Origin of the sequence: Flavobacterium sp. WC2421, from assembly GCF_040822115.1 — a bacterium.
Lineage (GTDB): Bacteria > Bacteroidota > Bacteroidia > Flavobacteriales > Flavobacteriaceae > Flavobacterium.
Genome location: NZ_CP162004.1, coordinates 1,960,828 through 2,018,498 on the forward strand (window position 1 = coordinate 1,960,828; position 57,671 = coordinate 2,018,498).

At 34.9% G+C, this 57,671-nt stretch carries 39 protein-coding genes, 4 tRNA genes and 6 rRNA genes (2 of these 49 only partly in view); 21 read left to right on the forward strand and 28 right to left on the reverse strand.

Translation table 11 applies throughout. From position 1 onward, the window contains the following. From AB3G33_RS08465 to rrf (AB3G33_RS08515), 11 genes are all read left to right on the forward strand, one after another. Positions 1 to 32: ribosomal RNA gene (locus tag AB3G33_RS08465) — 16S ribosomal RNA — on the forward strand (it extends 1,482 nt beyond the left edge of the window). Positions 33 to 159: 127 nt separating this feature from the next. Next, a tRNA-Ile gene (locus AB3G33_RS08470) sits at positions 160 to 233 on the forward strand. A gap of 93 nt (positions 234 to 326) precedes the next feature. Beyond that, positions 327 to 400 (forward strand) — tRNA-Ala (locus AB3G33_RS08475). A gap of 184 nt (positions 401 to 584) precedes the next feature. Further along, positions 585 to 3,470: ribosomal RNA gene (locus AB3G33_RS08480) — 23S ribosomal RNA — on the forward strand. A gap of 163 nt (positions 3,471 to 3,633) precedes the next feature. Next, a 5S ribosomal RNA gene (gene rrf, locus AB3G33_RS08485) occupies positions 3,634 to 3,743 on the forward strand. 1,237 nt (positions 3,744 to 4,980) lie between these two features. Further along, positions 4,981 to 5,145 carry a hypothetical protein gene (locus tag AB3G33_RS08490; RefSeq protein WP_367768211.1) on the forward strand — a complete coding sequence of 55 codons (165 nt, stop codon included), beginning with the start codon at positions 4,981 to 4,983 and terminating at the stop codon, positions 5,143 to 5,145. Between the two features lie 3 nt (positions 5,146 to 5,148). Then, positions 5,149 to 6,662: ribosomal RNA gene (locus AB3G33_RS08495) — 16S ribosomal RNA — on the forward strand. A 127-nt stretch (positions 6,663 to 6,789) separates the two neighbouring features. Further along, positions 6,790 to 6,863, forward strand: a tRNA-Ile gene (locus AB3G33_RS08500). A 93-nt stretch (positions 6,864 to 6,956) separates the two neighbouring features. Further along, positions 6,957 to 7,030, forward strand: a tRNA-Ala gene (locus AB3G33_RS08505). 184 nt (positions 7,031 to 7,214) lie between these two features. After that, positions 7,215 to 10,100 (forward strand): 23S ribosomal RNA (locus tag AB3G33_RS08510). Positions 10,101 to 10,263: 163 nt separating this feature from the next. Beyond that, positions 10,264 to 10,373: ribosomal RNA gene (rrf, locus tag AB3G33_RS08515) — 5S ribosomal RNA — on the forward strand. The 16S, 23S and 5S rRNA genes sit together here with 4 tRNA genes alongside, the layout of an rRNA operon. A 154-nt stretch (positions 10,374 to 10,527) precedes the next feature. Here rrf (AB3G33_RS08515) and AB3G33_RS08520 read toward each other — a convergent pair. Continuing rightward, a complete protein-coding gene (locus AB3G33_RS08520; RefSeq protein ID WP_367768213.1) occupies positions 10,528 to 11,304 on the reverse strand; it encodes a methyltransferase domain-containing protein in 777 nt (258 codons plus the stop codon). A 191-nt stretch (positions 11,305 to 11,495) separates the two neighbouring features. Here AB3G33_RS08520 and pafA point away from each other — a divergent pair, with 191 nt between their 5' ends. Beyond that, positions 11,496 to 13,109: an alkaline phosphatase PafA gene (gene pafA, locus AB3G33_RS08525; protein WP_367768216.1), complete on the forward strand. Its 1,614-nt coding sequence runs from the start codon at positions 11,496 to 11,498 to the stop codon at positions 13,107 to 13,109. A gap of 59 nt (positions 13,110 to 13,168) precedes the next feature. Here pafA and lysA read toward each other — a convergent pair whose 3' ends face one another. From lysA to gltB, 3 genes are all read right to left on the reverse strand, one after another. Beyond that, positions 13,169 to 14,386 (reverse strand): diaminopimelate decarboxylase, encoded by a 1,218-nt coding sequence (gene lysA, locus AB3G33_RS08530; RefSeq protein WP_367768219.1) that lies wholly within the window; start codon positions 14,384 to 14,386, stop codon positions 13,169 to 13,171. A gap of 310 nt (positions 14,387 to 14,696) precedes the next feature. Further along, the gene (locus AB3G33_RS08535) at positions 14,697 to 16,151 is read right to left on the reverse strand and encodes a glutamate synthase subunit beta (protein WP_367768222.1); all 1,455 of its coding nucleotides are present in this window, start codon (positions 16,149 to 16,151) and stop codon (positions 14,697 to 14,699) included. A gap of 2 nt (positions 16,152 to 16,153) precedes the next feature. Beyond that, positions 16,154 to 20,674, reverse strand: coding sequence for a glutamate synthase large subunit (gltB, locus tag AB3G33_RS08540; RefSeq protein WP_367768225.1), 4,521 nt, complete (start codon positions 20,672 to 20,674; stop codon positions 16,154 to 16,156). Between the two features lie 421 nt (positions 20,675 to 21,095). Between gltB and sucC the strand changes: the two genes are divergently transcribed. After that, entirely contained in the window at positions 21,096 to 22,289 is a 1,194-nt protein-coding gene (gene sucC, locus AB3G33_RS08545; protein ID WP_367768227.1) for an ADP-forming succinate--CoA ligase subunit beta, read from the forward strand. Between the two features lie 85 nt (positions 22,290 to 22,374). Here the strand turns inward: sucC and AB3G33_RS08550 are convergent, their stop codons facing one another. The 4 genes from AB3G33_RS08550 to AB3G33_RS08565 all read right to left on the reverse strand — a co-directional run bounded on the left by AB3G33_RS08550 (position 22,375) and on the right by AB3G33_RS08565 (position 25,843). Next, the gene (locus AB3G33_RS08550; RefSeq protein WP_367774124.1) at positions 22,375 to 22,851 is read right to left on the reverse strand and encodes a DUF1456 family protein; all 477 of its coding nucleotides are present in this window, start codon (positions 22,849 to 22,851) and stop codon (positions 22,375 to 22,377) included. A 64-nt stretch (positions 22,852 to 22,915) separates the two neighbouring features. Further along, positions 22,916 to 23,941 (reverse strand): aminotransferase class I/II-fold pyridoxal phosphate-dependent enzyme, encoded by a 1,026-nt coding sequence (locus AB3G33_RS08555; protein WP_367768230.1) that lies wholly within the window; start codon positions 23,939 to 23,941, stop codon positions 22,916 to 22,918. A 3-nt stretch (positions 23,942 to 23,944) separates the two neighbouring features. Beyond that, a complete protein-coding gene (locus AB3G33_RS08560) occupies positions 23,945 to 24,958 on the reverse strand; it encodes a dipeptide epimerase (protein ID WP_367768232.1) in 1,014 nt (337 codons plus the stop codon). 60 nt (positions 24,959 to 25,018) lie between these two features. Further along, positions 25,019 to 25,843 carry an alpha/beta hydrolase gene (locus AB3G33_RS08565; protein WP_367768234.1) on the reverse strand — a complete coding sequence of 275 codons (825 nt, stop codon included), beginning with the start codon at positions 25,841 to 25,843 and terminating at the stop codon, positions 25,019 to 25,021. Positions 25,844 to 25,880: 37 nt separating this feature from the next. Here AB3G33_RS08565 and AB3G33_RS08570 point away from each other — a divergent pair, with 37 nt between their 5' ends. After that, positions 25,881 to 26,285 carry an excinuclease ABC subunit B gene (locus AB3G33_RS08570; protein WP_367751796.1) on the forward strand — a complete coding sequence of 135 codons (405 nt, stop codon included), beginning with the start codon at positions 25,881 to 25,883 and terminating at the stop codon, positions 26,283 to 26,285. Here AB3G33_RS08570 and uvrB read toward each other — a convergent pair. The 11 genes from uvrB to trmD all read right to left on the reverse strand — a co-directional run bounded on the left by uvrB (position 26,279) and on the right by trmD (position 43,029). Next, positions 26,279 to 28,270: an excinuclease ABC subunit UvrB gene (gene uvrB, locus AB3G33_RS08575; protein WP_367768236.1), complete on the reverse strand. Its 1,992-nt coding sequence runs from the start codon at positions 28,268 to 28,270 to the stop codon at positions 26,279 to 26,281. The two genes, AB3G33_RS08570 and uvrB, sit on opposite strands and share 7 nt — an antisense overlap. A 129-nt stretch (positions 28,271 to 28,399) precedes the next feature. Continuing rightward, positions 28,400 to 31,741: a TonB-dependent receptor gene (locus AB3G33_RS08580; RefSeq protein WP_367768238.1), complete on the reverse strand. Its 3,342-nt coding sequence runs from the start codon at positions 31,739 to 31,741 to the stop codon at positions 28,400 to 28,402. 159 nt (positions 31,742 to 31,900) lie between these two features. Then, positions 31,901 to 33,016 (reverse strand): FecR family protein, encoded by a 1,116-nt coding sequence (locus tag AB3G33_RS08585; RefSeq protein ID WP_367768240.1) that lies wholly within the window; start codon positions 33,014 to 33,016, stop codon positions 31,901 to 31,903. Positions 33,017 to 33,100: 84 nt separating this feature from the next. Further along, a complete protein-coding gene (locus tag AB3G33_RS08590; protein ID WP_367768242.1) occupies positions 33,101 to 33,712 on the reverse strand; it encodes an RNA polymerase sigma factor in 612 nt (203 codons plus the stop codon). A gap of 452 nt (positions 33,713 to 34,164) precedes the next feature. Then, positions 34,165 to 35,109, reverse strand: a complete 945-nt coding sequence (gene rlmF / locus AB3G33_RS08595; protein WP_367768244.1) for a 23S rRNA (adenine(1618)-N(6))-methyltransferase RlmF — start codon at positions 35,107 to 35,109, stop codon at positions 34,165 to 34,167. A 115-nt stretch (positions 35,110 to 35,224) separates the two neighbouring features. After that, positions 35,225 to 35,887 (reverse strand): thiamine diphosphokinase, encoded by a 663-nt coding sequence (locus tag AB3G33_RS08600; RefSeq protein WP_367768247.1) that lies wholly within the window; start codon positions 35,885 to 35,887, stop codon positions 35,225 to 35,227. A gap of 127 nt (positions 35,888 to 36,014) precedes the next feature. Next, entirely contained in the window at positions 36,015 to 36,836 is an 822-nt protein-coding gene (locus AB3G33_RS08605; protein ID WP_367768250.1) for a DUF4249 domain-containing protein, read from the reverse strand. 4 nt (positions 36,837 to 36,840) lie between these two features. Continuing rightward, positions 36,841 to 39,222 carry a carboxypeptidase-like regulatory domain-containing protein gene (locus tag AB3G33_RS08610; RefSeq protein WP_367768253.1) on the reverse strand — a complete coding sequence of 794 codons (2,382 nt, stop codon included), beginning with the start codon at positions 39,220 to 39,222 and terminating at the stop codon, positions 36,841 to 36,843. Between the two features lie 134 nt (positions 39,223 to 39,356). After that, on the reverse strand, positions 39,357 to 41,579 hold the full coding sequence (locus AB3G33_RS08615) for an NADP-dependent isocitrate dehydrogenase (protein ID WP_367768256.1): 2,223 nt from the start codon (positions 41,577 to 41,579) through the stop codon (positions 39,357 to 39,359). Positions 41,580 to 41,828: 249 nt separating this feature from the next. After that, positions 41,829 to 42,179 carry a 50S ribosomal protein L19 gene (gene rplS, locus AB3G33_RS08620; RefSeq protein ID WP_367751816.1) on the reverse strand — a complete coding sequence of 117 codons (351 nt, stop codon included), beginning with the start codon at positions 42,177 to 42,179 and terminating at the stop codon, positions 41,829 to 41,831. Between the two features lie 169 nt (positions 42,180 to 42,348). Next, a complete protein-coding gene (gene trmD, locus AB3G33_RS08625) occupies positions 42,349 to 43,029 on the reverse strand; it encodes a tRNA (guanosine(37)-N1)-methyltransferase TrmD (protein ID WP_367768259.1) in 681 nt (226 codons plus the stop codon). Positions 43,030 to 43,364: 335 nt separating this feature from the next. Between trmD and AB3G33_RS08630 the strand changes: the two genes are divergently transcribed. The 4 genes from AB3G33_RS08630 (at position 43,365) to AB3G33_RS08645 (ending at position 46,388) form a co-directional block, all read left to right on the forward strand. After that, complete coding sequence (locus AB3G33_RS08630) at positions 43,365 to 43,769, forward strand: cytochrome c (RefSeq protein ID WP_367768262.1); 405 nt, start codon at positions 43,365 to 43,367, stop codon at positions 43,767 to 43,769. 17 nt (positions 43,770 to 43,786) lie between these two features. Next, the gene (locus tag AB3G33_RS08635; RefSeq protein ID WP_367768264.1) at positions 43,787 to 44,923 is read left to right on the forward strand and encodes a hypothetical protein; all 1,137 of its coding nucleotides are present in this window, start codon (positions 43,787 to 43,789) and stop codon (positions 44,921 to 44,923) included. A 24-nt stretch (positions 44,924 to 44,947) separates the two neighbouring features. Next, positions 44,948 to 45,277, forward strand: coding sequence for a hypothetical protein (locus AB3G33_RS08640; protein WP_367768267.1), 330 nt, complete (start codon positions 44,948 to 44,950; stop codon positions 45,275 to 45,277). 178 nt (positions 45,278 to 45,455) lie between these two features. Next, positions 45,456 to 46,388 (forward strand): peptidylprolyl isomerase, encoded by a 933-nt coding sequence (locus tag AB3G33_RS08645; protein ID WP_367768270.1) that lies wholly within the window; start codon positions 45,456 to 45,458, stop codon positions 46,386 to 46,388. Between the two features lie 77 nt (positions 46,389 to 46,465). On the opposite strand, the gene AB3G33_RS08650 is transcribed toward AB3G33_RS08645, so the two are convergent. Beyond that, the gene (locus AB3G33_RS08650; protein WP_367768273.1) at positions 46,466 to 47,032 is read right to left on the reverse strand and encodes a thioredoxin family protein; all 567 of its coding nucleotides are present in this window, start codon (positions 47,030 to 47,032) and stop codon (positions 46,466 to 46,468) included. Positions 47,033 to 47,143: 111 nt separating this feature from the next. On the opposite strand from AB3G33_RS08650, the gene AB3G33_RS08655 reads away from it, so the two are divergent. The 3 genes from AB3G33_RS08655 to AB3G33_RS08665 all read left to right on the forward strand — a co-directional run bounded on the left by AB3G33_RS08655 (position 47,144) and on the right by AB3G33_RS08665 (position 48,805). Beyond that, positions 47,144 to 47,485 carry a tRNA-binding protein gene (locus AB3G33_RS08655; protein ID WP_367768276.1) on the forward strand — a complete coding sequence of 114 codons (342 nt, stop codon included), beginning with the start codon at positions 47,144 to 47,146 and terminating at the stop codon, positions 47,483 to 47,485. A gap of 440 nt (positions 47,486 to 47,925) precedes the next feature. Beyond that, positions 47,926 to 48,258, forward strand: a complete 333-nt coding sequence (locus AB3G33_RS08660) for a four-helix bundle copper-binding protein (protein WP_367768279.1) — start codon at positions 47,926 to 47,928, stop codon at positions 48,256 to 48,258. Positions 48,259 to 48,337: 79 nt separating this feature from the next. Further along, positions 48,338 to 48,805 (forward strand): YbhB/YbcL family Raf kinase inhibitor-like protein, encoded by a 468-nt coding sequence (locus AB3G33_RS08665; protein ID WP_367768281.1) that lies wholly within the window; start codon positions 48,338 to 48,340, stop codon positions 48,803 to 48,805. A gap of 51 nt (positions 48,806 to 48,856) precedes the next feature. On the opposite strand, the gene AB3G33_RS08670 is transcribed toward AB3G33_RS08665, so the two are convergent. The 8 genes from AB3G33_RS08670 to AB3G33_RS08705 all read right to left on the reverse strand — a co-directional run. Beyond that, positions 48,857 to 49,534 carry a GNAT family N-acetyltransferase gene (locus AB3G33_RS08670; RefSeq protein ID WP_367768284.1) on the reverse strand — a complete coding sequence of 226 codons (678 nt, stop codon included), beginning with the start codon at positions 49,532 to 49,534 and terminating at the stop codon, positions 48,857 to 48,859. A 120-nt stretch (positions 49,535 to 49,654) separates the two neighbouring features. Next, positions 49,655 to 50,476, reverse strand: coding sequence for a sulfurtransferase (locus AB3G33_RS08675; protein WP_367768286.1), 822 nt, complete (start codon positions 50,474 to 50,476; stop codon positions 49,655 to 49,657). Next, on the reverse strand, positions 50,477 to 50,842 hold the full coding sequence (locus tag AB3G33_RS08680; RefSeq protein ID WP_367768289.1) for a DoxX family protein: 366 nt from the start codon (positions 50,840 to 50,842) through the stop codon (positions 50,477 to 50,479). Positions 50,843 to 50,898: 56 nt separating this feature from the next. Next, the gene (locus AB3G33_RS08685) at positions 50,899 to 53,409 is read right to left on the reverse strand and encodes a cation-translocating P-type ATPase (protein ID WP_367768293.1); all 2,511 of its coding nucleotides are present in this window, start codon (positions 53,407 to 53,409) and stop codon (positions 50,899 to 50,901) included. A gap of 64 nt (positions 53,410 to 53,473) precedes the next feature. Beyond that, positions 53,474 to 54,643 carry an MFS transporter gene (locus AB3G33_RS08690; RefSeq protein ID WP_367768296.1) on the reverse strand — a complete coding sequence of 390 codons (1,170 nt, stop codon included), beginning with the start codon at positions 54,641 to 54,643 and terminating at the stop codon, positions 53,474 to 53,476. Between the two features lie 96 nt (positions 54,644 to 54,739). After that, a complete protein-coding gene (locus AB3G33_RS08695) occupies positions 54,740 to 55,654 on the reverse strand; it encodes a mechanosensitive ion channel family protein (protein ID WP_367768298.1) in 915 nt (304 codons plus the stop codon). A gap of 116 nt (positions 55,655 to 55,770) precedes the next feature. Next, on the reverse strand, positions 55,771 to 56,154 hold the full coding sequence (locus tag AB3G33_RS08700; RefSeq protein ID WP_367768300.1) for a PUR family DNA/RNA-binding protein: 384 nt from the start codon (positions 56,152 to 56,154) through the stop codon (positions 55,771 to 55,773). A 71-nt stretch (positions 56,155 to 56,225) separates the two neighbouring features. Continuing rightward, positions 56,226 to 57,671: the 3' portion of an ABC transporter ATP-binding protein gene (locus tag AB3G33_RS08705; RefSeq protein WP_367768303.1), read on the reverse strand. 315 nt of this gene lie beyond the right edge of the window; the window shows 1,446 of its 1,761 coding nt (coding positions 316–1,761); the start codon falls outside the window, past its right edge; the stop codon is at positions 56,226 to 56,228.

Sequence of the window (57,671 nt, forward strand, 5' to 3'; positions counted from 1 at the left end):
GTACCGGAAGGTGCGGCTGGAACACCTCCTTTCTAGAGCCTTAGTGTTAGCTTATTTATAAGCACGGTAGGGAAAGAGACTAAAAGAGAAAGTGGAAACAAAGATTAAGAATTTATTACTCTTGCTGTTAGTTCAAATAATACAATTTAAGAATAAGAGTGTCTCGTAGCTCAGCTGGTTAGAGTACTACACTGATAATGTAGGGGTCGACAGTTCGAGTCTGTCCGAGACAACTATTTATACTTAAATAAAAAGAAGAAATCTGGAGTTGAGAAATCATGGATCAAAGATTCATGCTTAATTAATTCACAATTCATAAATAGATTGGGGGATTAGCTCAGCTGGCTAGAGCGCCTGCCTTGCACGCAGGAGGTCAACGGTTCGACTCCGTTATTCTCCACAAATCAAAAGTTGATACGTTGATTTGTTAAATCGGTTAAACGATTAAACGAAAAAACGATTAAACTAGCGATAAAAGTTCATTGACATATTGAGATAAGAAAAATATAAAAAGTAGAAAGCGTTTTTTACTATTTATAGTAGAAAACAAACAAAAACGGTCCTAATTAATTTTAGGATTGGTACAATAAGCAAAATAAGGGCGTATGGGGGATGCCTTGGCTCTCAGAGGCGATGAAAGGCGTGATAAGCTGCGAAAAGCTACGGGGACGGGCACACACCGATTGATCCGTAGATACCTGAATGGGGCAACCCACTAGATTGAAGATCTAGTACACCGATAGGTGGGCAAACCCGCTGAACTGAAACATCTAAGTAGGCGGAGGAGAAGAAAACAAAAGTGATTCCGTAAGTAGTGGCGAGCGAACGCGGATTAGCCCAAACCAATGTTGTTACGGCAATGTTGGGGTTGTAGGACCACGATATTTAATGTAAAACGAACTAGAATCTACTGGAAAGTAGAACCAAAGAGGGTGATAGTCCTGTATAGGTAAGTGATATAATTGATAGTGGTATCCTGAGTAGGGCGGGACACGAGAAATCCTGTCTGAATTTGGCGGGACCATCCGCTAAGGCTAAATACTCCTGAGAGACCGATAGTGAACCAGTACCGTGAGGGAAAGGTGAAAAGAACCGTGAATAACGGAGTGAAATAGATCCTGAAACCATACGCTTACAAGCGGTCGGAGCCCTTTCGTGGGGTGACGGCGTGCCTTTTGCATAATGAGCCTACGAGTTAACGTTGCTGGCAAGGATAAGTGGTTAAGCCACGGATCCGTAGCGAAAGCGAGTCTGAATAGGGCGCTTTAGTCAGTAGTGTTAGACGCGAAACCGTGTGATCTACCCATGGACAGGTTGAAGCTGTGGTAACACATAGTGGAGGACCGAACCCGTTGACGTTGAAAAGTCTTGGGATGATCTGTGGGTAGGGGTGAAAGGCCAATCAAACTCGGAAATAGCTCGTACTCCCCGAAATGCATTTAGGTGCAGCGTTAGTTATAAAGTTATATAGAGGTAGAGCTACTGATTGGATGCGGGGGCTTCACCGCCTACCAATTCCTGACAAACTCCGAATGCTATATAATGTTCACTAACAGTGAGGGCTTGGGTGCTAAGGTCCAAGTCCGAGAGGGAAAGAACCCAGACCATCAGCTAAGGTCCCCAAATATATACTAAGTTGAAAGAACGAGGTTTGTCTGCATAGACAGCTAGGATGTTGGCTTGGAAGCAGCCATTCATTTAAAGAGTGCGTAACAGCTCACTAGTCGAGCGGACGAGCATGGATAATAATCGGGCATAAGTATATTACCGAAGCTATGGATTTACAATTTATTGTAAGTGGTAGGGGAGCATTCTCACAGGGTAGAAGGTGTATCGTAAGGTATGCTGGACCGGTGAGAAAAGAAAATGTAGGCATAAGTAACGATAATGCGGGCGAGAAACCCGCACACCGAAAGACTAAGGTTTCCACAGCTATGCTAATCAGCTGTGGGTTAGTCGGGACCTAAGGCGAACCCGAAAGGGACAGTCGATGGACAACGGGTTAATATTCCCGTACTACTGTTAACTGTGATGGGGTGACGGAGTGATGAAAGTGCCGCGAACTGACGGAATAGTTCGTTGAAGTACCTACCTATAAGACCCGCAGGCAAATCCACGGGTTTTGGGGAAATACGATAGTACTCGGCGTCTTCGGACAAAGAGATAGTGCACCTAAGGGCTTCCAAGAAAAACCTCTAAACTTCAGGTTAATAGTACCCGTACCGCAAACCGACACAGGTAGTCGAGATGAGAATTCTAAGGTGCTCGAGAGATTCATGGCTAAGGAATTAGGCAAAATAGACCCGTAACTTCGGGAGAAGGGTCGCCAGCAGCAATGCTGGCCGCAGTGAAGAGGTCCAGGCGACTGTTTATCAAAAACACAGGGCTCTGCAAAATCGTAAGATGAAGTATAGGGCCTGACACCTGCCCGGTGCTGGAAGGTTAAGTGGAGATGTTATGGGTAACCAGAAGCATTGAAATGAAGCCCCAGTAAACGGCGGCCGTAACTATAACGGTCCTAAGGTAGCGAAATTCCTTGTCGGGTAAGTTCCGACCTGCACGAATGGTGTAACGATCTGGACACTGTCTCAGCCATGAGCTCGGTGAAATTGTAGTAACGGTGAAGATGCCGTTTACCCGCAGTGGGACGAAAAGACCCTGTGCACCTTTACTATAGCTTAGTATTGACCTTGGATAAATGATGTGTAGGATAGGTTGGAGACTGTGAAGTGGCGTCGCTAGGCGTTGTGGAGTCATTGTTGAAATACAACCCTTTGTTTATCTGAGGCCTAACCCCGTTTTGCGGGGGACATTGCTTGGTGGGTAGTTTGACTGGGGTGGTCGCCTCCAAAAGAGTAACGGAGGCTTCTAAAGGTTCCCTCAGTACGCTTGGTAACCGTGCGTAGAGTGCAATGGCATAAGGGAGCTTGACTGAGAGACATACAGGTCGATCAGGTACGAAAGTAGAGCATAGTGATCCGGTGGTTCCGCATGGAAGGGCCATCGCTCAAAGGATAAAAGGTACGCCGGGGATAACAGGCTGATCTCCCCCAAGAGCTCATATCGACGGGGGGGTTTGGCACCTCGATGTCGGCTCGTCACATCCTGGGGCTGGAGAAGGTCCCAAGGGTTGGGCTGTTCGCCCATTAAAGTGGCACGCGAGCTGGGTTCAGAACGTCGTGAGACAGTTCGGTCTCTATCTACTGTGGGCGCAAGAAATTTGAGTGGATCTGATTCTAGTACGAGAGGACCGAATTGGACAAACCTCTAGTGTATCTGTTGTCACGCCAGTGGCATGGCAGAGTAGCTACGTTTGGAAGGGATAAGCGCTGAAAGCATATAAGCGCGAAACCCACCACAAGATGAGATTTCTTTTAAGGATCGTGGGAGATGACCACGTTGATAGGCTATAGATGTAAAGGCAGTAATGTCATAGTCGAGTAGTACTAATAATCCGTAAGCTTATGTACACCTTTCCAGCCTCGCAAGAGGCTGGGGAAACTTTCTAATTCCTAGATTCGTTCAGGAACTAATATTTTTTTCTTTATCTCAGTATGTTAAGATATTGTTCAATAGATTTTTATCGTAAGATAAACAATCATTGAAAAATTGCCCAAAGCAATTATAACTTCTTAAGGTGGTTATTGCGGCGGGGCTCACCTCTTCCCATCCCGAACAGAGTAGTTAAGCCCGCCTGCGCAGATGGTACTGCAGTTATGTGGGAGAGTATGTCGTCGCCTTTCTTTAAAAACCCTATTCATTTATGTGAATAGGGTTTTTTTGTGCGCAAAAAAAATCGATTTTTCTTCAAGGAATGGGTATTAGAGAAGAAATAGTAATCCTAATGATTTATGTGTTTTCAGAACAATATATCTAATCCAACCGTAGTTCGGCAGATTTTGCTATGTAAATCACCTTTTTTTCTGAATATAAAAATGTACCAAAGCAGTAATTATTAGATTTTGGTATGGGTAATAGTTTTATTATTTATAGTGACGAAAGCATTTGTTATGTAATGAAGTGGTTTTTGATTGAGATTAAATAAGGGAATATCAACTTAATATATTTTAGTCTGACAATTGACTTTAGTTTAATTTATTCTCTAGTAAATAAGTCAATAGGAACATAAACGAAATTCTCACTGAATTATAACACTAAAGGTTTGGAATGTATTTTTACTGCAAACAATTTACGGGTATTTTTGAATGATTCGATGACAGTATCCGATTTTCGTGGTTAGACTAAAAAAATCAGACCTCTCAAGGGTTCATCCAATTGTTATTGAAATTTAAATGGAACAGGAGTTGTCTAAAGTGGATTTCTTAATTTCATTTTGCATTCTTTTAAAAGAATATTTTTGGATAAGAGCTACGAGAGTATTGCTTTGTTATGTCAATGAAGCGCGGTTTGGGTAAAGATTGGAACTGATTGCTGACGATTTTAAGGACTTGCTTTGCTTTAGGGAGTTGCTACTGTCTGTTTTTGGTTTTTGATTTAGGGTTGATCAGACTTTAAAAGGGGCTTGGGCGTATCTCATATGGTCATTCTTTTTTTTAGAGAAGCTTTTTTGGGATAAAATACGATTGAAAGAGCGGAGTTAGTCTGTCTTGTTAGGACGATAGAAGTGCTATTGGGAAAGGCTATATTTTGCGGAGGTAGTTCAAACTGCTTTATTAAAGCTTCTCTGTCGATAAGGGAGTATTGGATGGATAAAAAAACTTTATTTAAAATACGGGTTTTCAACAACTTAAAAACAAAGTTTCGAAAAGGTTAAAAAAAAGGCATTAAAAGTATTGAATAACGGTATAAAGGTGTTATTTTTGCACCCGCAACAACGCAGACGTTCTTTAAAATACTGGCAAGCAAACGGAATTAATTAGGAAATTTATTTTCTAAAAAAGTTTCAAAAAAGCTTGTGAGGTTTAAAAGTAATATCTACTTTTGCACCCGCTTCGAGCGACACGTTAAGTGTTGCTACGAGTGGAAAACAAGATAAGACACGTTCCTAGACATATTGAATTGACAGCCGTTTTTGAGAGAGATTTCAAAGACAAAAGAATAAGAGTAATAGAATCGAGAGATTTGAAAAAACCACTAGACCTTCAGTCAAAAATAAATAGAGAATCATTTATGGTTCTCGCATAATATACGATGAAGAGTTTGATCCTGGCTCAGGATGAACGCTAGCGGCAGGCTTAACACATGCAAGTCGAGGGGTATAGTTCTTCGGAATTAGAGACCGGCGCACGGGTGCGTAACGCGTATGCAATCTACCTTTCACAAAGGGATAGCCCAGAGAAATTTGGATTAATACCTCATAGTATAATTGAATGGCATCATTTAATTATTAAAGATTTATCGGTGAAAGATGAGCATGCGTCCCATTAGCTAGTTGGTATGGTAACGGCATACCAAGGCTACGATGGGTAGGGGTCCTGAGAGGGAGATCCCCCACACTGGTACTGAGACACGGACCAGACTCCTACGGGAGGCAGCAGTGAGGAATATTGGACAATGGGCGCAAGCCTGATCCAGCCATGCCGCGTGCAGGATGACGGTCCTATGGATTGTAAACTGCTTTTATACGAGAAGAAACACTCCTTCGTGAAGGAGCTTGACGGTATCGTAAGAATAAGGATCGGCTAACTCCGTGCCAGCAGCCGCGGTAATACGGAGGATCCAAGCGTTATCCGGAATCATTGGGTTTAAAGGGTCCGTAGGCGGTTTAGTAAGTCAGTGGTGAAAGCCCATCGCTCAACGGTGGAACGGCCATTGATACTGCTAGACTTGAATTATTAGGAAGTAACTAGAATATGTAGTGTAGCGGTGAAATGCTTAGAGATTACATGGAATACCAATTGCGAAGGCAGGTTACTACTAATATATTGACGCTGATGGACGAAAGCGTGGGTAGCGAACAGGATTAGATACCCTGGTAGTCCACGCCGTAAACGATGGATACTAGCTGTTGGGAGCAATCTCAGTGGCTAAGCGAAAGTGATAAGTATCCCACCTGGGGAGTACGAACGCAAGTTTGAAACTCAAAGGAATTGACGGGGGCCCGCACAAGCGGTGGAGCATGTGGTTTAATTCGATGATACGCGAGGAACCTTACCAAGGCTTAAATGTAGATTGACCGGTTTGGAAACAGACTTTTCGCAAGACAATTTACAAGGTGCTGCATGGTTGTCGTCAGCTCGTGCCGTGAGGTGTCAGGTTAAGTCCTATAACGAGCGCAACCCCTGTTGTTAGTTGCCAGCGAGTCATGTCGGGAACTCTAACGAGACTGCCAGTGCAAACTGTGAGGAAGGTGGGGATGACGTCAAATCATCACGGCCCTTACGCCTTGGGCTACACACGTGCTACAATGGCCGGTACAGAGAGCAGCCACTGGGCGACCAGGAGCGAATCTACAAAACCGGTCACAGTTCGGATCGGAGTCTGCAACTCGACTCCGTGAAGCTGGAATCGCTAGTAATCGGATATCAGCCATGATCCGGTGAATACGTTCCCGGGCCTTGTACACACCGCCCGTCAAGCCATGGAAGCTGGGGGTGCCTGAAGTCGGTGACCGCAAGGAGCTGCCTAGGGTAAAACTGGTAACTAGGGCTAAGTCGTAACAAGGTAGCCGTACCGGAAGGTGCGGCTGGAACACCTCCTTTCTAGAGCCTTAGTGTTAGCTTATTTATAAGCACGGTAGGGAAAGAGACTAAAAGAGAAAGTGGAAACAAAGATTAAGAATTTATTACTCTTGCTGTTAGTTCAAATAATACAATTTAAGAATAAGAGTGTCTCGTAGCTCAGCTGGTTAGAGTACTACACTGATAATGTAGGGGTCGACAGTTCGAGTCTGTCCGAGACAACTATTTATACTTAAATAAAAAGAAGAAATCTGGAGTTGAGAAATCATGGATCAAAGATTCATGCTTAATTAATTCACAATTCATAAATAGATTGGGGGATTAGCTCAGCTGGCTAGAGCGCCTGCCTTGCACGCAGGAGGTCAACGGTTCGACTCCGTTATTCTCCACAAATCAAAAGTTGATACGTTGATTTGTTAAATCGGTTAAACGATTAAACGAAAAAACGATTAAACTAGCGATAAAAGTTCATTGACATATTGAGATAAGAAAAATATAAAAAGTAGAAAGCGTTTTTTACTATTTATAGTAGAAAACAAACAAAAACGGTCCTAATTAATTTTAGGATTGGTACAATAAGCAAAATAAGGGCGTATGGGGGATGCCTTGGCTCTCAGAGGCGATGAAAGGCGTGATAAGCTGCGAAAAGCTACGGGGACGGGCACACACCGATTGATCCGTAGATACCTGAATGGGGCAACCCACTAGATTGAAGATCTAGTACACCGATAGGTGGGCAAACCCGCTGAACTGAAACATCTAAGTAGGCGGAGGAGAAGAAAACAAAAGTGATTCCGTAAGTAGTGGCGAGCGAACGCGGATTAGCCCAAACCAATGTTGTTACGGCAATGTTGGGGTTGTAGGACCACGATATTTAATGTAAAACGAACTAGAATCTACTGGAAAGTAGAACCAAAGAGGGTGATAGTCCTGTATAGGTAAGTGATATAATTGATAGTGGTATCCTGAGTAGGGCGGGACACGAGAAATCCTGTCTGAATTTGGCGGGACCATCCGCTAAGGCTAAATACTCCTGAGAGACCGATAGTGAACCAGTACCGTGAGGGAAAGGTGAAAAGAACCGTGAATAACGGAGTGAAATAGATCCTGAAACCATACGCTTACAAGCGGTCGGAGCCCTTTCGTGGGGTGACGGCGTGCCTTTTGCATAATGAGCCTACGAGTTAACGTTGCTGGCAAGGATAAGTGGTTAAGCCACGGATCCGTAGCGAAAGCGAGTCTGAATAGGGCGCTTTAGTCAGTAGTGTTAGACGCGAAACCGTGTGATCTACCCATGGACAGGTTGAAGCTGTGGTAACACATAGTGGAGGACCGAACCCGTTGACGTTGAAAAGTCTTGGGATGATCTGTGGGTAGGGGTGAAAGGCCAATCAAACTCGGAAATAGCTCGTACTCCCCGAAATGCATTTAGGTGCAGCGTTAGTTATAAAGTTATATAGAGGTAGAGCTACTGATTGGATGCGGGGGCTTCACCGCCTACCAATTCCTGACAAACTCCGAATGCTATATAATGTTCACTAACAGTGAGGGCTTGGGTGCTAAGGTCCAAGTCCGAGAGGGAAAGAACCCAGACCATCAGCTAAGGTCCCCAAATATATACTAAGTTGAAAGAACGAGGTTTGTCTGCATAGACAGCTAGGATGTTGGCTTGGAAGCAGCCATTCATTTAAAGAGTGCGTAACAGCTCACTAGTCGAGCGGACGAGCATGGATAATAATCGGGCATAAGTATATTACCGAAGCTATGGATTTACAATTTATTGTAAGTGGTAGGGGAGCATTCTCACAGGGTAGAAGGTGTATCGTAAGGTATGCTGGACCGGTGAGAAAAGAAAATGTAGGCATAAGTAACGATAATGCGGGCGAGAAACCCGCACACCGAAAGACTAAGGTTTCCACAGCTATGCTAATCAGCTGTGGGTTAGTCGGGACCTAAGGCGAACCCGAAAGGGACAGTCGATGGACAACGGGTTAATATTCCCGTACTACTGTTAACTGTGATGGGGTGACGGAGTGATGAAAGTGCCGCGAACTGACGGAATAGTTCGTTGAAGTACCTACCTATAAGACCCGCAGGCAAATCCACGGGTTTTGGGGAAATACGATAGTACTCGGCGTCTTCGGACAAAGAGATAGTGCACCTAAGGGCTTCCAAGAAAAACCTCTAAACTTCAGGTTAATAGTACCCGTACCGCAAACCGACACAGGTAGTCGAGATGAGAATTCTAAGGTGCTCGAGAGATTCATGGCTAAGGAATTAGGCAAAATAGACCCGTAACTTCGGGAGAAGGGTCGCCAGCAGCAATGCTGGCCGCAGTGAAGAGGTCCAGGCGACTGTTTATCAAAAACACAGGGCTCTGCAAAATCGTAAGATGAAGTATAGGGCCTGACACCTGCCCGGTGCTGGAAGGTTAAGTGGAGATGTTATGGGTAACCAGAAGCATTGAAATGAAGCCCCAGTAAACGGCGGCCGTAACTATAACGGTCCTAAGGTAGCGAAATTCCTTGTCGGGTAAGTTCCGACCTGCACGAATGGTGTAACGATCTGGACACTGTCTCAGCCATGAGCTCGGTGAAATTGTAGTAACGGTGAAGATGCCGTTTACCCGCAGTGGGACGAAAAGACCCTGTGCACCTTTACTATAGCTTAGTATTGACCTTGGATAAATGATGTGTAGGATAGGTTGGAGACTGTGAAGTGGCGTCGCTAGGCGTTGTGGAGTCATTGTTGAAATACAACCCTTTGTTTATCTGAGGCCTAACCCCGTTTTGCGGGGGACATTGCTTGGTGGGTAGTTTGACTGGGGTGGTCGCCTCCAAAAGAGTAACGGAGGCTTCTAAAGGTTCCCTCAGTACGCTTGGTAACCGTGCGTAGAGTGCAATGGCATAAGGGAGCTTGACTGAGAGACATACAGGTCGATCAGGTACGAAAGTAGAGCATAGTGATCCGGTGGTTCCGCATGGAAGGGCCATCGCTCAAAGGATAAAAGGTACGCCGGGGATAACAGGCTGATCTCCCCCAAGAGCTCATATCGACGGGGGGGTTTGGCACCTCGATGTCGGCTCGTCACATCCTGGGGCTGGAGAAGGTCCCAAGGGTTGGGCTGTTCGCCCATTAAAGTGGCACGCGAGCTGGGTTCAGAACGTCGTGAGACAGTTCGGTCTCTATCTACTGTGGGCGCAAGAAATTTGAGTGGATCTGATTCTAGTACGAGAGGACCGAATTGGACAAACCTCTAGTGTATCTGTTGTCACGCCAGTGGCATGGCAGAGTAGCTACGTTTGGAAGGGATAAGCGCTGAAAGCATATAAGCGCGAAACCCACCACAAGATGAGATTTCTTTTAAGGATCGTGGGAGATGACCACGTTGATAGGCTATAGATGTAAAGGCAGTAATGTCATAGTCGAGTAGTACTAATAATCCGTAAGCTTATGTACACCTTTCCAGCCTCGCAAGAGGCTGGGGAAACTTTCTAATTCCTAGATTCGTTCAGGAACTAATATTTTTTTCTTTATCTCAGTATGTTAAGATATTGTTCAATAGATTTTTATCATAAGATAAACAATCATTGAAAAATTGCCCAAAGCAATTATAACTTCTTAAGGTGGTTATTGCGGCGGGGCTCACCTCTTCCCATCCCGAACAGAGTAGTTAAGCCCGCCTGCGCAGATGGTACTGCAGTTATGTGGGAGAGTATGTCGTCGCCTTTCTTTAAAAACCCTATTCATTTATGTGAATAGGGTTTTTTTGTGCGCAAAAAAATCGTTTTTTCTTCAAGGAATGGATATTAGAGAAGAAATGGCAATCCTAATGATTTAATCGAAGGGGTTTTTATTCCGTTTTTAAAGTAACTGCATATTTTATTTATTTTTTAATTCTTACTTGCATCGCATAATCATAAGTATCAAGGGAATTGAATGATATTTTTTCGGTTTCAACAAAAGATAAATAGTTCCGTATTTTTTCTTCCGTAAAACGCTGAGACCAGAAACCTTCTTTTGTAGCGGTAAAACTATCTTTAGCATCTGTGATTATTGTCATTCCCATTTTTTTATAGGAATGTTCTTGTTTAAGTCTAGTTTTATCATTGTCAATGTAGCATGCACCTATTACTATTTCCCCTCCAGAGCGCAACAACTTGTATAAATTTGAAAATATAATTTCGAATTTTTCATTTTTTGATAGATCAAACCGCTTCTCTGATGGGTTATAGCTTTCAAAATTAAAATTATCAGGGTAAAAGTTGCCAGCCGTAAACCAGGTGATAATAATTATATCATATTTTTTCTTCCATTTATCTAAGTTGATGGCGTCTTCAAGATAGACCGCTACTTTATCATCAATTTTTAATTCTTTTGCTGTCTGTCTTGACAGTATTACACATGCTTCGGCATTATCAGTGCCGTCAAAGGAATCCACCATATCCCACATTTCAGGGATACCACTAAGATGCTTTGCTATTCTGGCATTTCCTATTCCGATATCAAGAATAGACAAAGGTGTTTTCTTTCTTTGATACAATTCTGTAATGACCTTTTTAAGTTCTACAAATTCTGCCCATTGTGCTTGAATTAATTCTTCTGACAAGTAATTTTTATCCCAAGATTTCTGAAAAATTTCTTTGTTATCATATATTTCCATTATTTGTGTTTTTAGAAGATAATTCACAATTTAAATTTAAACCATTTTGGATAGTGTGTAGAAATAATTGGATTGTTTTATAATTAAATATAATCATAAAAGTTATTATTATATTAATTCTTTCTCTTATTTGTTTCATATTTTCGGTTTCTGAAATCTATAATGTATTTTTGTTGTTATAAAATTTTATTATGAAGAAAATATTTTTGTTTTTGGCTGTTATTATCATGTCAAATTTACAAGCACAGGAGAGACCTAAATTGGTAGTAGGTATTGTTGTTGATCAAATGAAAATGGAATATTTATATCGTTTTTCGAATGATTTTTCAAATGATGGTTTCAAAAGATTAATGGGAAATGGATATACTTTTCAAAATATGCATTATAATTATATGCCCACTTATACTGCTCCTGGGCATGCCTCAATTTATACAGGTACAACTCCGGCAATTCATGGTATTGTAAGTAATGAGTGGTTTAGTAGAAAATTGGGTAAAGAGATGTATTGCACAGATGATGCAAGTGTGAACACTGTAGGGGATGGAACTAAAGAAGAAGGTGAGATGTCTCCTAAAAATCTTTTAACGACTACAATTACTGATGAGTTGAGAATGGGTACTAATTTTAAAGGTAAGGTAATCGGTTTGAGTCTTAAAGATCGTGGTGCTATATTACCTGCTGGTCATTTTGCAAATTGGGCTTTTTGGTACAGTAAAACAGGTTCTTTTATTTCTAGTTCTTTTTATGGTGAAAAATTACCTGATTGGGTTCAAAAATTCAATGATGAAAAGCATTATATGTCATATATCAATAAAGGATGGGATTTATTGAAACCAAAAGCTACTTATGATGAAAGTTTAGAGGATAATAATCCTTATGAAGGGAAGTTATATAATAGTGTGGCTCCCGTTTTTCCTTATAATTTAAAGGATATGTATGCTAAAAATGATGCTGGTGTATTGCGATCTACTCCTTTTGGAAATAATTTATTGGCAGAATTTGCAATGAAAGCTATTGAAAAAGAGGAATTAGGTAAAGATAATATTACAGATTTCCTTACAGTTAGTTTTTCTTCAACAGATTATGTAGGTCATTTATTAGGGCCAAGATCAATGGAACTACAAGATACTTATTTGCGATTAGATCAAACAATTGCTGAGTTTTTGAATTATTTAGATAAAACAGTTGGAAAAGATAATTACTTATTGTTTTTGACTGCTGATCATGCAGGTGCTGAAAATGTAAACTATCTTAAAGATCATAAATACAATGTAAGCAGTATAAGTCCTAAAGATATTAGAAATAATTTAAAGGATTTTTCTGTGAAAACTTTTGGAACGGACTTAGTTTTAAATTATTCAAATTTCAATTTATTTTTTAATGAAGAAATTATTAAAACTAAAAACCTTGATTTAAGTGTAGTAAAAGAGGCTTTTAAAGAATTTTTAATGACTCAGGATTATGTCAAAAGAGTGTATACTGAAGATGAAATTTTAAATTCAACAGGTAATGATTATTTCTTGAACTTTATCGCTAAGGGATATGATGTAACTCAAAATGGCGATTTAGTTATTTTAGATAAACCTGGTTATATCGAGTACCTTGGAACAGGAACTTCTCATGGAACTACTTATACTTATGATACTCACGTTCCCGCTATTTTTTACGGTTGGCATATTAAAAAGGGAGAATCATTTGATAAAAAAGTCATTACTCAAATTGCGCCCACAATCGCGCAGAAGATTAAGGTTTCTTTTCCGAATGGAACTGAAGCAAATGTTCTTGAGGAAGTTTTAAAGGACTAGGTTATGATAGAAACGAAAAAAGGTGTATTTGAAAATACACCTTTTTTTTGATTTTATTTTTAAACAGTAGCTTCTACTGGTAATGGAATTTGATTTTTTAATAAGTCTTCAAATGTTTCATGAGCACGTATTAAGTGACCTTGGCCATTCATCCATAATACTTCAGCTGGTTTGTATCGTGAATTATAATTGGATGCCATTGAATAACAATAAGCACCTGCATTTCTAAAACTTAATATGTCACCTTCTTTTATTTCAGGGATTCTTCTATTGCTTGCAAAAGTATCTGTTTCGCAAATATATCCTACAACGGAATAGAAACGTTCTTTTCCTTTTGGATTTGATATATTGTCAATATGATGTTGAGATCCGTATAACATTGGACGTATTAAATGGTTGAATCCACTATCAACTCCAGCAAATACGGTTGATGTTGTTTGTTTGATTACATTTACTTTTACTAAAAAAGACCCAGCTTCACTCACTAGAAATTTACCTGGTTCGAATATTAATGTCAATTCTTTTCCATACTCTGTACAGAAAGCATTGAATCTTTTAGTTAATTTCTTTCCTAATTCTTCAATATCTGTTTCGATATCGTCTTTTTTGTAAGGCACTTTGAATCCGCTTCCAAAATCTAAGAACTCTAAGTTTTTGAAGTTTTTTGCTGCATCAAATAAAATTTCGGCAGCGTATAAGAATACTTCAATATCTAAAATATCTGAACCAGTATGCATGTGAATACCAACAATGTTCATTTTAGTATTTTCAACAATACGCACTAAATGTGGTAATTGATGAACAGATATTCCAAATTTGCTATCAATATGACCTACTGAAATATTAGCATTTCCACCTGCCATTACGTGAGGATTGATTCGGATACAAACAGGAACATTTGGGTGTTTAGCACCGAATTGCTCCAATATAGATAAGTTATCAATATTGATTTGAACTCCTAAAGCATGTACTTCTTCAATTTCCTCAAGAGATACACCGTTTGGAGTATAAAATATTTTTTCTGGATCATATCCTGCATGAAGTCCTAATTGTACTTCTTGAATTGATACGGTATCAAGTCCCGATCCCATTTCTTTTAATAGTTGTAAAATAGCAACATTAGATAATGCTTTCATTGCATAATTGATGCGTAACTTCTCAACTTTAGAAAATGCTTTTGTTAATCTGTTGTATTGTGATTTTATTTTATCGGCATCATAAACGTATAATGGACTGCCAAATTGTTCTGCTAGCTGAAGTAAGTCTTTTGATTGCATTGTTATATTATTTTTAGCAAATTTATTATTCTTTATTTGTTCTCACAAGCGATTTTACAAATTCTAACAAATTGTAACAAAAAGTTACAAAATAAACAATATTGCTATTTATTTGTGTTATTTTAATTTTTCGGGTGAGGGATGGTAGCGTATAGCCCACAGTCGCTGTAGTTTTTACGAAAGCGACGAGGACTTGAAGCGTACAGCCCGACCATACAGTAACGATAGTGGATGTATGGACACCTCCTAAAACTAAAAAATGACTGCCCAAAAATAGATTTGGCAGTCATTTTATATTGTTTATTTGAAATTACAAACTTGGTAAATCTCCAGTACCTTTAGTAGGTAAGTTGGTAGACCCCATCAAGTAGAAGTCCACTTCACGTGCCGCTTCGCGACCTTCTGATATTGCCCAAACAATTAACGATTGTCCGCGACGCATATCTCCAGCAGTGAAAATATTAGGTACATTAGTTTGATAGTTAGTTGCTTTGTAATTACTTCTCATATCTGTTTCTAGCCCTAATTGCTCGCTTAAAGTTTTTTCAGGACCAGTAAATCCTAAAGCAAGTAATGCTAAATCACAAGGCCAAGTTTTTTCGGATCCTTCTTTTTCAATTAATTCTGGTCTTTGTCCTGGAGTTATTTTCCAAGCCACTTCAACAGTTTTTAATCCAACTAATTCACCTTTATCATTTGCGATAAATTCTTTAGTGTTTATTAACCAGTTTCTATCACATCCTTCTTCATGTGAAGATGAAGTTTTAAGTTGCAAAGGCCAAAATGGCCAAGGTGTAGTCTCGCTTCTTCCTACTGGAGGTTTTGGCATGATTTCAAAATTAGTAACCGATTTTGCACCGTGTCTGTTTGAAGTTCCAACACAGTCAGAACCAGTATCTCCACCACCAATCACGATAACATCTTTACCAGTAGCTTTGATTTGGTCAGCGATTTCCTCACCGTAAAGTACTTTAGTTTGTTGCGTTAAAAAATCCATTGCTTGAACGACTCCTTTTGTTTCAATTCCTTTTGTAGGCAAGCTTCTTCTTTCAGTAGCACCACCACATAAAACAATTGAATCAAATTCATTTAATTGATCAACGCTATAATTTACGCCAACATTTACGTTAGTTTTAAAAGTGATTCCTTCAAGTTCTAGAATTTTCACACGTCTGTCGATAATTCCTTTTTCTAATTTAAAATTTGGAATTCCATAACGTAATAAACCACCTATTGCATTGTCTCTTTCGAAAACAGTTACTGTGTGTCCAGCACGATTTAATTGTTGTGCTGCTGCTAATCCGGCTGGCCCAGACCCAATTACGGCTACTGTTTTTCCAGTTCTTGTTGCAGGAGTTTGTGGTTTTATCCATCCTTCAGCGAAACCTCTTTCGATAATGTTTTTCTCAATATTTTCAATAGCAACTGGCTCTTCAATAATTCCTAATACACATGATTTTTCACATGGAGCAGGGCATAAGCGACCTGTGAATTCTGGAAAGTTATTGGTAGATTGTAAAATCTCCAAGGCACTTTGCCATTCTTCTTGGTGCACCATGTCGTTAAAATCTGGAATTAAATTTCCTAATGGACATGAACTATGGCAAAATGGGATTCCGCAATCCATACATCTTGAACCTTGCTCTTTTATCTTTTCTTTTGATAACGGAATAGTAAATTCATTATAATTTACTACACGTTCTTGTACTGCTATATTACTTTCGTCTGTTCTATCGTATTCTTTAAATCCGCCTATCTTTCCCATAACTATGCTGTTGCTATTAGTTCTTCAATTTTCTTTTCTTCTGCTAATCGTTGTAATGCTATTTTATAATCTCTAGGCATTACTTTGATAAAGTGTTTTTGTTGGTTGTCCCAGTCTTCCAAAATTCTTTTTGCTAATGGACTATTGGTATACATGGAATGGTTTTTAATTAAACGTTTCAGTTTGCTTAAATCCTCATCTTCTAATGTTTCTAAGGCAACCATTTCCATATTGCATAAGCCATTTTCAAATTGTTTTTGCTCGTCAAAAACATAGGCAACACCACCACTCATTCCAGCAGCAAAATTTCTTCCTGTTCTTCCTAGCACAGCAACTGTACCTCCAGTCATGTATTCACAACCATGATCTCCAATTCCTTCAACAACTGCTGTTGCTCCAGAATTTCTAACGCAGAAACGTTCCCCTGCCATACCATTGATGTATGCTTCACCAGTTATAGCACCATAAAGGGCTACGTTACCGATGATGATGTTTTCCTCCGGTTTAAATGTAGCTGTAGGGGGTACTTTGATAATTAATTTACCTCCAGAAAGTCCTTTTCCTAAGTAGTCATTGCAGTTTCCATGAATTTTAAATGATAATCCATTGGTTGCAAATGCACCAAAACTTTGACCTGCAGAACCCGTGAAATCTACTAATATTGTGTCTTCAGGTAAACCTTGTGCACCATATATTTTTGAAATTTCATTACTTAAAATTGCTCCAACTGAACGGTCCGTATTTTTGATATCAAAAGTAACTCTTGTTTTCTCTTTTCTATAAATAGAAGGAATAGCCGCTTTTATGATTTCAAAATCAAGTACATTATCAAGTCCGTGATCTTGAGTTGTTGTATTGTGATTAGGTACTGTCTTCGCTTTTTCTGGTTTGTATAAAATAGTAGATAGATCTAATCCGTTTGCTTTATAATGCTTAATTGCTTTATTAACATTCAGTTTTTGTGATTGTCCTACCATTTCTTTCAAGGTTCTGAAACCTAATTGAGCCATGATTTCTCTTAACTCTTCAGCAATGAAATACATGAAGTTAATGATATGCTCAGGTGTTCCTTTGAAATTTTTTCTCAATTCAGGATCTTGAGTTGCAATACCTACTGGGCAGGTATTTAAATGACAAGCTCTCATCATGATACAACCTGATGCAACTAGTGGTGCTGTAGCAAAACCAAATTCTTCTGCTCCAAGTAATGCTGCAATAGCAACGTCACGACCTGTTTTCAATTGACCATCACATTCTAATACAACACGACTTCTTAAATCATTTAAGATTAAAGTTTGTTGTGCTTCGGCTAAACCAAGTTCCCAAGGAATACCAGTATGTTGTAATGAAGTTAATGGAGCAGCTCCAGTTCCTCCATCGTATCCAGAAATTAAAATCACATCGGCTTTCGCTTTTGCAACTCCGGCTGCGATTGTTCCAACACCAACTTCTGATACTAATTTTACGTTTACACGTGCATCACGATTTGCATTTTTTAAATCGAATATTAATTGAGATAAATCTTCAATAGAGTAAATATCGTGATGTGGAGGAGGAGAAATTAATCCAACATAAGGAGTTGAATTTCTAACTTTAGCAATCCAAGGCACTACTTTTTCACCAGGTAATTGACCACCTTCGCCAGGTTTAGCACCTTGAGCCATTTTAATTTGAATCTCTTTGGCACTTGTCAAATAATTGATAGATACTCCAAAACGACCAGAAGCAACTTGCTTAATAGCACTGTTTTTAGAATCTCCATTTAATTCTTTTTGGAAACGTTTTGGATCTTCTCCACCTTCTCCAGAATTACTTTTTCCACCAATTCTATTCATGGCAATTGCCAAGTTTTCATGGGCTTCCTGGCTAATAGATCCATAAGACATCGCTCCAGTTTTGAATTTTTTTACAATTTCAGTCCAAGGTTCTACTTCATCAATAGAAATTGGATCTAAATTATTAAATTCAAATAAACCTCTAATAGTCATTAAATTTGAGCTTTGCTCGTTGACCATTGTAGAATATTCTTTATAACTTTCTGGACTGTTTAAACGTACTGCTTGCTGTAATTTAGCAATTGTAGTTGGATTGAACATGTGTTTTTCACCTGTTCTTCTCCATCTATATATTCCACCAATTTCTAAAGGTAATAAACTTGCAATTTTAGAATTTGGGAATGCTTTTTGGTGTCTTTTTTTAACTTCTTTTTCGATTTCATTTAACCCAATTCCTTCAATTCGTGATGGAGTATATGGGAAATATTTTGTAGAAAAGGTTTTATTAAGACCTAATATTTCAAAAATTTGGGCAGCTCTATACGAATGTAAAGTAGAGATACCAATTTTATTCATGATTTTCAAAATTCCTTTAGCAATCGCTTTGTTGTAGTTTGAAATTGCGTAATCCGCTTTTACATTAGTAATAAAGCCTTTGTCAACTTGGTCACGTATAATTTCATTTACTAAATATGGATTGATAGCGCTTGCTCCATAACCAAATAATAAGGCGAAATGATGTGGTTCACGTGGTTCGGCAGATTCAATGATAATTCCAAATTTTGAACGAACTTGTAATTTATTCAATGAATGATGAATATAAGAACATGCTAATAGCATAGGTATTGGTGCCATTTTTTCAGTAACACCTCTATCAGAAAGTATGATTATATTATGTCCTTCGCTAACTGCTTTATAAGTTGCCTGAACACATTTTTCTAATGCACGCTCTATACCATTAACTCCTTTTTCTATTTTGTATAGAGTAGAAATAGAAGCAGATTTAAAATCGGCATGGTCAATATTTTTTATTTTATCTAAATCCTCTTTAGAGATAACTGGATTTTGGATTTTTAATTTTTTACATTGTTTAGCTTCAATATCAAAAATATTATAATCACCGCCAATAGCTAAACTAATATCTGTAATTATTTCTTCACGAATACCATCCAAAGGTGGATTAGTAACTTGAGCAAATAATTGTTTAAAATAGTTGTATAATAGTTGTGGTTGTTCTGATAATACAGCCAATGGAGTATCATTACCCATTGAGCTAATTGCCTCAGCTCCATTAGCACCCATTGGGGTTATAATGGTTTTTACATCTTCTATTGAGTATCCAAATAAACGTAATCTCGTTTCAAAGTCAATATTCTCTGTCGGAGTTTCATTATTAGTATAAGGAACTTTAGCTAATGGAAGAAGATTTTCATTCAACCATTGTCTATAGGGACGTTTAGTAACAACTGCATTTTTTATCTCATCATCTTCAATGATACGACCTTCATTCATGTCCACAAGGAACATTTTTCCTGGCTCCAAACGACCGTGTTGAACAACATCTTCAGGATTTATATCAAGAACTCCAATTTCTGAAGCCATAATTACAAAACCAGTTTTTGTTAATGTATATCGAGAAGGACGAAGTCCATTTCTATCCAATAATGCACCAATCACATTTCCATCGGTAAACGGAATAGAAGCAGGACCATCCCATGGTTCCATGATACAAGAGTTGTATTCATAGAATGCTTTCTTTTCATCCGACATGGTTTGGTGTTTTTCCCAAGCTTCAGGAACTACCATCATCATTGCTTCTGGAAGTGTACGTCCAGTCATCAATAACAATTCAACAACCATATCCATAGAAGCTGAATCTGATTTTCCTTCTAATATAATAGGGAACATTTTTTTAATATCTTCTCCAAAAACCTCACTTTTCATCAATTCTTCACGAGCACGCATTCTACTTACGTTTCCACGAAGTGTATTGATTTCACCATTATGACACATGTATCTAAACGGTTGTGCTAATTCCCAAGAAGGAAACGTATTGGTAGAAAATCGCTGGTGTACTAATGCTAAACGTGTTACTAAATCAGTATCCGTTAAGTCCGTGTAATATCTACTGATATCTTCGGGCATTAATAATCCTTTATATATTATTGTTGTCGTTGATAAACTAGAGAAGTAAAACATGTGACTTTCTGAAGTTTTTGATTTCAGAATTAAATGTTCTCCTATTTTTCTGGCAGCAAATAATTTAGCATTGAATTGTTGTTCTGTCAATTCTAAACCATTTTTACCTATAAATACTTGTTTAACTGTAGGTTCTTTTTCGGCTGCGATTTGTCCTAGATTTGTAACATCAACAGGAACATCTCTCCAACCTAAAATTTTTAAATTTTGATCTTGTACCGTTTTTTCAAAAGTATCCATGCAAAATTTAGCTTGGTTTTTCTTTTTTGGTAAAAAAACCATTCCTACTGCATACTCTCTTGTTGCTGGGATTTCAAAGTCACATACTTTTTTAAAAAAATCATGAGGAATATCAAAAAGAATTCCTGCTCCATCTCCAGTTCTTCCGTCAGCACTTACAGCACCACGATGCTCTAATTTAATTAGAATATCAAGTGCCTTATGAATGATATCGTTAGATTTTATTCCGTTTAAATTACAAATAAATCCCGCGCCACAGTTGTCGTGTTCAAATTCAGGCAAATAAAGGCCTTGTTCTTTAACTTTCATGCTTTATAATTTTTTTCTACAAAAATAAAGATTTCATTGAATATAATGTATCCAAAACAAGCAATGCGTCTTATTTTTATAGTAATAATAGAAAAACGTTTAATTAATAATAATAATGGTGTTTAAGTACCTGTGTATTGTTAATTCGTCAATAGCGTTTGTTTTGAATTGTATTAGATAGGCAATTATTGTAGTTCTTATCAAATTTACAAATTATATTTCAAACGTTATAGCAATACCTTTCGCTTGTTTTTTATTTTTAATTTATGCGCTAATTATGTTTGTTTCTCTTGTTGTATTTTTTTGTGTAACATTTTTGAAATTTTAAATAGGAAAAAGATTTCTCTGTTTAGATGAATTTTGCTATTTTTGTGCCACTTATATTCTGAAATAACTTCAGGATCCAGACAAATTCTATATTATGAACATACACGAATATCAAGGAAAAGAGATTTTAGCTAGCTACGGAGTTCGCATTCAACGCGGAATCGTTGCTAATAGTCCAGTAGAAGCTGTTGCTGCTGCTAAACAATTAACTACTGAAACGGGAACGAGTTGGTATGTTGTAAAAGCACAAGTTCATGCAGGTGGACGTGGAAAAGGTGGTGGAGTTAAGCTTGCTAAAAATTTACAACAAGTTGAAGAAATTTCAGAACAAATTATTGGAATGCAATTAGTAACACCTCAAACATCTGCTGAAGGTAAAAAAGTGCATAAAGTTTTAATCGCTGAAGATGTTTATTATCCTGGTGAATCTGAAACTTCTGAGTTTTATGTTTCTGTTTTGTTGAATAGAGCGACTGGTCGTAACATGATTATGTATTCTACTGAAGGTGGAATGGATATTGAAGAAGTTGCTGAGCATACTCCACATTTAATTTTTACTGAAGAAGTTGATCCTTCTGTTGGATTACAAGGTTTTCAAGCAAGAAGAATTGCTTTTAATTTAGGTCTTTCTGGAAATGCTTTCAAAGAAATGGTGAAATTCATTGACTCTTTATATAATGCATATATTGGTTCTGATGCTTCAATGTTTGAAATCAATCCAGTTTTGAAAACATCTGATAATAAAATAATGGCTGTTGATGCTAAAGTAAATATCGATGATAATGCTTTATACAGACAAAAGAAATATGCTGACATGCGTGATATCCGTGAGGAGAATCCAATCGAAGTAGAAGCTAAAGAAGTAGGATTAAATTATGTTGATCTTGATGGTACAGTAGGATGTATGGTTAACGGAGCTGGATTAGCAATGGCAACTATGGATTTAATTAAGTATGCTGGTTTTGAACCTGCAAACTTTCTTGACGTAGGTGGAACTGCTGATGCAAAACGTGTTGAAACTGCTTTCCGTATTATCTTAAAAGATCCAAACGTAAAAGCAATTTTGATTAATATTTTTGGAGGTATTGTTCGTTGTGACCGTGTGGCACAAGGAGTTGTTGATGCTTACAAAAACATGGGTGATGCAATTAAAGTACCAATCATTGTTCGTTTACAAGGTACTAATGCAGCTATTGCAAAAGAATTAATTGATAATTCAGGAATGCCAATTTTATCTGCTGTTGAATTTCAAGAAGCAGCTGATCAAGTTAAAGCAGCACTTTCTTAAATAGAAAAAAGAGTATATATCAAAAAATCCTAAGTGAAAGCTTAGGATTTTTTTGTTATAATTATAAAGAGTGATTTGTCTTTATTTATGATTTTTTGTTCTTTCCGAAATTGTATTTTACTTTTTCTACGACCTGTACTTTTGCATTTCCTTTTGCATTTCCTTTTGGATATTGTTTTTTGGAAGGTTTTTTAGCTGCGCTAGTTTTTGATGGCGCTTCATCACCTCTAGACTTTTCTTCGTCTCTTGGTTTAGCCTTGAATTCCTTTCTTTCTTTAGTTGCGTCCTTAACAGGAATTTGCGCTTTGTGTTTTGCTAAAACATCATTTGGATTTTTTGGATTTTCTTTTGTTCCGCGTAAATGTATAACTAATCCGTTTAGAAAATTACGCAATACTTGATCGCCACATTCCATATAGTTTTCGTGTTTTTCGTCACGGAAAAATGCACCTAATTCTGATTTAGTAATTCTAAAATCTACCAATTCTAAAATTTCAACTATTTGGTCGTCACGTAGCATTAAGGCAACACGTAATTTTTTAAAGATATCGTTATTTGTCATCATATTCTATTTTTTTACAAAGGTACGTTTTAAAACGAATTGCGCATCAATTTTAATTTGAGAATTAGAATTGGTTTAAAACTTCAATTATTTTATCTAGATCTTCTTTTTTGTGGTTTGCAGTAATTACAATTCGATTCAAATCTTTAATTTCCGATGCATATTTGAAATTAGCAATTATTATTTTATTTTCTATTAAAATGGGATTAATTGCATCATTTTCGAGGTAAATTAAAGGGTAATCACCGTTAAAATTGAACGCTTCGTTTTTATTCAAGTTTTTTTTAAGGTACGATAAGTTGTCTTTTAGTTTTTGATGTTGTTTGATGTATATTTTTTCAGCATTAGCTATTGTTTGGACAAATGCTGGATTCATTCCTGCACTAGAAACAAAACTGTCGTTTTTTCTTATTTGTTGAATAAATTCAGCATCACTAGCAATTACGCCTCCTGTTAATCCAAAGGCTTTTCCTAAAGAGGATAACATAATTTTTCGCTTAACATTTGGATGGGCTATAGATGAAAAAATACCACAACCATTAGTTCCCAAAATACCAAGAGAATGGGATTCGTCTAGCACTAAAGTAATCTCTTTATTAGCGGGTATAAAATTTAGAAATGAAAAATCAATTGGTTCTGTATTAAAAGAAGGAACAGCATCAGTAAGAATTGTAATTCTTTCTTTTAAATTGTCTAATAGTCTTGGATTCATTTCGTTTTGAACGAAAAACGGAATACTATTTGCACTTTTTATTGCAGTATGTATGTTGGGATAATGAAAAAATTGATCTGTTTGAGATTGCAATACATCAATAGTAATTTTACCTGCTAACATGCCCGAAGAAACAGTAATTGTTGCTTCGGCTTTGATAAATCTAGCTAGAAATTTTTCGCCTTTTTCGTATGCAGTTAATTTTACATTTGCACTTCTTGAGCTGCCATATGCAGTTCCCCATTGTAAAATATTACTGATAAGTATTTTTTGAAATTTTTTATTTGTTGGTAACCCCAAGTAGGCAGTTCCTCCAAAATATAAATAATTTTCATTTTCAACTTTAAGGATTCTATTAGGAAACGAATTAACTTTCATTTTTTATTGTTTTAAAATAACTCCGGTACCATTAAGTTTAGAATAACTAATTTCACCCTCTTTTATAGTAACACCATCTGCAATGTCTTCTGCCAGGAGTAAGGCACCATCCATGTCTACATAATCTAATTGTGGTAATAAATGAGCAATGGCTGAAATTCCTACTGATGATTCAGTCATGCAACCCACCATTGTTTTTAACCCTAATTTTTTTGCTTGCTCGATCATCCTTTTTCCAGGAGTTAACCCACCGCATTTTACAAGTTTAATATTCACTCCGTGAAAATGATTGTGACATTTTGCAACATCTTCTTCTATAATGCAGCTTTCATCTGCAATTATTGGTAAAACGGAATATTTGAAAACTTCTTTATGTGCATCCCAATTGTCGGCTTTCATAGGTTGTTCTAGAAATTCTACACCTAATTTTTTTAATTCAACTGCGTTGTTGATGGTTTCTTCAATTCCCCAACCACAATTTGCATCTATTCTAAAAATGGCATCTGTATGTTTTCTAAGTTCTTTTACTATGGCAATATCTTCGTGTGTTCCTAATTTTATTTTATAAATAGGCCATGGAAGTTCTTTCATTTTTGAGACCATTTTGTCTATTGATGCGATTCCAATTGTATAGTCGGTTAATGGATTGTTTTCAATTGTGTAGTTCCAATATTCATATAGTTTTTTTCCTTTTTTACGAGCGTATAAATCAGTATATGCCATGTCTAAAGCGCATAAAGCGAACATATTTTCTTTTAAATAGGGGTGCATCATTTGCCAAAATTCTTCTGGTGTTTGATCTTCCGATTCTTCGATAATGGGACGAATTTTATTTAAATCGGCAATCATCATTGGAACTGTAATGTTATAATATGGATTTGAAGTTGCTTCTCCGTAGCCAGAAAATCCTTCGCTTTCTAATTCAACAATTAAAGAGGGTTGTACATCAATGGATTCTCTTGATATTGTAAATGTATGTTTTAGTTTTAGGATGTATTCTTTTACTATTAATTTCATTTATTTTGGATTTAATACTTTAAAAGTAATGTAATTATATTAAAATTTCACACAAAAGCTTTAGTAACCAAGCCATAGTAATGCTTTTATAAAACCATCACGCCATAATTTTTCATTGTGTTGCCCACCTTTAACTATTTTTTTTTCATTTAAATGGAGGCAATAACATCTATTTGTATTTAGTAAATATTCCATTCTGTTGAGATCAGAAACCATCTCTTCACTTTCATTGTCACCACAAAGAAAGTAGATTTTGGAGTTTATTTTTTTTGAATTTTCGGTAAGACTATATATGTCTTTACTAAACCAAAATGAAGGAGAAAAAACACCCGCTTTTCCAAATACTTTTGGGTATTTTAAAACTGCATAATAGGAGGTAAGACCACCTAAAGAGCTTCCCATAATAATTGTATTTCTAGATTTCGTTTTGGTCCTATAAGTGCTGTCTACTTTTGGTTTCAAAGTTTCAACAATAAACTTTAGATAGGCATCCGCATTTCCTCCTCCATATTTTTCATTTTTATAGGGAGTTAATTCATCGATTCGTTTTTCATTACCATGTTCAATTCCAATAACAATTATTTGGGCATTAATACTATCTAATTTTTCGTCCACATTCCATTCTCCTGCATAAGATGTTTTGGAGTCAAATAGATTTTGAGCATCATGCATATATAAAACAGAAAATTTTTTATTAGTGTCGTAATAATCCTTTGGAAGATAGACCCATATTTTTTTTGTTGTATTTAATTGAGATGCATTAATGGTAAAAGTCGAGACTTGTTTTGTCGCTGTACTTTGTTGCGCTAATAGACCTATAGATGTTAAAAAAAATAGGAATAATAGATTAAATTGTTGAATCACTGTTTGGTCTTTGTTTTTCATTTTAAAAACGATATTTTAGCTAAAAAAAATTATATTAATGGATACTTACGAAGAAAAAAAGAGCTTACTTTTAGATATGATTACTTTTTCTACTGAGAATGGTGTTTTACCTAAAAAAGACTATGACTTTTTATTTGTTATTGCGAATGCTTTAGATTTAGAAAAAGGTGATTTTAATAATTTATTCCTTTTAGAATTACCTAAAATGGCTGCTAAAACAGGATTTAGACGTATGCAGCAGTTTTATCGTTTAGCATTTTTAATGCATAAAGGACGTATTTTAAATGCAAATGAGTCTAATACGATTCATCAAATTTCTATTAGCATGGGAATAAATCCGGATGCTACAAAACGAGTACTTAAAAAGATGGAAAAATCACCTAATACTGTTATCTCACCAGAAGCATTATTGAAAATTTATAAGGAATTTCATGATCAATGAAGTTGCTCTTGAAGCATTTTAATTTCATCACGTAATTTTGCTGCTTGCATAAAATCCAGTTCTTTAGCTGCTTTCTCCATAGATTTGCGTTTTTCTCGAATGCGTTTTTCTATTTGATCTTTTGATAAATATTCAGTTACTGTTTCTGCTGCGGTATTTAATGTATGTCCTAATTCATATTCTACCAGGGGATTTTTAGTAAAAGCACTATCGATTTTCTTGTTTAATGCTTGAGGTATTTGATTGTTTTCGGTATTAAAGTTTATTTGTTTCGTTCTGCGATAGTTTGTTTCGTCAATCGTTTTTTGCATGCTGGCAGTAATTTTATCCGCGTACATTATCGCTTTACCGTTTAGATTTCTGGCTGCTCTACCAATGGTTTGAGTCAATGATCGATGGCTTCTTAAGAAACCTTCTTTATCAGCATCTAAAATTGCAACGAGTGATACTTCGGGTAAATCTAAACCTTCACGTAGTAGGTTTACCCCAATTAATACATCAAAGATACCTTTTCGCAAATCTTGCATGATTTCAATTCGTTCTAAGGTATCAACATCCGAATGTATATAGCGACAACGAATATTAACCTTTGTTAAGTATTTGGCTAATTCTTCTGCCATTCTTTTGGTTAATGTTGTTACAAGAACGCGTTCGTCTAATTCGCATCTCACTTGAATTTCTTCAATTAAATCGTCAATTTGGTTTAAACTAGGTCGGATTTCTATAATAGGATCTAATAATCCAGTAGGTCGAATTACTTGTTCAACAACTACGCCATCCGTTTTTTGTAATTCATAGTCGGCAGGAGTTGCTGAAACATAGATTACTTGGTTTTGCATGGCTTCAAATTCCTCAAATTTTAAAGGTCTATTGTCCATTGCGGCAGGCAGTCTAAATCCATACTCGACTAAATTTTCTTTTCGAGAACGGTCACCTCCATACATGGCATGTACTTGTGATAAGGTCACGTGACTTTCGTCTACAACCATTAAAAAATCTTTTGGAAAATAATCTAATAAACAGAATGGTCTAGTTCCTGCTAGTCTACCATCGAGGTAGCGGGAGTAATTTTCTATTCCAGAGCAATATCCCAATTCTCTAATCATTTCTAAATCAAAATTGGTACGTTCTTCCAAACGTTTTGCTTCAAGGTGTTTTCCTATTTCTTTAAAATAATCGACTTGTTTGACTAAGTCTTGTTGGATTTCCCAAATTGCACCTTGTAGTACATCTGGTGAAGTCACAAACATATTTGCTGGGTAAATTGTTAGTTTTTCGAATTTTTCAATTACTGCAGCTGTTTTTATATCAAAAGATTCAATTTCTTCAATTTCATCACCAAAGAAATGGATTCGAAAAGCATCATCTGCATAACTTGGATAGACTTCTACAGTATCTCCTTTTATCCTAAAATTTCCGGGAGTAAAATCAGCTTCAGTTCTGGAATATAAACTCTGAACTAAGCTGTGTAATAATTTGGTTCGTGAAATCGTTTGATCTCTTTCAATTTCAATTACATTTTTTTGAAATTCCACAGGATTTCCAATACCATATAAGCAAGAAACAGATGCAACTACCAATATATCTCTTCTGCCAGAAAGGAGTGAAGAGGTGGTGCTTAAACGCATTTTTTCTAGTTCTTCATTGATTGATAAATCTTTTTCAATAAAGACCCCAGAAACGGGCATAAATGCTTCTGGCTGATAGTAATCATAGTAAGAAACAAAATATTCTACAGCATTATTTGGGAAAAACTGCTTGAACTCTGAATATAATTGTGCGGCCAAAGTTTTATTGTGTGCTAAAACTAATGTTGGTCTTTGTACTTCCTGAATGACGTTAGCAACCGTAAAAGTTTTACCAGAACCGGTTACTCCTAATAATGTTTGGAATTTTTCACCATCAACAATTCCTTGAGTTAATTTTTCAATAGCTTGTGGCTGGTCGCCTTTGGGTAGGTAATCTGATACGACTTGAAAATTCATTGGTATTTTGGGGCAAAGTTTTTAGAATTACAAAGTTACGAAGTTTATAACTATTTTGGACGGAAGTTAATTCTAAAAAAAAAAAACCATCATGCGAACATGATGGTTTCTATGTAAAAAAAAGTTTATTTAGAAGCTTAAACTTAACCTAGCAAAAACGAATCTTCCGTTTTGTCCAAATTGAGATACATTTCTTGAATAAGTAAATTGATTAGAACTTTTTAATGATTCTAAATTTTCGTCTGGATACACATCAAAAATATTGTTTGCACCTACTACAACTTTAACATTATCAGTAAATTTATATCCTACAGATAGATCAGTTATTACTCTTGCTCCCCAAACCGGATGTTCAACAGCAACGGTTTGCCCATTTACTACAGCAGTGTCAATAGTTCCATCTCCATTTGCATCAGCAGTATTTGGATCTGTAACTTGACCGAAGTACACATTTCTCAAGAAGAAATCGAATTTTTTCACTGACAATGAGTTTGTTAAATTAGCTTTAACTCTTGGCACAGCTTCTTGAAGATATACTCTACTTGATTCAGAATAGTAACGGTTAATTTGCCCGTTATCTGTTAAAATTTGTGAAGCGTGAATATTACCAACTCTTTTTGTACTTGATAATGTTCCTGATAAATCAGTTTTTAATGTTAAACCATTTCCAACATTTGCTTTATGGCTTATAACAACATCGATTCCTCTTGACTCAGTATCAATTGCATTTGCAAAGAAAGTTGCAGCAGTAGCATTTGCATTATCAAACAAAGTGTTTAATTGTGCTGCAGGAGTTCCAGCTGCAGGAGTTCCTCCAGGTCTAGAAAATTGATCTGTAAGTACTACTCTGTCATTAATTTTAACAATATAGGCATCAGCAGTCAAAGTAAGTTTAGCTTCAGGTATTTTTGCAGTAAAACCAACACTTGCACTTTGAGATTCTTCTTGTTTTAATTGTGGAATTCCTAATAATTTAGCAGCTTGCGAATCATTACTGAATGTTCCTACTTCAAATGGTACACCACCTACGAATTGTGTAGCTGTTGAATTAAAATAAATTTGGTGTAATGAAGGAGCTCTAAATCCAGTAGAAACAGCACCACGTAAGTTAATGTTATCTGTTAATTTATAACGAGTCGCTAATTTATAATTTGTAGTGTTACCAAAATCAGAATAATTTTCGAAACGAAGTGCTCCGTTTACTAACCATTTTTCTGTAACATCATATTCTAAATCAGTATATAAAGCTACACTGTTACGACCTTTATCAACTGTATTTGATGGTTTGAAACCAGGAAAAACTTGTGATCCTCCAGGTCTTGCAGAACCATAAAAGTCAGTTACTTTTAATTCAGAAGCTGTAGTTCCTGTTACAATACCACCGTTGATGTCATATTGATTATAAGAATCTGGTACTCCAGCATTAATTTGAAAATTCTCATGTCTGTATTCAGCACCAAAAGCAACGTTTAATTTGTCAAATTTTCTAGACGTATCAAAGTTAGTTGTATTTTGAGAAAAAGCCAATCCACCAGCATCAAATTCAGTAGGAGAATTTTCTCTTAAAGTTGCATTTAATGTGTTTTCAATATTATAATCAAAAGAGTTTCTACCAAAAGTATTACTTAAATCAAAATTCCAAGTTTTGAAGATCATACCTCTAATTCCTGCAGCAGCCGAGATATCATTAATTGTAGAATGAATTTCAGGTAAAAAACCATTAGGAAACAAAGCAGTATAAGCTCTAGATTGATTTGGTCTTCTGTAAAAACCTTCTGCTTGACCTGTTCTATGACTAGTACCACCAAAAGCGTATACCTCAAGATTTTCATTGATTGGGTAAGCAGCATTCAAGAAAAACTGTGCACTTTCCAATGAAGATTGTCCTACTTTCATGTTGAAATCTTTTCTTTCCAGTTTTCTGTAAGCCAATTCACCATCTGTTGCATCAAAATTTAATACCGATTGTAATCCTGTTGCACCATATAATGAAGTTGCATTAGCAATAGAAGATTGTTGAGCTGTTGTAAAATATCCTACTTGAGGAGCATATGTTTTAATAGCAGAAACAATTCCAGCTTCATTAGCTGTTGGGGCAGCTTGAGTTCCAATATTTCCCCATAAAGTATTAATATTTGTTCCAGCTTCTGCAGCTCTTTGTTCAATCGCATTAAAAGCACTGAATAAGGTTCCAGTTGCATCTTTAGCTCTACTCGTTTGTCCTCTTAATTGAAAACTTCCTGTAGCATTGATGAAACTTTTTTCTTTACCTAGACTAGTACCGTAGTTTAAGTCAATTTGTAGATTGTTTCCATCACTACCACCTCTATGATCATTAGCTCCTCTAGATACATTGCTTCCACCTAAAATATTGATGTCTAATTTGTTTGTAGCTTTCTTAACATTGATGTTAATTACACCAGCGATAGCATCAGAACCATATTGAGCAGATGCACCATCTCTTAAAACTTCAATACGATCAATTGCAAAAGCAGGAATAGCATTTAAATCGGTTCCTACTGATCCTCTACCTGGAGATCCATTGATGTTTACTAATGATGAAGTATGTCTTCTTTTTCCATTAACCAAAACTAAAACTTGGTCCGGTCCTAGACCTCTTAATTGAGCTGGGTCAATGTGATCCGTTCCATCCGCTACTGTAGTAGTATTAGAAGTAAACGATGGAGCAACCATGTTTAAAATCTGATTTAAGTTGGCTTGTGGTCCTTGAGAAGATATATCTTTCATACTAATAACATCAATTGGAACAGCAGATTCAGTCACTGTTCTTGCACTGCTACGAGAACCTAATACAACAACATCTTGCAATGTTTCACCATTTCCTACTAATGTAACATTAACGGTTGTACCTGTTACTGTAATTTCTACAGTTTTTAAACCTACATAAGAGAATTGTAAAACAGCACCAATTTCAGCTGTTATACTGTAATTTCCATCTATATCAGTTGTAGTTCCTTTTTTTGTTCCTTTTACAAGGACTGTAACACCAGGTAATGCTTCTCCACTTTCGTCTACTACATGTCCCTTAATGATTTCAGCTACAGCATCAAATGTAGAAAATATCCCTGCATTAAAACCCACTTTAGCACCTTCCTTTTGTAAAACAATTTGGTTGCTTACTTCAGAATAATTAATTTTTAATGGTTTTAAAATGCGATTAAGTACACTTGATAATGCTTCGTTTTCAGCATATACATTTACTTTTTGGTTTAATTGTGACATTCTCGAATTGTACGAAAATTTCACATTTGACAATTTTTCAATTTTTGTTAAAACAACATCTAAGTTCAAATCAGTTACAGAGATTGAAATCTTTGTATCTAGTTTTTTTTGACCTCTGATTGTATTTGCAAATGTCACACTGGAGAAGACAAATGCTAAGACTAATTGTAATAAGGTTATTTTCATAATTCGAATAAATAGTCGTTGGTTGAGGACGTTTTTTTTCATAGTTTTGGTCTGTTTTTATTAATACTCGTTAGTTGGGTTATTTTTAGAACATAACAATTAGTCTTTACAGAGAGCTAATTGTTTTAATTCAAGGCGTCGAGAATGTTACAGCATTTTCGGCGTTTTTTTTTAGTCTATTTATTCATAGGCAATATTATGTTAGTTGCATCCATTTGATATAATAATAATTTGGTTTCCATTCATTTCGTAGCTAGTATTGTTTCCAAGACTTTTGCAAATAATTTTAAGTTTTTCAGGTAAAGGCTGGTCACTTAATGATGTAGTAAGATAACAGTCTTTTAACTTGGCTTTTGGAAAATCAATATTCACTAAATAAGCTTGTTCTATCGTTTTTAAAATTTGAGCAACAGGAATATCTGAGAATTCAAATCCTAATTGCTCAATATTACTTGTTGAATTAATTAATACTTTATCCTGTGTAATGTCAGTTATTTTATTAAAAGTGGCGCTTTTTCGAATAAATCGTAGGGCTTGATTGGGTAATAAAACAATCAAATTGTCTTTTTTATTTGTGATTTGTTGATTTGACAAAACTTTTACTTTTCCTGTTCTAACAACAACTTCAACATTAGGTTGGTCTGCGTATGCTTTTATTTTAAAACTAGTTCCTACAACTTTAGTAACAATTTCATTAGCATATACAAAAAAAGGTTTTTTCGGATTTTTGCTAATTTCAAAAAAACCTTCACCAGAAAGATACACTTTTCTCTCATTTCCCACAAATATTTTGGGATAACTTAGTTTACTTTTAGGTTGTAATAATACAGAACTGCCATCTGATAATGTAATGGTTTGCGGTTTGTTTGAGTTATTAGTTTGCTCCACTAAACCTTCATTATTATCATCTATAAGCTTATTGTAGACTAATGAGTTGTTGTTGTCTGAATTTGTATAGTTGTATAAAAAACCAGTTAATAAACTTATTAGTACTACTGCTGCAACGCGATTTAACCATTTTTGCCCCCAAAGTTTAATTATAGGCTTGTTAATTTTATTTTGATTTTTTTCTTTTATTTCAATTTTATTCCAAGTTGCTTCTAATGCATTCTGGATTTGATCTGAAGATAGATTAGAACTAGGAACTTTCATAGCTAAAAGCCATAACCGTGCTTCTTCAACTAGTTTAGCCCGACTTGAGTTTTCTAATGTCCATTCTTCCCAATAGTATTGGTCGTCATTGGAGCACACCCATAATTGGAATGAATTGTCAGCTAAAAAGTGCTTTATATCTGTATATTTGTTGCGATCTTGCATTAAAAAAATAGTATTACAATTATGTAGAGGACCCTTTTCTAAAAGGATACTCACTAAAAGCGATTTTTTTTTAATTTTATTTTTTTACTTGAAAAAAAATGAAAATAGAAGTGTAATTAGGGGAACGTTTGTTCTCCATTCTCTTCGAATGCTTAATAAAGCGCGATGTAAAAGGTTGTTGGCTGACTGATAATTGATGTCAAGTGTATCTGCAATTTGGTCTACAGATAATTCTTGAGTGTAACGCAGATATAAAGCCTCTTTTTGTCGAGAAGGTAAATCGTTAATTAATTGATTAAGATGTGAAACTTTTATAGTAGTAGTTTCATCAGCTATTAAATTATGTTCTATTGAAAAATCAAATAAAAATGGAAGTGTTTCTATAGGGCTACTAAGTGAAAAAATGCGATCTCGAACTTGCAATCTCCTAATTCTCTTACGAACGCAAGATAATAAGTATGCTTTTACGACCACATTATCAGCTAATTTTTCTCTATAAATCCAAATATCAGTAAATACATCTTGAATACAGTCTTGTACTTTTTCAGGAAAGGGAATAAACGAATTTCCATAACGTACTAAATGCGGGTAATGCTTTTTAAAGAGTATGGAAAAAGCATTTTCGTCGCCTTCTTTTAGACTTTTCCAAATTTTGGAGTCATCTAGAGTTTCGGTATGTAGTTTTAACTTTTCCACAATTTGATCAAGATTAATTCATTTCTAAATAATAAATTAAAACAAACATTTTGGTGTTTGATACCAATAGATTCAAATAAAAAAGCAACAATAAATGGGGCGGATATTGTTCAATTTATAGTTAGTTTGTTTTTTTATTACAGCTCTCTAGGGAACGTAATTAGTAATTTTGGTAATTATTTTTTTTGATTACTTTTTCAAACTTACATAAAATTAAGTTAAAACATGTTTTTATTATTAAAAAATAGGGAGAAATACAACAATCGATAATTAGTTGCGTGTTTTTTTTGGTAAAATAATTTTTTCACACTTTCATTATTAAATTAATAATGAAGGCTATTTTTTAACTTCATTTTAAATTTATTATTGAAGTATTATTAATGCTATAAGTTATAATTCAGTTCTTTTGATCTTCAAAAAGTGAGTTTGTAATAACTTACATTCTTATGATTTTAGAACTTCCATTCTTTTTGCTGTTTTTCACTTAAAAATGTCCAAGCAACAATACGGCTAATTTTTTGGCCTTGAGCCATGTCAATTGTCTTTATTTCAACAACGTTTGCTTTATTCAGTGTTTTGTAAATACTAGTAAGATGAGATTGTTTTGATACTAATGTAGTAAACCAAAGGCATTGCATAGGGTATTTAGCACTTTCATAAATCATTTGAGTGATAAAACCAAGTTCTCCACCTTCACACCACAATTCGGCATTTTGTCCACCAAAATTCAAAACCGCTTTTGTGGTTTTTCTGGTATTTTCTAGATTATTTACTTTTCTTAAAGCACTTTTTGAAGCTTCTTCTGGAGAAGAATGAAATGGAGGGTTGCAAATAGTAAATGCAAACTTGTCTTCGGGTGTAATGATGTTTTTAAATATAAAACGAGATTCATTCTGTTGCTGTAGACTTATAGAATCTATCATCTTTGGGTTTCCTTCAATTATTTTCCTACAATTTTCAATTGCTTTCTCGTCAATGTCGGTACCTACAAAACTCCAACCGTAAACTGAATTTCCTATTATTGGATAGATACAATTAGCTCCAATTCCAACATCTAAACCTTCAACTGTATTGCCTTGGGGGATAACACCGTTATTGCTTGAAGCTAATAAATCAGCGATATAGTGTATGTAATCCGCTCTACCGGGAATGGGTGGGCAAAGATAATTTTTCGGAATATCCCAGTATTTTATATTGTAGTATGTAATTAATAAGGCTTTGTTTAAAGTCTTAACAGCTTCAGGTTCGCTAAAATCTATTGTTTCAATACCGTGTTCATTGATAGAAACATGTTGTTGTAATTCAGGAAGTCTTTCTGTTAAAAGGCTAAAATCGTATCGGAATCGGTGTGGATTTCTTGGATGTAAATTTGTTTTCTCAGTAATCGTCTTAGACATGATTTTATTATTTCAGGACAAAGATAAAATTTATTTTTTCATCAAAGTCGACAGCAAGTTATATAAAAAAGAATAGGTATAATGTTTTATTGCAGATTAGTTTTTTATTTAAAAATCAATCGGAACATTCCATCATCAATAAATCACCTTCAGCATGCTCAATTATTACAATTCCATCTTTAGTAACATGATTACTGCTTCCAGTTCTATAGCCAATAGTTAAGCTGTCATTTTGCAATGGATAAAATAAATTTTCTGAATGAATTCCTGTCACATGTCCTATCGGGATTAATGAAATCACAGTATTTGCTGTGTACCATTTTTCAAATTTTTTTGGTAAAAGAAATACTTTTGAGTGGTCGTCTAAAATTACAATTTTTAATTTTTCTCTATAACGAACTATGTTTGTCAAATTGGTTATAGTATGATCGGTGCGTCTTCCTGTTGCCCAGACTACATTTACAGCGGGTATTTTTCTTTCATAGAGGTAGTCAAAAGCTTTTTCTAAATCGGTTTTGTTTTGATCAGGAGTATGTACTATCTCAATTGGATATTGTTTTTCTTTATAGTAATTAGCATCAAAATCGCGATCAAAATCACCGAGTAATACATCCACTTTTATATCTAATTCCATTACTCTTTCTATGGCAGAGTCTAATACAATTACTAATGGAGACCATTCTAATAATTGACCTAATAATTCAGGATTGCATGACGCACCGTTTGCTATTATTAATGCTGGTTCTTGGTCATCGCGGACGATATGATGTGAGGACATTTTCTTGAGTAAAGATTAGGAAGTGGTCATTGTTAATTTAAAAAACAGGGTAAAGATAGAAAATAGTTTTTAATTCTATAATGTGCCTTTTTAAGACAATTATATTGGTTTTAAGTATATAATTTTTTTATTGTATTGTATACGTTTTGGTATCCACTTCACTTAATGAAAAATAACCAAGAGGGTAGTCTTCTTTATTTGTTGTATTGATTATGTTTCCTCTTACAGTTGCGGGGGGAGATTGGAAAGGCCCGCCACCATTGCCTCCTGCGATGCTAACTAGTACATTCATGTAGTTGTAATATTGTTTAGAGATGCCATAATGAGTGACTATGACTTCATCGCCTACTTTTAAATTATCAGATTGTGAAATACTAAAAAAAGGATTTCCTTGAAAAAAAGTATCTTCATCAGTATAAAAATTTTGAGTTACTTGATTGGAATAACTGTATTTGTATAAATAATAATTTGTCTCATTGGCAGGGTCTGTATAATATGTCTTTATTTCTATATTGTTTCCTGTAAAGCCACCTTCATTATTTTGAATAATTTCGCTTATGGGTGCAATAGATTTCATGGTTTCGGTTGCATGGTAGGTTTGACCCCCGTTTAGGATTGTTAGCGTGTACGTTTCGTCTATTTTTGGTATAAAATTAGTGCAAATATATTCTCCTGTTTGTTGTGCTTCTGTAAAAATAAAAGTAGCATTTGTCGCATTTGTTATATAAACTGTTGCTCCAGAAACTACAGGTATCAAATTGTCATAATAATTTGTAGTTGTTGTTAACTTTATGCTTTGTCTATTTCCTATGGTGTTTTTGTACCAATTGATAGATGCTTCTATAACAAGTTTTGGTGAATCCGTTTTTAAATTAACTTGAACCACGTCCTCGCAACTACATAATAAAAGAGTAGTTAGCACTGCTATTAAGAAATTTATATGTTTCATTAGATTAAAATTTAAAGTTATAACTTACTGCAGGAACAATTCCGAAAATAGATGTTTTTACAGCTTCATTGTTACCTGTTTCATTGTTTTGTCGAAAGTTGATTGAAGCAGCATTTTTGCGATTATAAATATTGTAAATACTAAAAACCCATTCTCCTTTCCAGTTGCGATTGTTGTTTTTGACAGGAGTTAATGTAGCTGAAACATCTAAATGATGATAAGCAGGTAATCGATTTTCATTTCGTAATCCATAACTAGGAACGGTAATTCCTAAGTATTGGTATTGGCCTTTTGGGTAGCTAGCTGGTTGACCAGTTTGCAAGGCAAAATTGGCTCCAAAAGACCATTTTTGATTTAACGTATAGGTACTCGTAATAGCAAGATTGTGTGTTTTGTCATAAACGGAATTGTACCATTTGCCATTATTTATTCCTAATTCTCCTTCTGATCTTCCTGGAGTTTGTTGTTCTGATTTGGATAGGGTGTAGGAAATCCACCCATTCAATTTGCCTTCGTTTTTTCGAATCATTATCTCTAATCCATAGGATCTCAATTGTCCATTTAGAATAATTTGTTCGATGGACTTATTTGCAATCAAATCAGCTCCGTCAATATAGTCTAATCTGTTTTGTACTTCCTTATAATACGTTTCCAATTCTAGAGAATACTGCCCATCCTTGAAATTTTTAAAATATCCTAAAGCAACTTGATCAGCAATTTGTGGTTTGATAAAGTTGTCACTTGGCGTCCAGACGTCCAGTGGAGTAGGTGAGGATGTATTAGAAATCAATTGTAAATACTGCACCATTCTATTATAACTAGCTTTGAGGGACTGTTCGTCATTAATTTTATAGGCTAACGAAAAACGAGGTTCTAAATTATTATAGCTTTTAATTGTTTTGTTTTTATCGTAGAATTGAGTGCTTATTGGAGTTGCTTTTTCATAGATCTGTAAATCTGTATTGAAGACAACAGGATTATTATTGACATAAATATTTACGGTTGATTTTCCTAATCTATAAAACTGACTGTATCGTATACCATAAGATAAAGATATTTTTTTAGAAATATTCTGGTCGGCGCTAATGTATAGAGAAGGTTCGAAGGCGTATTTTTTGTCTAGTTGATCAAAATTTATTCCTGAATTAGCATCAGATGGAGTTATAGTACCTGGATTGAACTCGTAATAGATGGCATTCATCCCGTAATTCAATTTGAAATTATCAGAAATGTAATTCTTGAAATCATATTTGATATTGTAATTCTTAATGCCAGAATCCCATTTGAATCCTACAAAATCAAGATCTAGCCCATAGTAATAATCACTGTATATAAGAGATAAATTCGAAAATAATTTATCTGTAAATAAATGATTCCACCTTAAATTTAAAATAGAGTTTCCATACGTATTGCTGAAACTTTTACTTAATGAAAATACGTCTCTTCCAAAATATCCAGATAAATATAAATTGTTATTAGGGTTTAATTTATAACTTAATTTGGTGTTCAGGTCATAGAAGTAGGCGGTGTTTTTCTTTTGCTTTTCGGATAATTTCAAAAATAGATGGGCATACGAACTTCGGCCTCCAATAAGGAATGAACCTTTGTTTTTCACCAATGGTCCTTCGGCCAAAATGCGGCTTGAGATTAATCCTATTCCGCCATTCATATGAAACCCTTTGCTGCTACCATCTTTTTGATAAATATCTAAAACCGATGAGGCTCTTCCTCCAAAACGGGCTGGAATTCCTCCTTTGTATAATTTTAAATCTTTAATCGCATCTGGATTAAATACAGAAAAGAAGCCAAAGACATGTGAGGAATTAAATATGGTTGCTTCGTCTAGTAAAATTAAATTTTGGTCGGCTCCACCACCTCGTACATTGAAGCCAGATGCTCCTTCACCAGCATTTGTAACTCCAGGAAGTAATAATAGTGATTTAAGGACATCAACTTCACCCAGCACAACAGGCATTTTTTTAATCGTGGAAATGGAGAGTTTATTTACACTCATCTCGGGAGATTTTATATTGGCTTCTCCCTTATTATTAGTGATAATTACTTCTTTCAATTCTTCACCGCTTTCAGTCAAGCTACTATTTATTTTTTTATTTTCAGAAAGTGTTATGTTTTGTGAAAATGTATTAAAACCGATATGACTTATTAAAATGGTGTAGTTGCCTTTTGGAAGCGTAATGGAATAGAAACCGTACTCATTAGTAAAGGCTGTTGATTTTGTTTCGGGAATATACACATTAACACCAATAAGAGTTTCGTTGTTTTTTATATCTGTAATTATTCCACTAAGTGTAAATTTATCTTGAGAAAAGGAAGAAATAGTAATTAATAGAAAAATAAAAAGGAAGCTGTATTTTTTCGAAATCATTTCTTAGTTTTTGAATTACAAATTTGGTTAAAAGATAAGTAAATTGTAGCTAAACAAAGATTAAAATTTTATTAATAAAAAAAGGCAACTATTTCCAGTTGCCTTTTTTAGGTATAATTTACGGTAAAATAGATTTACGCGATTTTTGCTAATATTGCATTAAATGTTGCGCTAGGACGCATTGCTTTGCTTGTTAATTCTGGATTTGGTTGGTAATAGCCACCAATTTCTTGTGGTTTTCCTTGTGCTCCAATTAATTCAGTATTTATCTTAGCTTCGTTTTCTTCAAATTCTTTTGCGATTGGCGCAAAAATAGCACGCAATTCAGCATCTTTACCTTGGTTAGCAAGTGCTTCAGCCCAATACATTGCTAAATAAAAATGAGAACCACGATTATCAATTTGGCCTATTTTTCTTGAAGGAGATTTATCATTTTTCAGGAAAGCATCATTGGCTTCATCTAAAGTTTCTGATAAAATAATTGCTTTTGAGTTGTTTAGGGATTGTCCTAAATGTTCTAAAGAAGCTCCTAATGCTAAAAACTCACCTAATGAGTCCCAACGTAAGTATCCTTCTTTAGTGAATTGTTCTACGTGTTTTGGAGCTGATCCACCTGCACCAGTTTCAAACAATCCACCACCATTCATTAATGGAACGATAGATAACATTTTTGCTGAGGTTCCTACTTCTAAAATAGGGAATAAGTCAGTTAAGTAATCACGTAATACATTTCCTGTTACAGAGATTGTGTCTAATCCGTCTTTGATTCTTACTAATGTGAAATTAGTTGCTTCAATTGGGTTTAAAATACGAATATCAAGTCCAGTTGTGTCGTAATCTTTTAAGTATGTTTTTACTTTTTCAATTAATTGTCTGTCATGCGCTCTGTTTTCATCTAACCAGAAAACAGCAGGAGTGTTTGATAAACGTGCTCTATTTACAGCTAGTTTTACCCAGTCTTGTATTGGAGCATCTTTGGCTTGACACATTCTAAAAATGTCTTTAGCTTCAACTGCCTGTTCCATTAATACAGTTCCTTTTGTGTCAACAACACGTACAACACCATTTCCAGTCATTTGGAACGTTTTGTCATGAGAACCATATTCTTCTGCTTTTTGTGCCATCAAACCTACGTTTGGTACACTTCCCATTGTTGTAGGGTCAAAAGCACCATTCTTTTTACAGAAATCGATTGTTGCAGTATAGATACCTGAGTAACATCTATCAGGAATGATAGCTAAAGTATCTTGTTGTTTTCCATCTTTATTGAACATTTGTCCTGAAGTACGAATCATTGCTGGCATAGATGCATCAACAATAACGTCAGAAGGCACGTGAAGATTTGTAATTCCTTTGTCCGAATTAACCATCGCTAATGCAGGACCGTTTTCGATTGCTTTATTTATGGCAGCTTCTACTTCAGCTTGCTCTGGGCGTCCAGCGATTTTTGCATAAACATCACCTAAACCATTTCTAGTGTCAACGTTTAATTCATCAAATAATTTAGCATATTTTTCGAAAACAGCTGCGAAGTATACTTCTACAATTGCACCAAAAATAATAGGATCAGAAACTTTCATCATAGTTGCTTTCAAGTGAACTGAAAGTAATATGTTGTTTTTCTTAGCTTCGGCAATTGCTTTGGTAACAAATGCTTTTAAAGCTTTTAAATGCATTACAGAGCTGTCTATGATTTCACCCACTTTTAGAGGAGTACTTTCTTTAAGAACAGTTGTTTTTCCATCTTCGGAAACAAATTCAATTTTAACATCCGTGGCTTCTTTTAGTGTAATTGATTTTTCACTTCCGTAAAAATCACCAGTTTCCATTGAGGCTACTTCTGTTTTAGAATCTGCTGACCATGCTCCCATTGAATGTGGGTTTACTTTTGCGTAATTCTTAACTGCTTTTGGTGCTCTACGGTCTGAATTTCCTTCACGTAAAACAGGATTTACTGCAGAACCTAATATTTTAGAATACTTTTTCTTGATTTCATTTTCCTCTTTATTTTGAGGTTCTTCAGGAAAATTTGGAATTTTATACCCATGAGCTTGAAGTTCAGCAATTGCTTCTTTTAATTGAGGAACAGATGCAGAAATATTTGGTAATTTGATAATGTTTGCTTCTGGATCATTAGCTAGTTTTCCAAGTTCAGCTAAAGCATCTTTTACTTTTTGATCTTCATTTAAAAATTCTGGAAAGTTAGCTAGTATTCTTGCTGCTAACGAAATGTCTTCGGTTTCAATTTCAATTCCTGCAGTTGCAGTAAATGCTTTAACAATTGGTAAAAAAGAATAAGTTGCCAATAAAGGCGCCTCATCTGTCAAAGTGTAAACAATTTTTGATTTTTCAGTCATTATTTTTATTTTTATAATCGTATCCTTAAATATGCTAGGATGTGGAATGTATGTTTTGCTTAAAATTAAGCGAAGCAAATATATGAAAATCAGAGTATAATTGGATAGGATTTTGTATAGAAAAATACGAATTATAGTATAACTAACGAGTTAACCTCAAATTGTGATTTTTATTTTTAGTTTATACTCTGAATAATGCAAAAAAAAGCCCCGACAATGTCGAGGCTTTTATGATAAAGAGACAGTTGACTATCTTCTTTTGTCTTTAATTTTTGCTTTTTTACCGGTAAGTTCTCTGAAGTAGAAAATTCTAGCTCTACGAACTGCACCTTTTTTGTTGATTTCAACTTTTTGTAAAGCTGGCAAGTTTACAGGGAAGATACGCTCAACTCCTACTGCACCTGACATTTTACGAATAGTAAAAGTTTCTGTGTTACCAGAACCTCTTCTTTGGATAACAACTCCTTTAAAAAACTGTGTTCTAGTTTTTTCACCCTCTTTAATTTCGTAGTAAACTGTGATTGTGTCTCCAGCTCCGAATACAGGGAAATCTTTTCTTGCAACTAATTCGTCTTGAACGAATTTCATTAAATCTGCCATGATAATTTTAATTATGGTTTTTTATCAAATCAACATTCACGGATCTCGCCAGAGGTTAATCTAAAGTGGGTGCAAAAGTAAATAATTATTTTGAATTATAAATTATAAATTTTGAATTATTTAAACACTTATTTAGAGTCATTTATAATTTAAAATGCAACATTTAAAATTATTCTTCATCAAGTAAATCTGGGCGTCTTGTTTTAGTATGTTCATACGCCTTATCTTCTCGCCATTTATCTATTTTGGCAAAATTACCGCTTGTCAAAACATCAGGAACTTTCCAGCCTTTGTAATCAGCAGGTCTTGTATATATAGGTCCTGACAATAAACCATCCTGAAAACTATCGGTCAACGCTGAGGTTTCATCACTCAAAACACCTGGAATCAATCGAATCAACGCATCCGATAAAACCAATGCGCCCAATTCTCCACCACTCAATACATAATCGCCAATAGATATTTCTTTGGTAATAAAATGATCTCGAACTCTTTGATCTACTCCTTTATAATGTCCACATAGAATAATAATATTCTCATACATCGACATGGTATTGGCCATTTTTTGGTTCAATGTTTCTCCGTCAGGAGACATATAGATGATTTCATCGTAGGCTCTTTCACTTTTTAAATGCGTAATGCAGGCATCAATCGGCTGTACGGTCATCACCATACCAGCACCACCACCATAAGGGTAATCATCTACACTTTTCTGTCTGTTGGTAGTGTAGTCGCGCAAATTATGAAAATGTACTTCTACTAATCCTTTGTCAATAGCGCGTTTCATAATAGAAGCTTCAAACGGACTCCTTAATAGTTCTGGTAAAACGGTAACAATATCAATGCGCATAATTTCTTATCTAAGTTATGAAGCCGCAAAGGTACAAAGTTTTTAAGATTCAAAAATTCACTTCTGCTATAAGTTATTTAGGAAGCAATTTCCAGCTGTCCACTTTATCTATTGTGCCAAACCCTGGCACAATAGGATGCCGTTTCCATCTGGGCTAGGGGTAAGTGGAATTTGGGGTCTTATAAAACATTAACTTTAAATAACTACTTCCTTTAAAAACGATATGAAAACAGTGAAGCTGAATTTTATTGAATTATTATAAAAGTATGATATATGTCATGTATTTTAACTGTAAAAAGCTTTAAATTAGATACTTGTAATTAATATTCAATATCATGAAAAATAAATATTTGTTTTTAATTGTACTGGTATTGATTTTATTTCAATTCGATAAAATTAATGCCCAAAGTCAAACTTGGGTTGCTCCTAAATCTGCATATGATCTCATAAATCCGTTTAAAGGCAACGAAAAAGCAACTGCTGAAGGAAAGAAATTATACAATCAAATGTGTGTGATTTGTCATGGAATACAAGGCAAAGGAAATGGAAGTGCTGGTGTAGCTCTAAGTCCTAAGCCATCAAATTTTTTGACAATAAACGTTGTCAATGAAACAGATGGTGCGATTTTTTGGAAATTAACTGAAGGGAAATCACCAATGGCTTCATATAAGGACGCATTAAGTGAAAATCAACGATGGCAGTTGGTAAACTACATTAGATATTTAGAGAAAAATAAATAATATTAAATTAAAAAAAGATGAATAAGACAAAATGGTTATTTGTGTTTTTGTGCTTGAATGTTTTTCTTTTTAAAAGTGTTGCACAAGATACTAAATCTTTAAATAAATCGATTTTTGGCCAGACTAAACTCGTAATTGTAGGAAATGCACAGGCAGATTATATGTACAATAAGGAAGAGAATGGTTTTGGGAATGTGGATTTTAAACCCATTTTTCTGTGGAGCCTGTCAGATAAGTTATTTATTGAATCAGAGATAGAGATTGCTACTGGTGATGGTGCAGTTGAAGTTGTTTTAGAATATGTAAATATGGTTTATTTTTTAAACAATAATTTAGCAATACACTTTGGTCGTTTTTTACCGAAATTTGGTAGTTATAGAGGGAAGTACATGGAAGGTTATTTGAATCGGTTTCCTAATAATCCAGTGGGTTTTGGGGATGGTGGTATAGGTCCAATGGTTGAAACAGGGATTGGACTTCAAGGTGGTGCCGAAATTGGTAAAGCCACTATAAATTATGATTTTTATATTTCCAATGGACCTCAATTGCTCCCTGGTAATGCAGATGCTCCAGATGAAGCAGGACAGTTTGAATACGAAGCCTATAAAGAAAATAATAAGGATAAAGCAATCGGTGGAAGAGTAGGGATTCTTCCGTTATATGATTCTAGCTTAGAATTAGGGTTTTCATTTCAACATGCAGCTAAAACGGGTGATTCTGGAACTAGTTTAGAAAATGTAAAAGTAGATATGTATGCAGTAGATGTTAGTTATTTTAAAAGTATCGAAGCTATAAGTTCTAATTTGAAAATCCTTGGGGAATGGAAAAGTTTAAATGCTGGTGATGCTTACTATCAGGATTTTGAATCAGAAACTGGAAATTATACATTTAAAAATAAAAGTACAGCTTATTATGTGCAAGCTTCAATAAGACCTTCAGGAGCAACTTCTGATTTTGTCAACAATTTAGAATTTGCAGGAAGATATTCAGAATTTGATACACCTAAAGAAGCACTTTGGGGTGGAGGTTTAAAAAAACAGACTGCATTTTCGCTTAATTATTGGCTGGGTTGGAATCGAGTTTTTAAAGTGTCTTATCAAGTGCAGGACAATCAGCCCAATTCACTTATTGCTCAATTGGTTTATGGCTTTTAAAATTAAATCTAAAAATAGTTAAAAATGAAAAATATAAAAATAATCTATTTTATGCTGCTCTTTTTTTCTTTTATAGTTTTCGAAGGCTGTAAAACATCAGAATCAAATTTGTATACAAATATGCCTTCAAGCGAAGAAGTAAACAGGAGTACTACTAAAAGAGCAGAAGTGTTAGTAGAAAAAAGTGGTGCCCAGCTTTGGGGTGAAAATTGCGTTAGATGTCATAATGCACCTCCACCACAAGCTTATTCAAATGAGCAATGGGATGTAATTGGTCAGCATATGAGAGTACGTGCTAATATATCTAAAGATAAAACGGAAAAGATAATCGCTTTTATAAAATCCGCTAATTAGAAATCTTGTTTAAAGTTGTAACACATTTTATAAAAGTAGTATTAGATTCTTTAGAAGAAATATATAACAAGTATAGCGCTTTAAAGTTTCAAAAGAACAGTTTACTTTTTCTAAATATTGAAATTTTCAAATTGGCTATTAAATTCGTAAATTTGCAATTCTATAAAAAACAAATACAATGGAAAACGGAATATACGCTAAATTCAACACCGCAAAAGGAGCGATTTTAGTAAAACTAACACACGATTTAACACCAGGAACAGTAGGGAACTTTGTAGCTCTTGCTGAAGGAAATATGGAAAACAAAATAAAACCTCAAGGACAAAAATTCTATGATGGTTTAAACTTTCATAGAGTTATTCCTGATTTTATGGTTCAAGGGGGTTGTCCTCAAGGAACAGGAACTGGAGATCCTGGGTACAAATTTGACGATGAATTTCACAAAGATTTGCGTCACAATGCACCAGGAGTTTTAGCAATGGCAAATTCAGGCCCAGGTTCTAATGGTTCTCAATTTTATATTACACACGTTGCAACACCTTGGTTAGATGATAAACATACCGTTTTTGGAAATGTTGTCGAAGGACAAGATGTTGTTGATGCTATTGCTCAAGGAGATGCTTTAGAGTCAGTTGAAATTATAAGAGTAGGTGATGAGGCTAAAAACTGGAATGCTATCGAAGCATTTGTTGGTTTAAAAGGAGCTCGTTTGAAAAAACAAGCTGCTTTGAAAGCAGAATCAGAAGCCAAAATGGAACAATTAGCCGCAGGTTTTGAAAAAACAGAAAGCGGATTGCGTTACCAATTTATCCAAAGAGGTTCTGGTAAAAAAGCAGAAGCTGGTAAAACAGTTGCTGTGCACTACGAAGGATCATTAGAAAGCGGAAAAGTTTTTGATTCTTCTTATCCAAGAAAAAAACCAATCGAATTTAGATTAGGTCAAGGTCAAGTTATCGAAGGTTGGGACGAAGGTATTGCTTTGTTACAAGTAGGAGATAAAGCACGTTTCGTGATTCCTTCTGATTTAGGATACGGACCAAATGGTGCTGGAGGAGTAATTCCACCAAACGCTACTTTGATTTTTGACGTAGAATTAATGGACGTTAAATAATAATTGATTATTGAAATAAATAGAAAACGCCTCAAAATATATTTTTGAGGCGTTTTTTTATCTAGGAAGTTTAAATCTTACGCTTCTTTTTTCCACTTAATATTACAACCAATACTTGGTTTTTGTTCGGCATTTATGGTTCTGTTATAAATCACGCCATCAATTGCACCACGTAAATCGCTTCCGCTAAGGGGAATCCCGTTGCCAGGGCGGCTGTCATCTAGTTGTCCTCGGTAAACGAGTTTGTCTTGATTGTCAAACAAAAAGAAATCTGGCGTACACGCTGCATCATACGCTTTTGCAACTTCTTGGTTTTCGTCATATAAATAAGGAAATTCAAAATTATTTTCGAATGCAAATTCGGTCATTAACTTTGGAGCATCCTGCGGGTAATTTGTAACATCATTACTCGAAATAGCTACAATGCCAAGTCCTTGTACCCTATAATCATTTGCAATCATTATAATTTCCTCAATTACATGAAGTACAAACGGACAATGATTGCATATAAATACGACCAAAGTACCTTTCTCCCCTTTTACATCAGCGAAAGAAAACCATTCTGTTCCAGATTTCATGTCTTTCAAGTAAAATTCGGGAGCTTTTGTCCCTAGAGCGAGCATGTTTGATGGAGTTCTTGACATTGTATTTTTAATTTTATATTCAGGTTTAAAGTTATGAAAAAAGGATTGCTTTTTGCCTAAAATGATTATTTTTAGATTTTATAAGTCATTTGAACAAAACCAAAATTTAAAATGGAAAATAATTTAAGTTGGCAAGATTTTGAAAAAACAGAAATGCGTGTAGGAACTATTCTAGCCGTCAATGATTTTCCCGAAGCCAGAAAACCAGCCTACCAATTGACGATTGATTTTGGGGAAACTATCGGAATCCGAAAAACTTCGGCACAAATTACTAAACGATATTCGAAAGACGATTTATTGAATCGTCAAATTGTAGCGGTAGTTAATTTTCCTAAAAAACAAATTGGAAAATTCATGAGCGAATGTTTGGTTTTAGGAGCAGTTGGAGCCGAAGGGGATGTTATTTTGTTAGCCCCTGATTTCAAAATTGATAATGGACTGCGAATTGGGTAGTTTTCTTAGTTTAAAAAATAATATAATTTTCTTATAAACCAGCTAATTTTAATGTAACTATCTGTTTTTTAGTTGTTTATTTAAAAAAATAAGATTAAATTTACTTCCCGATTTAAGTAAGTGTCACTAATGCACTTACTTTTATTGCTTCAAATAATTTTTGTTAATGAATGTATACAAACCCTTGCTTTCTAGGTGTTTTTTATACCATGATTGTATTATGCAAAATGCAATTGGCTAAACCCCAAAGTCAATTTTAATATCCAAATAAAAATAGTGCTATATATAATAGTTAAAATCAGGCAGGAAGTTTTACGCAAACTATGCAAATTTTAGAATACTATTGAATTAGAATAATTGAATTCAACTATTTGTGGTTCCTAGTGAATCGCTATTGTGAGTTTTGGATGAAAATAAGTATTAATTTAAAAGTTAATAAAATGGAAAATCAAAAAATGATTGAATTATTACAGTACTGTGCGGCGCAATGTACCCATTGTTATGATGCCTGTCAATTAGAAAAAGAAATGGATATGAGTATTTGTAAGATGAATGACTTAGACTGTGCCGATATTTGTCGGTTGACAGCACAAATACTAGAAAGGAAATCGGATAATTCAGCAGTATTTTTAAAAGCCAGTGAAGAGATGTGTGATTTATGTGCAACGGAATGTGAAAAGCATGCCCAAATGGAACACTGTAAAAAATGTGCGGAAGCTTGCCGTAAATGCGCTAATCAAATTCAAGAGTTTAAAGTCGAGCATCACGTATGATTTTTTTAGTTACAGTATAGGAAGAAGCATATTTTATTGAGATCAAATAATTAATTAGAAACCTTAAATACTATTTATTATGTCAACAACTATAAACACAAGCTTGAGAATAAAAAGCAGTTCATTTAAAAACAACAGTGCTATTCCATCAAAATATTGTTGTGATGGATTAAATATTAACCCAGAACTTTCTATTGACGATCTTCCAGAAAATGCAAAAAGTCTGGCTATTATCGTTAAAGATCCTGATGCAAAAAATGGGGATTATTGCCATTGGATTGTTTGGGATGTTGATCCGAAAACTAGCATCAAAGAAAATAGCTCACCTGGAATTGAAGGCAGAAATAGTAAGGGAATGAATAAATATGCAGGGCCTTGTCCACCGATGGGTATTCACCATTATCACTTTCAAGTATATGCATTAGATACAAAACTAAGTTACTTGCCTCCTAGTAGTAATGAAAAGGAACTAAAAGCAGCAATGAAGAGCCATATAATTGCCAAGGGTGAATTAATTGGACTTTATAAAAAAATGGATGCTCATTAAACCATTTTTGCTTTCAATACCTTATGCGTTCTTATAATTTTGGAATTGGGATTAGTTTTTGGCAATTTGCCAGATACTTATTTTAGTTCGGGTTATAAATCCTAATTTTTCATATAATTTGATGGCACCTACATTAGCTTCAGCTACATGCAGGAAGGGTATTTTGTTTTGCTCAAAAATGGCATTTGTGGTATATGCCACTAGTTGTTTTGCGTAGCCTTTTCCTGTGTGTTCTGGATGCGTAATAACGGCGCTTACTTCGATAAAATCATCCATTTGCATGCGTTCGCCTGTTATAGCTACGAGTTGGTTGTCTTTAAAAATACCGCAGTAATTGCCTAATTCAGCTGTTTTTGATTTGAAATATTCCGGATAAACAATTTTTACTAAGGCCAAAAGTGCTGCTCTATGACTTTCGTCTAGTTTTACGATTTCATTAGTATATGTTAAGTTGATTTTTTCGCGAACAATCATTTGTAAGCACAGCAATTCGTCTTTTAATTGTAAAGATTGAGGAAGGTTTGGTTTTGCACCAAAGATGAAAAAGGAAGGAACTAATTTGGCGTAAGCCACTAAATCTTCGCTATTATTTGGGATTTCATTAAATGCACCAAAAGAACAATAATCTGGATTGTAGAAGCGTGTTTTATTGTAAGTAAGCGCAAGTTTTTTATGGCTTTCTGCCAAGGAATACCAAACAGGATTGTCTAGTTTATATTCTTTGTTCATGATTGAAATTTATTATTAATCTAATCAGCAATTTTAAGATCTGAATGTTTTTTTATTTTGATTTTTACTATTTTAAAATGTACTTGAATTAAATTTAGTGCCATAAATGCAACTAAAAAATCACTCAATAGGTAAGCTCTCTATCTGTCCCCATTCCGTCCAAGAACCATCGTAAACTGCTTTTATGTTTTTATTTCCAATGAGTTCGTAAGCAATTAAATCAATGCAAGCCGTTACGCCAGAACCACAACTAAAGGTTAAAGGGCGATCCAGTTTTGGAAGTATTTTAACTAATTCTTCTTTGGGAAGAAATTTCCCGTCCTGTAAAAGATTAGTATATGGAATATTAATCGAGCCAGGAATATGTCCGCTTCTAAGCCCAGCTCTTGGTTCTTTGGTTTCACCCAAGAATCGATCACTAGAACGCGCATCAATCAAAACCGCTTCTTTAGAGTCAATGTTTTCTAGAATTTGTTCTTTGGTTTTAACCAAATCAGGATTGAAATTAGATTCGAAATTACCCAAAGGATATTCTCTTTTGACAGACTTCTCTACGGGAAGATTTTCTTTTGCGTAAGCGGGAAGACCTCCATCCAAAACCCAAACTGCTTCATGTCCCATAATCGTAAACAACCACCACGCTCTTGGACTGGTATAAATTCCTATACTGTCATAAACCACAATTTTACTGTCTTTGTTTATACCCAGTTTTCTAGCTGCTTTAGTAAAAGCAGCTGGATCTGGGAGAGTATTTGGTAATGGATTGGTTGTGTCGCTAAAATCATTTTTAATATCAAAAATGCGAGCTCCTTTGATTTGCAGTTCCTCAAATTGTAATTCTTCTTTAGTTTGATTTACTTTTTGAGAGGCATCGAGTAAAATTAAGTCAGCATCTTCAAAATGTTCTTTGAGCCAACTTACAGAAACTATTGGGTTTTTCATTTATGTGGTTTTAAAAACTTTTTTATCGTAAAAGTAGGAAATAATAAGTAAAATTAGGGCAATTATAGAAGGCACATATCCACCATCTCCAGCATTAATATGCGCGCTGAAGGCCAGCAGGAAATCATAGAAAAAACCAGCATAAGCCAATTCTTTTAGGAAAGTGGATTTTTTAGTTAGGATTACCAGTATTCCTAAAAACTTGGCTGTAGCCAAAGGATAAATAATATAGATAGGATAGCCTAAACTTTGAAATAATTCCTCAACCATGGCATGGTTGAAAACAAACATTCCAGCAGACATAAGCATCATTACAGATAATAATCCAGTGGCAACCCAATACACAATTTTGTCTTTCTTTTTCATTTTATTACATTTAAATAATTGATAATAAGCAAATTGAATTAATGTAGTAAAGGTAATTATATTTTTTTAATGCGTTTAATCCACTTCCATATTTCAATCCAAAGAACTGAAACGCCACTTACTGTGATGCAAATTCCAATTTGACGAAGTTGAAGTGGGAGCACGTCAAAAAAGTCGGCAATGGGACTGATGTATAAAATCATTCCAAGCATCAATAGAGTGATGGAATTTACAAAAACCATCATGTTATTTTTGTTTTTTAAAGATAAAAAAACCGAATAATAAAAGGAACGATTAACGAGCGATAAAATGATATTGGAGAAAACTAAGGTGGTAAAAACCATCGTTCTGGTTAAATTTTCGTTTCCTCCATTTTGAACTGTTAATTGGTATACAAATAATATCCCAAGTGTGATTGCTATTCCTTGTATAATACTTATTCCCATTTCTTTTAGTGATAAAAAAGTGCTTCCCAATTGTCGAGGCATTTGTTTCATACTATTTTTTTCAGCAGGTTCGTTTTCATACACAATAGAACACATAGGGCCCATTACTAATTCTAAGAAAATAACGTGAACTGGGGTGAAAATATTGGGGTAAATCCAACCTAAAAATAAGGGTAATGAAACCGTTAGGATTATGGGGATATGTATGGAAACAATATACTGTACTGCTTTTTTGAGATTGGTATAAATGCGACGACCTGCCGCTACAGCCACAATCATTTTGGATAAATCATCATCTACTAGAATTAAATCGGCGGCAGTTTTTGCAATTTCAGTTCCTTTTTTTCCCATGGCAATCCCTATGTGAGACGCTTTTAATGCAGGTCCATCATTGACACCATCGCCAATCATCGCAACCACTTGATTGTCGTTTTTTAGTGCATTGACAACGGCTAATTTTGCTTCGGGAAACATACGAGTCATAAGCGTACTGTTGTGAATACTTTGTAATCTTTTTACTTCGTCCAGCTTCATGATTTCTTCCCCTTCCATTACAATGTCAGGATTTTTTATCCCAGCCATTTCTGCAATGGCTTTAGTGGTCACACTATTGTCACCTGTAATTACTTTTACTTGAATACCTGCTTCATAGAATTGTTTAATTACCTGGTGAATATTGGTTTTAGGAGGATCATAAAAAATGACCAATCCAACAAAATGAAAGGGAAGCTCTTCTTGGTTTATTGGAAAGCTTTTTTCGGTATAATCAGAGTAGGCAACACCAAGAATACGATAGCCTTTGGAAGCCAAGAGTTCTATCGTTTTATAAATTGTATTTTTTTCCTCGGTATTGAGGTTGGATACTTTTAGTATAGTTTCGGGAGCACCTTTTGCGGCAATTATTCGCTTTCCTTCTTGATTTTGAAAAACGTGTGTCATCATGGGTGGTTTTCCATCAAGGGGATATTCATGAACCATCAAGAAATCTCGGCGGTTATCATTAGTGGTAGTAGCCTCATATTCTTGATGCACTGTTTTTTCCATTGGGTCAAAAGGAACGGGCTCACTGGCCCACATTGCTGTTTCAATAACTTTTTTGGCTTCAGGATTATTCCAATTTTCCTTTTCAAATAATTGATTGGTATCAAAAGTATAAACCGATTGTAAACTCATTTTATTCTTAGTAATAGTACCAGTTTTATCCGTACAAATTACTGTAGCACTCCCTAAGGTTTCTACCGTTCTTATTTTTTTAACAATGACTCCTTCTTTCATTAATCGCCAGGAGCCCAATGCCATAAAAGTCGTGAAAGCCACAGGAATTTCTTCTGGTAAAATCGACATAGCTAAGGTTAGTCCTTTTAATAGACTGTTCAATATGTCATGCGTTTTCCAGTAGTATACACCCCAAACCAATAAGAAAATAACAATGCCAATAATGGCCATTCCTTTTACAAATTTTTCTATTTGTACTTGTAGTGGCGTAGGTTGTTCTTTAATGTTTAAAATAGAATTTCCTAGTTTTCCAATTTCAGTTTCAGGACCAATTTTAGTGGTTTTATATACTGCTAATCCCGAAGCAACTAAAGTGCCACTAAAAACAGTTTTTTTATCCGTTTTCTCCGATTTAAAAACCGAATAGGCTTCACCGGTAAGTGTAGATTCATTAACAGAAAAATCGTTGCTGTGCACAATTTCACCATCGGCATTGATCGTATTGCCTTCTTCAGCGATAACCAAATCATTTATGACAATTTCTCGGGTGGGAATTTTTATTGCAACACCATTTCGAAAAACGGTACTTAATGGTTCGTTTAATTTTTCTAAAGCTTCCAATGCTTTTCTACTGCGATTGTCTTGAAAGAATGATATTCCAGAAACAGCCACTATTGCAGCTAACATAAAACAAGCTTCACTGTTTTCACCTAGTATGAAATATATAATCGATACCGCAATTAAAAGTAAAAGCATGGGCTCTTTTAAGATATCAAAAAGAGTCAACCACCATTTGTATTGTTGTTTTTGAATTTGTTCATTGTTGCCAAATTGATTTCTTGAAGTGAGAACTTCGGCATCAGTCAGACCAATGATATTTTTAGGAATGTTGATTTCTTTTGACATTGTAAAAAAGGAGTAGATGTAACTCAAATATAAGTTTTTTACTTTAATCTTAAACCACTAGTTATTATCCTTTTTCTTTGGTCACCAGAATGAAATAGAATAAAATAAAAATACTAGAAATTCCAGTTACTATAAATGTGGTTGCAGGGCCAAATTGATACCAAATTAATCCTGCCAAGGAGCTGGCTAGCATAGTGAAAATACTTTGAAAGGCAGAATAAGTACCAATTGCTGTTGCAGTATCTTTCTTGTCAGTAATGTTACTAATCCATGCCTTTGAAACGCCTTCAGATGCAGCTGCATATATTCCATAAATGGAAAATAAACCAATAAAAATAATACTACTGTGATTAAATCCCATTCCGAAATAAACAACAGAAAAAAGGACTATACCAAAAAGTAACATTTTTTTTAGTCCAATTTTATCAGCTAGAATTCCTAAAGGAAAAGCACATAGGGCATATACTAAATTGTAAAAAATATAAATACCAATTACCTTAGTGTCACTTAATCCAGATTGTTTTGCTTTAAGCAAAAGAAAAACATCGGAACTGTTAAACAAGGTAAAAGCAAGAAGTCCAATGACTACTTTTCGATACATAACTGGACTGGTTTTCCAATAATTTAAAAAGGAAAAAAAAGGAGTTGGTTTGGGTTGTGCTGCATTCGTTTTTGTTTTCTCTTTTAGAAAAAAGGAGGCGCTTACAGCCAATAAACCTGGAATAAAAGCGATATAGAATAATGTTTTGTAATCTTGTGGGTAATAATAGAGATAGATTAATGCTAATGAAGGTCCTAAAACAGCACCTAATGTATCCATGGAACGATGAAAACCAAATATCTTTCCTTTGGTTTCTGGAGTAGCTTCATCAGAAAGAATGGCATCTCTTGCGCCCGTTCGAATTCCTTTTCCAATGCGGTCGATAGTTCGAGCAAAGAAAATCCAAAGAGGATATATAAAAACAGCCACCATGGGTTTTGAAAGGGCACTAAAAGCATAGCCTAATTGTACAAATGGCACTCTTTTACCTACAGCATCAGAGCGTTTTCCAAAATACCCTTTGCTAAATCCCGCCGTCGCTTCGGCAACACCTTCGAGAATACCTATGAGTACAATTGAAAATCCAATGGACTTTAAATAAATAGGCATAATGGGATACAACATTTCGCTGGCTGTATCTGTAAATAAACTAATCAAGGATAGAATCCAGACCGTGCGACTGATGTTTTTCAAGAGGAATTAGATTAAGTTTTACGTTATAAATATAAATAAAAAAGCCTGAAAATCAGATGACTTTCAGACTTTTAAAAATATATATTTTGGAAAGATTTACTTATTATTTTGCTCTTCTTTTTCTTCTTCAATTTCTACTGCTGTATCTTTTATATGGTGTAAAACCATTTGAGGAAATGGAATTTCAATTCCTTCGTTGTCAAAGGCTACTTTTAGTCTTTTGCGAAGTTCACCAGTAATTTCCCATTGTTTACTTGGCTGTGTTTCACCTAAAATCTTGAGCATTATTGAAGAATCGGCAAAATCATTTACTCTCAAAAATTGTGGTGCAAGTATAATATTTTCTTTCCATAATGGATCATTGGCTAATTCCGTTCCTACTCTGTTGATCACACTAATTACATGTTCTAAATTAGAGTTGTAGCCTACACCCATGTCTAAATTGATACGAGAGAAATCTTTGGAAAGATTAGACACTTTTTTAATTTCTCCATGTGGAATATGATGTACGGTTCCGTCTAAATCTCTTAAAGTTGTTTTTCTTAAACTAATTTCTTGAACGGTACCACTTGCATTATCAAAACTCACTACATCACCTATGCGGTATTGATTTTCTAGAATAATAAAAAGTCCTGAAATAATGTCTCTAATCAGGTATTGTCCACCAAAACCAAAAGCCAAGCCTACAATTCCTGCAGCAGCTAATATTGGTGCGATTTCAACTCCAAATTCTTGAAGAACCATTAAGGATGTAATGACTAATAATCCAATATTGGCTGTAGTTGTAAATATTTGAATCAGTGTATTTTCTCTTTTTTCTTCGGCTTCTTTAGATGAAATTCCGTCAGGTCGTACCGCAATTCGTACCATTTTTTCTATAAAGCGAACAATGATTTTATTTAATATAAAAGCACCAACAATTATAAAGATGATTTTTAAACCGCTTGTTAGGAGCCAGGGAATAACTAATTCGGCGTATTTTTCTAGGTATTTTTGAAAAATTTCTTGCATTTAATGTTTATTTTAAGTTTAAAATATTATTTTTATTAAAATAAAAAGTCCAAAAAATCATATGATTTTCGGACTTTTAGCTTTAATAGGTAGTATGAAAAGAATTTAATTTTTAATTAAATGTCATCAAAATCAATGTCGGTAAAACTAGAAATATTTGGTATTGTTTGTTCGTTGGTTACTTTTTCAGTAGCATATTCTTTTTTGAAATCTCTTTGATGTCTTTCTGAGATTACTTCTTCGCCTTTGTGGTTCAAAACATAAGAAGTCATATCATTAAGAATTTCAGCGAAAGCGGTAAAGTCTTCTTTGTATAAATATATTTTGTGTTTTTTGAAGTGAAATGATCCATCTTCTTCAGTAAACTTTTTGCTTTCGGTAATTGTAATATAATAATCATCCGCTTTTGTCGCTCTAACATCAAAGAAGTACGTTCTTCTTCCAGCGCGTAAAACTTTAGAAAAGATCTCTTCTTTTTCTAACATGTCATTTTCTCTCATAATCCGTTCTATCAATTAATGGTTGTTAACTAGTACTCAAAAATCTTAAAAAATTATGTATTACACAACAATTAAAGCAATTCTTTTTCTGAAAGTTGTTTTAAATACAAAGATGCATAATAGCCTTCTTGATTTACCAATTGATTATGAGTTCCTTGTTGAATAATTCGACCATCTTCAATAATAATAATTCGGCTTGCGTTTTTTGCTGAGGAAACACGATGGCTAACTATAATGGTTGTTTTGTCTTTACATATTTCAAAAAGGTTGTTTAAAATCGTTTCTTCTGTTTCAGTGTCTACTGCTGATAAACAATCATCAAACAATAAAATCGGAGGGTTTTTTATGATGGCTCTTGCAATAGAAACACGTTGTTTTTGACCTCCTGACAGCGTGATTCCTCTTTCTCCCAGAATGGTTTCGTATTGCTTATTGAATCCAATGATATTGTCATGAACCACGGCGCTTTTTGCTGCTGACTCCACTTCCTTATCAGTGGCATCTTCTTTACCAAATTTAATGTTGTTTTTAATAGAGTCGGAGAACAAAAAAGCATCTTGTGGCACGATACCAATACTGTTTCTTAAATCAAATAAATTTAAAGAACTGATTTCTTTAGCGTCTATTTTTATAGCACCATTTGTTGCGTTATATAGACGAGAAATCAAAGATAAAATAGTTGATTTACCAGATCCTGTTTTTCCAAGTATGGCCAGTGTTTCTCCTTTATTTACTTTGAATGAGATTCCTTTTAAGGCTTTGATCTTAGTGTCTTCGTAAGTAAAGCTCACATTATCAAAGACTATTTCCCCTTCTACGTTTGATTTTTCAGTGTTTGTATTTTGAATTTCAGGTTCTGTTTTTAGAAATTCATTCAATCGTTTTTGAGAGGCTTCGGCTTCTTGAACCATGGATGAAACCCAACCTAGTGATGCCACAGGCCAAGTAAGCATGTTGACATACAAGATGAATTCGGCTATAGTACCAATGCTTTTTATTGTTCCATCAATATACATAATCCCACCAAAATAGATTACAACTAAGTTGCTGATTCCTATTAAAGCCATCATTAAAGGTCCAAATAGTGATTGTACTTTGGCCAAATTCAAACTTTTGCTTTTGCTTTCATTTGCTAAAGCAACCATATTTTTTTGGTGTTGTTCTTCTAATGAATAGGCTTTTATTACTCGTACTCCAGAGAATATCTCTTGAGAAAAACTGGATACTTTTGATAAGTACTGTTGGAAAATGGTACTTCTCTTATTGATTTCTGAACTTAATTTGAAAATACCATAAGACAGTAAAGGCAGTGGTAGTAAGGTGTATAAGGTTAATCTTGGAGATACATTGTACATGTATACAATTACTATTGTAAAACGAATAATAGTATTGATGGAGTACATCACGGCTGGACCAACATACATTCTAACTTTTGAGACGTCTTCACTGATGCGATTCATTAAATCACCTGTACGATTTTGCTTATAGAAATTTTGAGATAAATTTTCATATTGTCT

Excerpts from the sequence above, each read along its gene's own strand:
- AB3G33_RS08520 (WP_367768213.1), bottom strand. The coding sequence starts at position 11,304 with ATGGAAATATATGATAACAAAGAAATTTTTCAGAAATCTTGGGATAAA.
- pafA (WP_367768216.1), top strand. The coding sequence starts at position 11,496 with ATGAAGAAAATATTTTTGTTTTTGGCTGTTATTATCATGTCAAATTTA.
- lysA (WP_367768219.1), bottom strand. The coding sequence starts at position 14,386 with ATGCAATCAAAAGACTTACTTCAGCTAGCAGAACAATTTGGCAGTCCA.
- AB3G33_RS08535 (WP_367768222.1), bottom strand. The coding sequence starts at position 16,151 with ATGGGAAAGATAGGCGGATTTAAAGAATACGATAGAACAGACGAAAGT.
- gltB (WP_367768225.1), bottom strand. The coding sequence starts at position 20,674 with ATGAAAGTTAAAGAACAAGGCCTTTATTTGCCTGAATTTGAACACGAC.
- sucC (WP_367768227.1), top strand. The coding sequence starts at position 21,096 with ATGAACATACACGAATATCAAGGAAAAGAGATTTTAGCTAGCTACGGA.
- AB3G33_RS08550 (WP_367774124.1), bottom strand. The coding sequence starts at position 22,851 with ATGACAAATAACGATATCTTTAAAAAATTACGTGTTGCCTTAATGCTA.
- AB3G33_RS08555 (WP_367768230.1), bottom strand. The coding sequence starts at position 23,941 with ATGAAAGTTAATTCGTTTCCTAATAGAATCCTTAAAGTTGAAAATGAA.
- AB3G33_RS08560 (WP_367768232.1), bottom strand. The coding sequence starts at position 24,958 with ATGAAATTAATAGTAAAAGAATACATCCTAAAACTAAAACATACATTT.
- AB3G33_RS08565 (WP_367768234.1), bottom strand. The coding sequence starts at position 25,843 with ATGAAAAACAAAGACCAAACAGTGATTCAACAATTTAATCTATTATTC.
- AB3G33_RS08570 (WP_367751796.1), top strand. The coding sequence starts at position 25,881 with ATGGATACTTACGAAGAAAAAAAGAGCTTACTTTTAGATATGATTACT.
- uvrB (WP_367768236.1), bottom strand. The coding sequence starts at position 28,270 with ATGAATTTTCAAGTCGTATCAGATTACCTACCCAAAGGCGACCAGCCA.
- AB3G33_RS08580 (WP_367768238.1), bottom strand. The coding sequence starts at position 31,741 with ATGAAAAAAAACGTCCTCAACCAACGACTATTTATTCGAATTATGAAA.
- AB3G33_RS08585 (WP_367768240.1), bottom strand. The coding sequence starts at position 33,016 with ATGCAAGATCGCAACAAATATACAGATATAAAGCACTTTTTAGCTGAC.
- rlmF (WP_367768244.1), bottom strand. The coding sequence starts at position 35,109 with ATGTCTAAGACGATTACTGAGAAAACAAATTTACATCCAAGAAATCCA.
- AB3G33_RS08600 (WP_367768247.1), bottom strand. The coding sequence starts at position 35,887 with ATGTCCTCACATCATATCGTCCGCGATGACCAAGAACCAGCATTAATA.
- AB3G33_RS08605 (WP_367768250.1), bottom strand. The coding sequence starts at position 36,836 with ATGAAACATATAAATTTCTTAATAGCAGTGCTAACTACTCTTTTATTA.
- AB3G33_RS08610 (WP_367768253.1), bottom strand. The coding sequence starts at position 39,222 with ATGATTTCGAAAAAATACAGCTTCCTTTTTATTTTTCTATTAATTACT.
- AB3G33_RS08615 (WP_367768256.1), bottom strand. The coding sequence starts at position 41,579 with ATGACTGAAAAATCAAAAATTGTTTACACTTTGACAGATGAGGCGCCT.
- rplS (WP_367751816.1), bottom strand. The coding sequence starts at position 42,179 with ATGGCAGATTTAATGAAATTCGTTCAAGACGAATTAGTTGCAAGAAAA.
- trmD (WP_367768259.1), bottom strand. The coding sequence starts at position 43,029 with ATGCGCATTGATATTGTTACCGTTTTACCAGAACTATTAAGGAGTCCG.
- AB3G33_RS08630 (WP_367768262.1), top strand. The coding sequence starts at position 43,365 with ATGAAAAATAAATATTTGTTTTTAATTGTACTGGTATTGATTTTATTT.
- AB3G33_RS08635 (WP_367768264.1), top strand. The coding sequence starts at position 43,787 with ATGAATAAGACAAAATGGTTATTTGTGTTTTTGTGCTTGAATGTTTTT.
- AB3G33_RS08640 (WP_367768267.1), top strand. The coding sequence starts at position 44,948 with ATGAAAAATATAAAAATAATCTATTTTATGCTGCTCTTTTTTTCTTTT.
- AB3G33_RS08645 (WP_367768270.1), top strand. The coding sequence starts at position 45,456 with ATGGAAAACGGAATATACGCTAAATTCAACACCGCAAAAGGAGCGATT.
- AB3G33_RS08650 (WP_367768273.1), bottom strand. The coding sequence starts at position 47,032 with ATGTCAAGAACTCCATCAAACATGCTCGCTCTAGGGACAAAAGCTCCC.
- AB3G33_RS08655 (WP_367768276.1), top strand. The coding sequence starts at position 47,144 with ATGGAAAATAATTTAAGTTGGCAAGATTTTGAAAAAACAGAAATGCGT.
- AB3G33_RS08660 (WP_367768279.1), top strand. The coding sequence starts at position 47,926 with ATGGAAAATCAAAAAATGATTGAATTATTACAGTACTGTGCGGCGCAA.
- AB3G33_RS08665 (WP_367768281.1), top strand. The coding sequence starts at position 48,338 with ATGTCAACAACTATAAACACAAGCTTGAGAATAAAAAGCAGTTCATTT.
- AB3G33_RS08670 (WP_367768284.1), bottom strand. The coding sequence starts at position 49,534 with ATGAACAAAGAATATAAACTAGACAATCCTGTTTGGTATTCCTTGGCA.
- AB3G33_RS08675 (WP_367768286.1), bottom strand. The coding sequence starts at position 50,476 with ATGAAAAACCCAATAGTTTCTGTAAGTTGGCTCAAAGAACATTTTGAA.
- AB3G33_RS08680 (WP_367768289.1), bottom strand. The coding sequence starts at position 50,842 with ATGAAAAAGAAAGACAAAATTGTGTATTGGGTTGCCACTGGATTATTA.
- AB3G33_RS08685 (WP_367768293.1), bottom strand. The coding sequence starts at position 53,409 with ATGTCAAAAGAAATCAACATTCCTAAAAATATCATTGGTCTGACTGAT.
- AB3G33_RS08695 (WP_367768298.1), bottom strand. The coding sequence starts at position 55,654 with ATGCAAGAAATTTTTCAAAAATACCTAGAAAAATACGCCGAATTAGTT.
- AB3G33_RS08700 (WP_367768300.1), bottom strand. The coding sequence starts at position 56,154 with ATGAGAGAAAATGACATGTTAGAAAAAGAAGAGATCTTTTCTAAAGTT.